This is a genomic window from Enterococcus silesiacus, from assembly GCF_001886225.1.
GTDB lineage: Bacteria > Bacillota > Bacilli > Lactobacillales > Enterococcaceae > Enterococcus_L > Enterococcus_L silesiacus.
The window spans coordinates 1-57,671 of the sequence record NZ_JXLC01000013.1 but is presented as its reverse complement, the minus strand read 5'-3'; the positions used below and the strand labels follow the sequence as shown (position 1 = coordinate 57,671).

General features: G+C 35.9%; 55 protein-coding genes (1 of these 55 running past the window's edge). 9 read left to right on the top strand and 46 right to left on the bottom strand.

All coding sequences use genetic code 11. From position 1 onward, the window contains the following. From RV15_RS19180 to RV15_RS10160, 4 genes are all read right to left on the bottom strand, one after another. Positions 1–1,305, bottom strand: partial view of a leucine-rich repeat domain-containing protein gene (locus tag RV15_RS19180; protein WP_425429316.1) — the 5' portion only. 243 nt of this gene lie to the left of the window's left edge; 1,305 of the gene's 1,548 nt are visible here — the first part of the coding sequence; the start codon lies at positions 1,303–1,305; its stop codon lies beyond the left edge, outside the window. 14 nt (positions 1,306–1,319) lie between these two features. Beyond that, on the bottom strand, positions 1,320–1,567 hold a 248-nt coding region (locus tag RV15_RS19175), incomplete at its 3' end, for a ComEA family DNA-binding protein (RefSeq protein ID WP_425429315.1). A 325-nt stretch (positions 1,568–1,892) separates the two neighbouring features. Then, positions 1,893–4,049, bottom strand: coding sequence for a leucine-rich repeat domain-containing protein (locus RV15_RS10165; protein WP_071877940.1), 2,157 nt, complete (start codon positions 4,047–4,049; stop codon positions 1,893–1,895). 273 nt (positions 4,050–4,322) lie between these two features. After that, complete coding sequence (locus RV15_RS10160) at positions 4,323–5,003, bottom strand: replication initiation protein (protein WP_071877939.1); 681 nt, start codon at positions 5,001–5,003, stop codon at positions 4,323–4,325. Positions 5,004–5,263: 260 nt separating this feature from the next. Between RV15_RS10160 and RV15_RS10155 the strand changes: the two genes are divergently transcribed. The 3 genes from RV15_RS10155 to RV15_RS10145 all read left to right on the top strand — a co-directional run bounded on the left by RV15_RS10155 (position 5,264) and on the right by RV15_RS10145 (position 7,889). Further along, positions 5,264–5,983, top strand: coding sequence for an SDR family NAD(P)-dependent oxidoreductase (locus RV15_RS10155; RefSeq protein ID WP_071877938.1), 720 nt, complete (start codon positions 5,264–5,266; stop codon positions 5,981–5,983). A gap of 299 nt (positions 5,984–6,282) precedes the next feature. Next, positions 6,283–7,278, top strand: coding sequence for a linear amide C-N hydrolase (locus RV15_RS10150; RefSeq protein WP_071877937.1), 996 nt, complete (start codon positions 6,283–6,285; stop codon positions 7,276–7,278). A gap of 215 nt (positions 7,279–7,493) precedes the next feature. Further along, entirely contained in the window at positions 7,494–7,889 is a 396-nt protein-coding gene (locus tag RV15_RS10145; RefSeq protein ID WP_071877936.1) for a YxeA family protein, read from the top strand. 185 nt (positions 7,890–8,074) lie between these two features. On the opposite strand, the gene RV15_RS10140 is transcribed toward RV15_RS10145, so the two are convergent. The 19 genes from RV15_RS10140 to RV15_RS10050 form a co-directional block, all read right to left on the bottom strand. Beyond that, positions 8,075–9,472: a MucBP domain-containing protein gene (locus tag RV15_RS10140; RefSeq protein WP_071877935.1), complete on the bottom strand. Its 1,398-nt coding sequence runs from the start codon at positions 9,470–9,472 to the stop codon at positions 8,075–8,077. 119 nt (positions 9,473–9,591) lie between these two features. Further along, complete coding sequence (locus RV15_RS10135) at positions 9,592–10,332, bottom strand: helix-turn-helix domain-containing protein (RefSeq protein ID WP_071877934.1); 741 nt, start codon at positions 10,330–10,332, stop codon at positions 9,592–9,594. A 337-nt stretch (positions 10,333–10,669) separates the two neighbouring features. Beyond that, the gene (locus tag RV15_RS10130; protein ID WP_071877933.1) at positions 10,670–11,248 is read right to left on the bottom strand and encodes a histidine phosphatase family protein; all 579 of its coding nucleotides are present in this window, start codon (positions 11,246–11,248) and stop codon (positions 10,670–10,672) included. A 103-nt stretch (positions 11,249–11,351) separates the two neighbouring features. Then, positions 11,352–11,918, bottom strand: coding sequence for a YdeI/OmpD-associated family protein (locus RV15_RS10125; protein WP_071877932.1), 567 nt, complete (start codon positions 11,916–11,918; stop codon positions 11,352–11,354). Positions 11,919–11,992: 74 nt separating this feature from the next. Beyond that, positions 11,993–12,715, bottom strand: a complete 723-nt coding sequence (locus tag RV15_RS10120) for a hypothetical protein (protein ID WP_071877931.1) — start codon at positions 12,713–12,715, stop codon at positions 11,993–11,995. A gap of 36 nt (positions 12,716–12,751) precedes the next feature. Beyond that, positions 12,752–13,288 carry a signal peptidase I gene (gene lepB / locus RV15_RS10115; RefSeq protein ID WP_167364091.1) on the bottom strand — a complete coding sequence of 179 codons (537 nt, stop codon included), beginning with the start codon at positions 13,286–13,288 and terminating at the stop codon, positions 12,752–12,754. Positions 13,289–13,473: 185 nt separating this feature from the next. Then, positions 13,474–14,139 (bottom strand): hypothetical protein, encoded by a 666-nt coding sequence (locus tag RV15_RS10110; RefSeq protein WP_071877930.1) that lies wholly within the window; start codon positions 14,137–14,139, stop codon positions 13,474–13,476. Between the two features lie 14 nt (positions 14,140–14,153). After that, entirely contained in the window at positions 14,154–15,221 is a 1,068-nt protein-coding gene (locus RV15_RS10105; protein WP_071877929.1) for a WxLIP family cell surface protein, read from the bottom strand. Between the two features lie 74 nt (positions 15,222–15,295). Then, positions 15,296–16,045: a WxL domain-containing protein gene (locus RV15_RS10100; RefSeq protein ID WP_071877928.1), complete on the bottom strand. Its 750-nt coding sequence runs from the start codon at positions 16,043–16,045 to the stop codon at positions 15,296–15,298. A gap of 29 nt (positions 16,046–16,074) precedes the next feature. Then, positions 16,075–16,866: a WxL domain-containing protein gene (locus tag RV15_RS10095; RefSeq protein WP_071877927.1), complete on the bottom strand. Its 792-nt coding sequence runs from the start codon at positions 16,864–16,866 to the stop codon at positions 16,075–16,077. Next, positions 16,859–17,224, bottom strand: a complete 366-nt coding sequence (locus RV15_RS10090) for an LPXTG cell wall anchor domain-containing protein (protein ID WP_071877926.1) — start codon at positions 17,222–17,224, stop codon at positions 16,859–16,861. The genes RV15_RS10095 and RV15_RS10090 overlap by 8 nt, the downstream gene beginning before the upstream one ends. Before the next feature lie 19 nt (positions 17,225–17,243). Next, positions 17,244–19,769 carry a hypothetical protein gene (locus tag RV15_RS10085; protein ID WP_071877925.1) on the bottom strand — a complete coding sequence of 842 codons (2,526 nt, stop codon included), beginning with the start codon at positions 19,767–19,769 and terminating at the stop codon, positions 17,244–17,246. Positions 19,770–19,882: 113 nt separating this feature from the next. Further along, complete coding sequence (locus tag RV15_RS10080; RefSeq protein WP_071877924.1) at positions 19,883–22,510, bottom strand: lectin-like domain-containing protein; 2,628 nt, start codon at positions 22,508–22,510, stop codon at positions 19,883–19,885. A gap of 102 nt (positions 22,511–22,612) precedes the next feature. Continuing rightward, positions 22,613–23,692: a WxLIP family cell surface protein gene (locus RV15_RS10075; RefSeq protein WP_071877923.1), complete on the bottom strand. Its 1,080-nt coding sequence runs from the start codon at positions 23,690–23,692 to the stop codon at positions 22,613–22,615. A gap of 254 nt (positions 23,693–23,946) precedes the next feature. Then, on the bottom strand, positions 23,947–24,663 hold the full coding sequence (locus tag RV15_RS10070) for a WxL domain-containing protein (RefSeq protein WP_071877922.1): 717 nt from the start codon (positions 24,661–24,663) through the stop codon (positions 23,947–23,949). 41 nt (positions 24,664–24,704) lie between these two features. Continuing rightward, positions 24,705–25,373 carry a WxL domain-containing protein gene (locus RV15_RS10065; RefSeq protein WP_071877921.1) on the bottom strand — a complete coding sequence of 223 codons (669 nt, stop codon included), beginning with the start codon at positions 25,371–25,373 and terminating at the stop codon, positions 24,705–24,707. A 23-nt stretch (positions 25,374–25,396) separates the two neighbouring features. Then, complete coding sequence (locus RV15_RS10060) at positions 25,397–26,119, bottom strand: WxL domain-containing protein (RefSeq protein ID WP_217265817.1); 723 nt, start codon at positions 26,117–26,119, stop codon at positions 25,397–25,399. 179 nt (positions 26,120–26,298) lie between these two features. Then, positions 26,299–26,583, bottom strand: a complete 285-nt coding sequence (locus tag RV15_RS10055) for an EF2685/EF0750 family sortase-dependent surface protein (RefSeq protein WP_071877919.1) — start codon at positions 26,581–26,583, stop codon at positions 26,299–26,301. 87 nt (positions 26,584–26,670) lie between these two features. Continuing rightward, entirely contained in the window at positions 26,671–27,360 is a 690-nt protein-coding gene (locus RV15_RS10050; RefSeq protein WP_071877918.1) for a DNA-binding response regulator, read from the bottom strand. A 254-nt stretch (positions 27,361–27,614) separates the two neighbouring features. On the opposite strand from RV15_RS10050, the gene RV15_RS10045 reads away from it, so the two are divergent. Beyond that, positions 27,615–29,090, top strand: coding sequence for a helix-turn-helix domain-containing protein (locus RV15_RS10045; protein WP_071877981.1), 1,476 nt, complete (start codon positions 27,615–27,617; stop codon positions 29,088–29,090). Positions 29,091–29,120: 30 nt separating this feature from the next. On the opposite strand, the gene RV15_RS10040 is transcribed toward RV15_RS10045, so the two are convergent. Further along, positions 29,121–30,623, bottom strand: coding sequence for a helix-turn-helix domain-containing protein (locus RV15_RS10040; RefSeq protein WP_245791328.1), 1,503 nt, complete (start codon positions 30,621–30,623; stop codon positions 29,121–29,123). A gap of 648 nt (positions 30,624–31,271) precedes the next feature. On the opposite strand from RV15_RS10040, the gene RV15_RS10035 reads away from it, so the two are divergent. Further along, positions 31,272–34,733, top strand: a complete 3,462-nt coding sequence (locus tag RV15_RS10035; RefSeq protein ID WP_071877916.1) for a M60 family metallopeptidase — start codon at positions 31,272–31,274, stop codon at positions 34,731–34,733. Between the two features lie 131 nt (positions 34,734–34,864). Here the strand turns inward: RV15_RS10035 and RV15_RS10030 are convergent, their stop codons facing one another. The 3 genes from RV15_RS10030 to RV15_RS10020 form a co-directional block, all read right to left on the bottom strand. Further along, positions 34,865–35,782: a helix-turn-helix transcriptional regulator gene (locus RV15_RS10030; protein ID WP_071877915.1), complete on the bottom strand. Its 918-nt coding sequence runs from the start codon at positions 35,780–35,782 to the stop codon at positions 34,865–34,867. A gap of 215 nt (positions 35,783–35,997) precedes the next feature. Continuing rightward, positions 35,998–36,492: a YehS family protein gene (locus tag RV15_RS10025; RefSeq protein ID WP_010761790.1), complete on the bottom strand. Its 495-nt coding sequence runs from the start codon at positions 36,490–36,492 to the stop codon at positions 35,998–36,000. A 112-nt stretch (positions 36,493–36,604) separates the two neighbouring features. Further along, positions 36,605–36,979 carry a VOC family protein gene (locus RV15_RS10020; protein WP_071877914.1) on the bottom strand — a complete coding sequence of 125 codons (375 nt, stop codon included), beginning with the start codon at positions 36,977–36,979 and terminating at the stop codon, positions 36,605–36,607. A gap of 324 nt (positions 36,980–37,303) precedes the next feature. Here RV15_RS10020 and RV15_RS10015 point away from each other — a divergent pair, with 324 nt between their 5' ends. Next, positions 37,304–37,693 carry a helix-turn-helix domain-containing protein gene (locus RV15_RS10015; RefSeq protein ID WP_071877913.1) on the top strand — a complete coding sequence of 130 codons (390 nt, stop codon included), beginning with the start codon at positions 37,304–37,306 and terminating at the stop codon, positions 37,691–37,693. A gap of 173 nt (positions 37,694–37,866) precedes the next feature. Here the strand turns inward: RV15_RS10015 and RV15_RS10010 are convergent, their stop codons facing one another. From RV15_RS10010 to lacD, 5 genes are all read right to left on the bottom strand, one after another. Next, positions 37,867–38,424: a GNAT family N-acetyltransferase gene (locus RV15_RS10010; RefSeq protein WP_071877912.1), complete on the bottom strand. Its 558-nt coding sequence runs from the start codon at positions 38,422–38,424 to the stop codon at positions 37,867–37,869. A gap of 278 nt (positions 38,425–38,702) precedes the next feature. Beyond that, entirely contained in the window at positions 38,703–40,334 is a 1,632-nt protein-coding gene (locus RV15_RS10005; protein ID WP_083429151.1) for a peptide ABC transporter substrate-binding protein, read from the bottom strand. A 31-nt stretch (positions 40,335–40,365) separates the two neighbouring features. Further along, positions 40,366–41,442, bottom strand: coding sequence for a M42 family metallopeptidase (locus RV15_RS10000; protein ID WP_071877911.1), 1,077 nt, complete (start codon positions 41,440–41,442; stop codon positions 40,366–40,368). Positions 41,443–41,475: 33 nt separating this feature from the next. After that, positions 41,476–42,588: an alanine dehydrogenase gene (gene ald / locus RV15_RS09995; RefSeq protein WP_071877910.1), complete on the bottom strand. Its 1,113-nt coding sequence runs from the start codon at positions 42,586–42,588 to the stop codon at positions 41,476–41,478. Positions 42,589–42,778: 190 nt separating this feature from the next. Then, a complete protein-coding gene (lacD, locus tag RV15_RS09990; RefSeq protein WP_071877909.1) occupies positions 42,779–43,768 on the bottom strand; it encodes a tagatose-bisphosphate aldolase in 990 nt (329 codons plus the stop codon). A gap of 395 nt (positions 43,769–44,163) precedes the next feature. Here lacD and RV15_RS09985 point away from each other — a divergent pair, with 395 nt between their 5' ends. Both RV15_RS09985 and RV15_RS09980 read left to right on the top strand, forming a co-directional pair. Next, positions 44,164–44,454 carry a hypothetical protein gene (locus tag RV15_RS09985; protein WP_071877908.1) on the top strand — a complete coding sequence of 97 codons (291 nt, stop codon included), beginning with the start codon at positions 44,164–44,166 and terminating at the stop codon, positions 44,452–44,454. Between the two features lie 18 nt (positions 44,455–44,472). Next, entirely contained in the window at positions 44,473–45,399 is a 927-nt protein-coding gene (locus RV15_RS09980) for a LacI family DNA-binding transcriptional regulator (RefSeq protein WP_071877907.1), read from the top strand. Positions 45,400–45,461: 62 nt separating this feature from the next. On the opposite strand, the gene RV15_RS09975 is transcribed toward RV15_RS09980, so the two are convergent. The 6 genes from RV15_RS09975 to RV15_RS09950 all read right to left on the bottom strand — a co-directional run bounded on the left by RV15_RS09975 (position 45,462) and on the right by RV15_RS09950 (position 48,904). Further along, a complete protein-coding gene (locus RV15_RS09975) occupies positions 45,462–45,863 on the bottom strand; it encodes a DUF1801 domain-containing protein (protein WP_071877906.1) in 402 nt (133 codons plus the stop codon). A 15-nt stretch (positions 45,864–45,878) separates the two neighbouring features. Then, complete coding sequence (locus RV15_RS09970) at positions 45,879–46,412, bottom strand: GyrI-like domain-containing protein (RefSeq protein WP_071877905.1); 534 nt, start codon at positions 46,410–46,412, stop codon at positions 45,879–45,881. 93 nt (positions 46,413–46,505) lie between these two features. Continuing rightward, positions 46,506–47,231, bottom strand: a complete 726-nt coding sequence (locus RV15_RS09965) for a YebC/PmpR family DNA-binding transcriptional regulator (RefSeq protein WP_071877904.1) — start codon at positions 47,229–47,231, stop codon at positions 46,506–46,508. A 310-nt stretch (positions 47,232–47,541) separates the two neighbouring features. Beyond that, entirely contained in the window at positions 47,542–47,751 is a 210-nt protein-coding gene (locus RV15_RS09960) for a hypothetical protein (RefSeq protein ID WP_071877903.1), read from the bottom strand. An 80-nt stretch (positions 47,752–47,831) separates the two neighbouring features. Next, the gene (locus RV15_RS09955; protein ID WP_071877902.1) at positions 47,832–48,227 is read right to left on the bottom strand and encodes a YxeA family protein; all 396 of its coding nucleotides are present in this window, start codon (positions 48,225–48,227) and stop codon (positions 47,832–47,834) included. A gap of 167 nt (positions 48,228–48,394) precedes the next feature. Then, a complete protein-coding gene (locus RV15_RS09950; protein WP_071877901.1) occupies positions 48,395–48,904 on the bottom strand; it encodes a VanZ family protein in 510 nt (169 codons plus the stop codon). A 117-nt stretch (positions 48,905–49,021) separates the two neighbouring features. Between RV15_RS09950 and RV15_RS09945 the strand changes: the two genes are divergently transcribed. Then, positions 49,022–50,827, top strand: coding sequence for a M3 family oligoendopeptidase (locus tag RV15_RS09945; RefSeq protein WP_071877900.1), 1,806 nt, complete (start codon positions 49,022–49,024; stop codon positions 50,825–50,827). Positions 50,828–50,922: 95 nt separating this feature from the next. On the opposite strand, the gene RV15_RS09940 is transcribed toward RV15_RS09945, so the two are convergent. The 8 genes from RV15_RS09940 to RV15_RS18725 all read right to left on the bottom strand — a co-directional run. Next, a complete protein-coding gene (locus RV15_RS09940) occupies positions 50,923–52,233 on the bottom strand; it encodes a coiled-coil domain-containing protein (RefSeq protein ID WP_071877899.1) in 1,311 nt (436 codons plus the stop codon). Positions 52,234–52,528: 295 nt separating this feature from the next. Next, positions 52,529–53,854: a coiled-coil domain-containing protein gene (locus tag RV15_RS09935; RefSeq protein ID WP_071877898.1), complete on the bottom strand. Its 1,326-nt coding sequence runs from the start codon at positions 53,852–53,854 to the stop codon at positions 52,529–52,531. 239 nt (positions 53,855–54,093) lie between these two features. Continuing rightward, positions 54,094–54,603, bottom strand: coding sequence for a rod shape-determining protein MreD (gene mreD / locus RV15_RS09930; protein WP_071877979.1), 510 nt, complete (start codon positions 54,601–54,603; stop codon positions 54,094–54,096). A 7-nt stretch (positions 54,604–54,610) separates the two neighbouring features. Further along, a complete protein-coding gene (mreC, locus tag RV15_RS09925; protein ID WP_071877897.1) occupies positions 54,611–55,471 on the bottom strand; it encodes a rod shape-determining protein MreC in 861 nt (286 codons plus the stop codon). A gap of 313 nt (positions 55,472–55,784) precedes the next feature. Next, positions 55,785–56,210 (bottom strand): hypothetical protein, encoded by a 426-nt coding sequence (locus RV15_RS09920; protein WP_071877896.1) that lies wholly within the window; start codon positions 56,208–56,210, stop codon positions 55,785–55,787. Between the two features lie 50 nt (positions 56,211–56,260). Beyond that, positions 56,261–56,491 carry a hypothetical protein gene (locus tag RV15_RS09915; RefSeq protein ID WP_217265816.1) on the bottom strand — a complete coding sequence of 77 codons (231 nt, stop codon included), beginning with the start codon at positions 56,489–56,491 and terminating at the stop codon, positions 56,261–56,263. A 224-nt stretch (positions 56,492–56,715) separates the two neighbouring features. After that, complete coding sequence (locus RV15_RS09910) at positions 56,716–57,243, bottom strand: DUF2247 family protein (RefSeq protein WP_071877894.1); 528 nt, start codon at positions 57,241–57,243, stop codon at positions 56,716–56,718. Beyond that, on the bottom strand, positions 57,243–57,671 hold a 429-nt coding region (locus RV15_RS18725; RefSeq protein WP_217265815.1), incomplete at its 5' end, for a hypothetical protein. The genes RV15_RS09910 and RV15_RS18725, both read right to left, overlap by 1 nt.

The window sequence follows — 57,671 nt, the reverse complement described above, 5'->3', positions numbered from 1 at the left end:
CGTAATATTGCTCTGATTAAGTTGAAGAAACTCTAATTGCTCAAGAGGGGCTATCCAATCGACATTGGTCAATTTTTTAGATCCTACAGACATCTTCTTTAAATTAACTAACGATGAAAGCGAAGAATAGTCTTCAATATAATTGCCTCCTAGCCAAAGTTCTTCCAACTGTACTAAGTTTGATAAAGGTGAGATATCTACAATATCGTTCGTGCTTAACTCAAGTTTCTTTAGAGCTTTCAAACTTACTAATGGTGAGATATCTTTAATCATATTTTGTGAAATAGATAGATTCTCTAATTGTTCAAGAGATGAAATCCATTCAGTATTGACAAAGTAATTAGAATGTATATTAAGTTCTTTCAACGTTTTCAGCTTAGATAATTCTGAATAGCCGATAACCTTTGCACCTGTTGCATAAAAAGAGCTTAATCTTAATCTCTCTAAAGATTTTAATCCCCCAATAGGTCCTAAATCATAAACATCACCTGCTTTATTTCTTGGACTAGAAATGTCTAAATTAGTCAAATTAGTAAGCTGACTGATTCCTTCAAAGCTTAAAGGTTGATCCCCCTCATTCCTAGCTCCACTCAATTGCAAGGACTTCAAATTACTGACATTATATATTGGTATTAACGATTTAACTTCAACATAAGATAGCCCTAACTTATTCAATTTAGGTAACTTTCCTTTACTAAAACTAGTAAAATCAAACACATAGGAGCTCTCAGTACTTCCAGATATAAACAGTCTTTCTAAGCTAGGCAGATTAGCTATTTGTTCAAAGCCAGCTGCATCGTTTAGGTTACTTATTGTGAGTGATTTTAAATTAGTTAAATTTTCGATCCCATTTAAGTTAATGTAGGCTGATCCTGTATGATGCTTTATATCAATTTGCACAAGATTGGTTAACGTTGCTACTGGACTGAAATCTTCTATGTTCCCTCTAGAAATCGTTAAATAGCGAAGTTTTTTCATATGCTGGATGCCTTCAAGATTATTCACATCGGTTAACCATATAAGCCCAAGATCTAGTTCACTTTCTCTGATTGTTGTAGACACATCCCCACCAAAAGAGTTTGCTACATCAGCTGCCAAGTTAGGATCCGGGAATACCTCAGCAATAGTCCCTAACACAGGATCGGCATCCACATAAGCTAAACCTTGATCTTTAATCTTGTTTAACGTACCTGCACCAATTCCCTTAATTTTAGTTAATTCATCAATTGACGCAAAAGGTCTCGTATCAATAATCCTCTGTGCGAGAACTGCTCCGATTCCAGAAAGCTTCTGCAGCTCTCCTATACTTGCGCTATTGNTGATCTTTAATCTTGTTTAACGTACCTGCACCAATTCCCTTAATTTTAGTTAATTCATCAATTGACGCAAAAGGTCTCGTATCAATAATCCTCTGTGCGAGAACTGCTCCGATTCCAGAAAGCTTCTGCAGCTCTCCTATACTTGCGCTATTGATATCCACTTGCTCGACTTGCGCAGTTGCTTCAACGCTCTCTTGTGCGCTAGCAATCTCTGTACCTAATAATCCACCAACCGATAATACAAACATCATCATAATGGAAATCAATACTTTTAGTTCTTTTTTCTGTATCACTTTGTGTTTCCTCCCCGTTCAATAGTGAACATGCTTTTTCTCTAAATTAATCATCGTAATTTATTTAATAATTTGACAATTCAAACCAGTCAATAGAGAACAATCCAAGATATCTTGAATTTCATCATTCGATAATACTAATAGCACCCTATTATAGAAATTAATAATCTTAATTCTTTTTTTCTTCTCTATTTGCGTATATTCTCTTTTTCAACTTCACTCTAGGTCACTAATAGTTTGCTTGTCTCATTATTAGTAACCTAGCTTGATAGCTTCAAATTTATGGCAAACCGTTTTTATGAAGAAACGGCAATTTATCCAACGGTGAATAATCAATGATTGGATTATTTTGTAAATATAAATGCGATAGCTTTTTCAAGTTTGATAGAGCTTCTATCTTTACAATTTGATTCGATTTCAAATTCAGTTCGTGAATATTTATTAATGAATCCAATGCTGAGATATCTATGATTTGGTTCGAAGCTAAACGCAATCTTTCTAATTTAGTCAAAGATTTTAATGCCGAGACATCCGCAATCTGGTTTGATTCTATACCTAAATAATTTAGCTCCCTTAGGGAAGACAAGGCGGAAATATCCGTAATTTGATTATTATCAAGTATTAGGCTTTCCAGATTTAGCAAAACTGACAAAGCTGAGATATCCGTCAGTTCATTTTGACCAAGTGATAGATCCTTTAAATTTATCAGGGCTGACAAGGCTGAGATATCCGCCACTTTATTGTTATAAAGAGTGAGGCTTTCTAAGTTTTCCAAAGTTTTCAACTCATCGAGTTTAACTATTTTATTTCTTGAAAGCTCTAGCTTTCTTAAGTTTGTTAAGGTCCTCAATGGTGAAATATCCTCTATCTGATTATCAACTAAGTTCAGTTCATCCAAATTTGTTAACAGTGTCAAAAAATTAATATTTTTTACCTTGCTAGATTGTAAGCTTAAGCTTTTCAATTGAGTTAATTTACTAAGAACTGAATAATCTTTGTTAACACTACTTGTCATATTCAAATATTCAAGACTGGTTAAGTTTCCTAATGCTGATATATCTGAAATTTGGTTACCATAAAGAGTGAGTTTTTTTAGTTGGCTTAAATGTGATAATGGATCAGCATTCACAACTTTGGTCCTAATTAATGATAGCTCTGTTAATTGTTCTAATTTAGATAATGAAGAAATATTTGTCAGCCCTGATCCTTCCAAACGAAGGTTTTTTAACTGTTTTAAATTTGATAATCCAGAAATATCCGTTAAGTTATTTTCAGAAATACTAAGATCTTCAATCTGATTAATTGAGGATAACCAATTTATATCAGCCATATAATTATCAGATAAGCTAAGAGTTTTCAATTGCCCCATCTTACCGATCTCTGAATAACCTGTTAAATTAGAATTCATAAATAAAGCTAAAGCTAATTTTTCTACAGATTTCAACTTTCCAAGAGAACTAATATCAGAAACATTAGAAGGCTTAATAATTGTCAGTTCTTTCAGGTTTTGTAATTGGTCAATCCCTGCAAAATCTAATGGCGCCCTCCCTTTTTTCCATATCGTATTTATATCTAGTATTTCTAAATTAGGAAGTTTATATATTGGCTGTAAGTCATTGACTTCAATCCCATTCATTCTAATTTTTTTTAATTTAGTTAGATTGTTGATTCCTTCAAAATCAAGAGTATCTCCATACTTATAGCTACCAGAATAATCAAAATATTCTAAATTCTGCAGCTGATATATTTTTTCAAAGTCCTTTATATTATCTCTAGCGATTATTCTTAATTCTTTTAGATTGGTTAAATTCTCAATACTAGCAACACTCTGTAAGTTGTAAATATTGAGATACAAACTTTCAATATTGTTCAAAGAAGTGATTTTAGAAAAATCAGACCAATCAGTAATTTCCTGTGCAGTGATTTCTATCGTTTTAAGACTAGTCAAATGTTGTAAACCTTCAAGGTTAGTAACAGCTTTTAAAAAGAAACGCTCTAACTCCAAATTGTTTAATTCTTTTTTCGTAGTGCTTGCAGTAATTTCTTTTCCTAAAGCGTAAGCTACTTCAGAAGAAAAGTGCGGATCCGGGAATACCTCAGCAATAGTCCCTAGCACAGGATCGGCATCTACATAAGCCAACCCTTGATCTTTAATCTTGTTTAACGTACCTGCACCGATTCCCTTAACTTTAGTTAATTCATCAATTGACGTAAACGGTCTCGTATCAATAATCCTCTGTGCGAGAACCGCTCCAATTCCAGAAAGCTTCTGTAGCTCTCCTATACTTGCACTATTAATATCCACTTGCTCGACTTGCGCAGTTGCTTCAACGCTCTCTTGTGCGCTAGCAACTTCCGTATGTGATAAGCCACCAACAGTTAATGCAAACATCAGCATCATAGAAATCAACCATTTTAATTCTTTTTTCTTCTGCACTTTGTGTTTCCTCCTTTTTTCTCTTCCAATAATAATTTTTTGATTGGCATCGTTTGATTTTTCTATTACCACTATCAACTAAACTATTATCTGTCCATTTCATGATTAAATTTTTAACCATAAGTTTAGTTTATATTATACAAACCCGTTATTATATAGAGTTATATTGTAAAAATATAGATTTTGATTAGGTTTCCCTTGTATTTCTATATACAAAAAAGAAGCCAACTAAGATTTTAGCGACTTCTTTCATATAAATTCTCTTTATTTTATTTATATAAGCTTTTCAAATTTAAATAGATACTCTAAGACCTTGTTTCCTTGCGTTTCACTATACTTCTTTTCAACTTCCAAATGTGTAAAGTACGCACCTAATTCCTCAATCGCTGGCTTTAAGATCTTTTGATCAATTTGCCCAACTCGATAATGTTTAGGCATCCCAAGTAAAAAAGACAGGTTTTCAACCGATACCTTCCAGTAACCTTTTTTTTCAGCCTGCTTTAACAACCGATAAAGATTCTTGGCATACTTCTTTTTCAACAAAATAAATTCTTCTAAAGAAAAACACGTAGCATTCGAATTCACTTGATTCAAAAGACAGGTGAACTTGGGATTAAAGCGAGCTTCAATTGCCTTCTCTTTTTCAAGAAGTCTAAAATCTTCAAAAATCGTAAAGCTTTCTACACCTACTTGATCATTGTCTGTATACAGATGAATATAGTTAGAATTAATCAATTTTTGATACATACTATTTAAATCCTTCAAAAATCTAGTATTAGACGTTGAGGTATAGTGAGCCAAGCTTTTTAAATCCTCCCATTTTACGTAAATTTGCTCGTGCTGTTCTTCTTTTGTTTTGCTTAATATAGAAAAAAATAAATTAAATTCACTGGCATTAAAAGTACCCAGCGAAACTGTATTCAGCTCGTTTTTATACTTTACGTAGTCATTCATTTCAAAGCCTACTTTCCCTTGCTCATTTGAAGGCTATTATAGTCAGTTTCATTGCATAAAGCAAACTTAAATACAAAAAGGTACTGATTAGCTAGCAAAAACCAACTATTTTTCTCAAGTCAAAATAGCGAAAAAAGCCTGTATTTTCATGGTTTTTCTGACCTCAATCATTTTTTTATAAACTTATTTACGCAGACAACAGGTGAAAGTGATGCTATTCTTTGGATGTAATTTAACTATACAACGGAAGGATGTTTTTTATGAGTAAATCAATTATTATCGTAGGTGCAGGTCCAGGAGTTGGTTATGAAACAGCTAAAAAATTTGGTACTGAAGGATATAAGGTAGGATTGATCAATATTTCAGAACCTATTTTAGTCGATCTAAAATCCGAGCTTGAGCAAGATAACATTACTGTCTACTATGAAACGGCTGATGCAAGCAATACAGAAAAATTAAATCAAGCCATTGATCGTCTAGTTGAACAACTTGGCGGTTTAACTACTTATTTCTATAACGTTCCTGGTCCCTTAGGCAAATCATACATGCCAATGACTGAGGCGCCCGAATCATTATTATCTTTATTTTTACAATTAAGAGTAACGTCAGTCTTAAGCTCTGTTCAACATGCTTTACCCTATTTAGAAAAAACTCACGGCTCTGTGTTGATCTCAAGTGGCCAATCTGATCGAATTGCTTATCCCTACACTGGGATCATGGGCACCGCTCAGGCAGCGTTGAAAATGCTGATGATGCACTTAAACCAAGAGTTAAAAGAGAAGGATATTTTTGTTGGTTATTTCCCGTTAGATAACCCTCCTTTGATTACTGATGAGAAAAAAGAAGCGAACCGTGAAGACTTACCAGGTGGTTTTGAATTAACAAAAGAAATGAGAATTACTGCTAAAGATGTAGCAGCAGAAATTTTTAAAGAAGATGTGCTTAGAGAAAATTTCGATGTGCGGATCAAAAAAGCGTAGCTTTTATCTATTAGTTAAAAATATTAGACTCAATCAAAAAAATAAAATAACTTGTATCGATTGTTTGTTTTTCGCTTCTATTCATCTTCTATCCATCTTTAAGGTTTATTGCATCAAAAAAACCGAAATTTCATAAAATACTATTTTAAAATCGTTTTATGAAAAAGAAGACGGTATTTATTTGATTATAAAATTAATCTACGTTAAACTTTTAGAAAGTCCACTTTAGCTTATATTATTCTATAATCTTAATTTTTAGATACAATTTCTATTTCATAAAAAAGAGGGAGCGATAGTCGATGTGTACAAGCGTTACGATGACAACGAAAGATCAAACAGTTTTATTAGCTAGAACAATGGATTTTGCGGTTATTTTAGATGCTGAGCCAACTTTTATTCCAAGAAAGAAACTTTTCTTTGCAAATGATAAAAATGATGACCGTAAAAATGACTATGCCTTTGTTGGGATGGCTCGACAAATGGATAATGGAGAATTTGTTTTTGCCGATGGCTTAAATGAAAAAGGACTCTCTTGTGCTGCTCTTTATTTTTCTGGATATGCGGATTATAACAGTCAGGATAGCAATAAAAAATATTCCTTAGCTCCTCACGATGTTGTCCCGTTTTTACTCTCCACTTGTTCTACCATTGAAGATGCCACTCGGACAATGGAAAATGCTCAAGTTGACAATACGGCTCTAGACTTTTTAGGCATCGTCTTACCTCTTCACTGGGTCATTACTGATACTACTGGTAAAAGTATTGTCGTCGAGTACACGGAACAAACTTTACACATTTATGAAAATTCGATTGGGGTCATGACCAATAGTCCCGACTATAAGTGGCATACTACAAATTTAAGAAATTATATTGGCTTACAGCCAGATCAAAAAACAGAAGTACATTTAAAAGATATGGTGATGAAACCGTTTGGTGAAGGCGCTGGCGCATTTGGCCTACCTGGTGATTTTACGCCGCCATCAAGATTTGTCAGAGCCGTGTTCTTGAAAAATTGCTTACAAGACATCCAATCTGAGCTAGATGGTATCACTTCTTTGTTCCATGTGCTTGCCAATGTTGATATTCCTAAAGGTGTTGTAAAAACAACACAAGCGTATGACTATACGCAATATACTTCTGTTATGGTAAATAGCACGCTGAATTATTACTATAAAACATACAATAATCAACGGATTCGCTGTATTCAATTAGATAATGAAGATTTTGATGCGACTTCTGGCAAAATTTGGTCTAATGGCGATGCCGAGGACATCCTGTATCGAAATAGAAAATAAGTACTTATTGAAAAATAGGGAAAGAGACAACAAACCTAGGCAGGTTTGTTGTCTCTTTCCCTATTTTTGTTCGCGCCTATACTCACTTAGGTGTGAACGCTGAGTATGAGGAATACACACAATTTTGTGTTACTTATCTAACAAAATTGTTAGCTCCTTGTTCGTTACTCCTAGTTTACTTTCATCTATAATAGCCATAGAAAGGTCTGATTAATATGAAAAAAATAGTAAGCATACTCGCACTAGTGATCCTTGGTCTACTTTTTTACAAAGGTTTTGACTATTATCAAAGCACTTATGTTGGCATAGAAACGTATGCCTTGGTTCCAGAAACAGTCCCCACAAAAATAGAAACAAAGGATGATTCTGGTGAATTAGTCAAAAATTCTCAAGACAAACAGCTTTATTCTTATGATTATTCATTAAATGGTGTGACAAAAAAAGGCGAGAAGCGATCGCTTAAATTATCAATCACTGACTTAGAGCCTCAACCACTTATACCAAACTCTTTTATCAAAGTGACCGCTTCAAAAAAACGTGTTTTAGATGAGCCAGTACAAGTATCTGAAAATGAATTGCCTGATGGTATTAAAAATAGCTTGTTACAATAACGCGTTTTCTAAAGTTGGTTTCATCACATTTTGGAGCAGTCTGATTTTGATTTATGGCAACTATCTTCCCCACTAGAGCTTAATCTCTAGTTTTTCATCCTTAAATATAACGTGTAAAGGTTGGGTCACACACCCATGAGAGCTGTTGCCTTCATAAGTGTGACCCAACCTCGCTCGTTACGCTATTATTTGCTTCTTTTCATTCGCAAATCAAAAAGTAAACTAAATAGAAATAGACTAATCATTCCAGTAAATAGGAGTACTTGATTTGGTTCTAGTTCTCCCGTTTTAGGTAATTGTGCATTTTTTTGTTCTTTTTTTTGTGGTTGTTCTTCATGTGTATTATTTGTTTCCTGCTCAATTGGCGCTGTTTCTATTTTTTCATAAAGATAAGTGACTTCTTTAGGTAGATCTGTAAAAATTCCTTTGTCGTCCCCAATAACTTCTTTTAACTGATAACCAGTGATTTCTTTATCTATTTCATATTTAGTTCCTGATTCTCCTGTTAAAGTAATGCTTGGCTTTAAGGTCTTGCCCTCTTCATCTTTGAAATAAGCCGTAACACTCGATAGTACAGGAACATGAATTATCGTTGTTGTCACACTGTTAGACGCTACTGTAAAAGGTTGTTGAGCTAGACTAGTCACGCCTTCTAGCGACATATTTTGAGCGATTGACGGTTGATTTTCCCCAGTTACTTTTACTTGATAACTCAACGTTACCTTTTCATTTCCGGGTATGTCAGTAAATGAATAGGCAAACTCTGGCCCGTCCCAAGCACTATCATCCACTAGAGTCTCATTGATTTTTGTTGTATTTGGAAGATACTCAACACCTGCAGGCAAACTGTTTTTAAGAACACTTGCCCCAACTTTGCCTCCACTGTTTTCTGCGGTTAAGCTATACGTCAAAATATCTCCTACTTGAGCTTCTGGATTACTAACCGTTAGCAGCATCTGAAGATCAGGGGCTATAAAAAAATTGGTCTCTGCTAGAGATAATGTAATTGGTGAAAGTGGCTGGATGCCACCAGTACCATCTGAGGTCTCACCAGTGAACAAGCCTGGCAGATCAACATTCCCAGTAATATTACCTACTTTTACTTTGAAATAGTAATATACTTCCATACTGCCTGACAGTACCCCGGTAAAAGGAAGATCCATTTCATTTGGAAAATCAGTCATGATGCTGGCAAGAATTTCATCACTAAGGTGAGTTGCAGGCAAATCGTTGGAACCTATGTAAAATGAGTCCGCCAGATAATCCAAGCCTTCGTTAAATGAAAAAATGATATTATGATCATAAATCTCTTGATTATTGTCGTATTCTTTTAGTTGATATCTCATAGAGACCAGATAAGTCTCGCCTATTTTCAATGGCGTATGCGGGTCGACTGGTTGGCTATCTTCTTGAAGCAGCTGATAATTCACTACTAGCTCGCCTGGCATACTAACTCTACCAGCTTTTGCTAAAGAATTGGACTGAGGTAATTCAAAAGCTGCTACTTGATCAGCGTGAGTAAAAGTCATTAAGATAAGCATTATTACGACTGCTGCAATGCTCGTCCATTTTTTTTGTATCATTTCTACTATTCTCCTTCTAAAATCACATTTGGTGAACATTGACTTTACCACACTAAACTGGTGTTGACAATTCAGTTTTTTCCAGAATATGACTTATCTTGAACACTTCCTAAATAGATTCATTCGTTAATAATTTCTTTTCTTTTACTTGCAGTCTCTCTCAGCAATTCTACATATTCCTTTTGATATTTTTTCAGATACGCTTTTAATGACTGCTCTTTTTCGTCAGACCAACTCGGATCACTATTTATTAAGTTTCCAGTCTCATCTACTTCAACAGTTGCATCGTATTTTACTTTTGGATCATTCGCTTTTGAAATCACTACATTCCGTTTGTTTCCTTCTTTGACTTTAACCACTAATTTGTCTTTTCTTGCGATCACCCACGGATTATGTTCTGTTAAGGGAATAGGATTGAAGCCCACTTCCATGACATAGGTTGAATACAACACTCCTCCTTCTTCCAAAGCATAGCTTCCCGAATATCTATAGTCATCTTGCTTCCAAGAATGCGCAGTAAGATTTTTTAAATAGCGCTGTTCGTCCATTCGCAGCTTGCCATTAAACCCTACATAGATCAAAGAAAGAATTCCAATAACTACTAATATTCGCTTGTAATAGTTGTTCCATCTCATTTTTTTCGATAAGTCTTTTGTCATTTCCATATCCTCCCGCAATAAGTTATCAAGAGAGATACCGAACAGATCGCTAATTGCGACAATTGTTTCTAAGTCCGGATAATTTCTGCCAACTTCCCAACTGGACACTGTCGAACGAGAAACATTTAATAACTCACTTAATTGTTCTTGAGTCAGTTCTTTTTTTAAGCGCTGTTCTTTGATTTTGTCACCAATGTTCATGGTATCACCTCTTTCTTTTTTATTATCTTGATAACTTACAGCAAAGGGTAGCCACTTTTCGTGTCATTGTTAAATTTTGTGTTGATACCATTCGTGTCATGTTGATTTACTGGGTTTTTCAGGAATCAGTCCTTAAACATTATAACAAAACTCTAACGGATTATTGCCTTTTTAAAATAAAAAAATACGTTCAAAAACTTGTAGAATCTACGAAGGTTTTGAACATATTTATCTATTATTTCCACAAAAAACTTATACACTCATTTTTGTGACGGCCATCTATTTGATCAAGCCCTGAAATAAAAATTTACTCCTCTTGGAATACCCCTGTCATCTTTTAGTCCAAACTTGAAAAATCGTGATTAATGATTTCTATTAATTTAAATGTATCCTGTTCAAATTCAAATTTCAAAATACAACAATTTCCTAATCGGTCTTTTTGATCGATTTCACTGGTATGCGCCCAGTTTCGCATAAACTGGCGACAGGCTGCGCCGTGAGACACGGCTAAAACAGTTTCTCCAGCTTCTTTCATGATGTCCATCAATGCTTCTGATACGCGCTGTCTAAATTGAAATTCTTCTTCTCCACCATAGCCAGCGAAGTAATCCCCATACGGTAATGGTGGATTCAACGACTCACTCTCTGATTCAAACCGACCAAAATTCCATTCTTTCAAGCCTTTTACTCTTTGATATGGCTTATCCGTTACTTGCTCTAAGGTATCACTTGCTCGTTCAGAAGTAGAAGCGTATGCGCTATCAAAAATAATGTTGCGGTCCTTGAAATAATCCCCTGCAATTTGCGCTTGTTTGATGCCTTTTTCTGTCAGTGGTGAATCACACCAGCCCTGGATTTTTTTCTGTTGATTGAAGAGTGTTTCCCCGTGCCTCATCAGATATAATGTTTTGGTCATCTTCTTGCCCTCATTTCTATTCGTTGTATTTATCATAAACCATGAAGTGAACTCCAAGGCAAGCAAAAAAAGCTGAACATTGTCGATTCAGCTTTTTTACTATTTATTCAAGCAACCGGCCTTCATCATGCCAAGCACCATACATTTTTTTAGCCTTTGTATTTTCCAGAAATTTATCCAAACGCTTCTCAAATAATTCTGGCTGATGTTTATAATTTTGAATCGTATCAATACGAATACGCCGATATAATTCTGGAAAGTTTAGAAAAGTTTCATAGATTTCTGGATCTTCTTTGAGTCTTTTTTCTATGATTTCATCTATTTGAAATGAAGCTTCCGACATATCAGGCAGAACGTTTCTACCGTGTTCGGTCATCAAGCCTACTCTTTCCATTCGGCGAGCACGTTCTTTATTTAGCTCTGTCCATGGACTTTTTTTGGCTCTTGGTGAAAGTCTTTGAGCCGTTTGTGTTTCAGAGACTTTCTTTTTGATGCCATCGATCCAACCGAAGCAAAGTGCTTCTTCTACCGCATCTAGGTATTGGATTTTATTAGGTTCTGGTTTGATACTGACGATGATCCAGCAGTATTTTTCGGTTGTGCTGTTTGCTTGTAGCCAGTTGCGTAATTCCTGTCTGGTCGTTATGGTCAACAGATTGTCTATTTCCATCAGTTAAACTCCTATTTTACTATGATTAAAGTATTATACATGAATTTGGTGGAAAAATTAACTATTCAGCAAAGCTATTCCCTATAATCTGTGATACGTGCATATATTGCTTTGATTTCTGATTGATCATTGATTCCTACATACAAAGAAGAACGGATATTTTTTTTATTGTAGGCATCCTCGCCATTATCTGAGACTTCCAACTCTTTGGATTCTCCCTCCTGTTTACTCTCTTTAAGCTGTCTTAGCGCAATCGTCAGATTTTCCACTTGAACTAGTTTCCCTAAGCGTTTTAATAATGACTCTACATTTTCACTTTGAAATGCCGATGATTCTCCATAATTTGAAAGTGTGATCGTTTGGTCAAACAAATTAGCTTGGTTTTTTTCTGGAAGGTAGAGGTATTCTGAATCAATATAAGCGAATGCCTGCATAGTATCCGCTTGCTCATATGGATAATATCCGCGTACCTGTAATTTATTTTCTTTTGCATCGATCGTATAGGTTACGGGACCTTTTGCTCCTGTATCAGTCAATAATTCTTCATCTAAGATTGCTTCTGCTTTTTTGGTCAACGCAGATAGTGATACCGAAAATTTTTCTTTTAGAATCGTTTCAGCTTCTTCTTTAGATAAATCACTATATTCGAAAACACCAAACGGCTTGGTTCTTTCGGCTCTCCATAACAGTTCTTGAGATTTTTTTGGTAAAGCGTTCTCTTTCTTACACCCAGAAATAAGTAATATTGGGAGTAAACATACGATTAATAGCGTCATCACACGCGTTTTTCTGCTCATAAAAGATGTGCCTCTTTTCATATTTTACTTAGTGAATCAAAATTTTTGCATTTGATGGAGTGGGAACCATTTCAATTTTACGACCCCGATGACATCACTCACTTGTATAAAACCAAATTCTCGACTATCTGTTTCATACATTCGATTGTCCACCATCACAAAATAACTATCTTTTGGCACCATAGATTTCCCTGTCTTTTCCAACAGTGTAAAATCGTTGGTATATAAGTGGTCCTCTTTCGCAGCCTGCGTAATCGAGGTTGCTAAAAAACGTTCATTCTTCATTTCTCCATCGATGAATAGTTGATCATTTTGATAGTATAATGACTCCCCTTGAAGACCAATCACGCGTTGAATCACTTTTTCTTTGGTAAATGGATGAATAAAATAAATCAGGTCGTACCTCTTTATAGGGGCTAACTTATTTACAAAAAGCCGATCCCCTTCATTCAAAGCCATTGTCATACTGTATCCGCCAACTCTAGGAACAGTGAATATGACTAATCGAAAGAAACTAAGTAGAAGTAGACTAATAGCTGTCGTAATACCTAGCTCTATCAAAAATCGTTGCACTCTTTTCCTAGTCCTTCGCTTTTTTCTTTTTTGCTGAGATTGTCTTTTACGCTTGACTTTCTTTATGTTTTTTTCATTAGAACGCTTATGTATAGAAGCGGTCGTCGATCGTTTGCGTTTCTTCGGCCGCTTCTTTGTAGAGGGAATTGTCTTTTTTTTATTCACCACATTTCACCTCAACTGACTTACTTTTTTTGTTTTAAAGCTAATTCGTTGATTTTAAAATAGTCAAAAACCTTCTTACGGCTTTGTGTTAACTTTTCTAGATCTTTTTGATAATTAGAATTAAGTTGAGCATTAGTTAAATCCTCACTACTTAAGGCGTAAATATTCGTCCCGATTTCTTTCATCATGGCTTTATAACGAATCAATAAAGAGGTTCCTTCCTCTGTCATTCCTTGCGCTAGATTTCGATTCCCATAACTCACTAGTAAGGAACTGACCTCTCTTAACTTCGGTTGGATTTTATCGATGCTGCCACCGCTTTCGATATCTTTTAAATTTGTATTTACCTCTTCCGTGACAAAATAACTTTGCACAATCATATTAGAATCTTCTGCCGTTAAATTCGTTGATTGATAGTAACGTGCATACACTGCTCCGCTAATAGTTACGATCCCAAAAATGGCAAGAAACAACAGCCAGCTGAGAAAAATGCGTTTTTGTTTTTGAAGTCGATATTTTTTCTTTTTTAGCCCACGTCTTTTTTGTTTCGTTTTTGGTCGTTTGCGATTCAACATTTTTAACGTTCGGTTAATAGAGAACAAGCGCGTACTCACAAACAGAAGTACAAGGATGGATACGAAACCACTTGATAATAGCCCAATAAACAGCCAATCCAATACACTCATTTGGTCATGCCTCCTCAGCTATTTTTTTTACTTTTCTTCTGCTTTCTTTTCTTTTTCTTACTGTTGTTGATTACTTGAACAATGAAAAAAATGATGACAAAAACAGCGATTATCCCAGAAACAATCAGACCAATCAGTCCCCAATCGATCCCTCTTTCTTGAATCAAGGTCACATCTTGCGCATTATATTTATCGGCTTCTTCTTTTGTAATCTTAAATTTTTTCGTCCATTCCCATTTCTTTTCTTGATTGCTTACAAGGATATGAGCATTGTATTCCCCAGGCTCCATTTTTTCGGAGTTCATTAATATAGGGAAATCGATCATCGAATTAGGGGCCATTCGCATTTTGATTTTCTTGGTTTCATACAAAATTTCATTGGAGCCCTCTTTCATGACTTGGGCTTCTATATCCATATCATTGACAAAATCTGGCTGTATATTTGAATAGTTAATAAATATAGCATTACGATAATTGGATAATCCTGGATAAACGTTATTCAGTTCTAATTCTGGTTCGATCGGTGTATCTGTTTCTTTCAACACTAAACCAATCAGATAAGCATACTCATTGATAACTCCTTTTTGCTTCTTTTTTTCTTCCTCTTCTTCTTTGGTTGGGATCACTTTCAAGTGAATTCCACCAGTCAAAATACCGTCATAACTTGTTTCGGGCATATCGATTGTTAATTCTAATACCTTTTTTTGCTTTGGTGGAAGGACAACTTTCTCAGGCCCTGTCACCATTTTTTTCAAGTCAAATTTCAGTGAGGAATCGTCTTTAATTGGGCTTGGGCCAAATTCAATCACACCATTTGAATTTGTTTTTGCTTGGCTGATTTCGACACCAACAGTGACTTCTTTATCTACATCATTTTTCAATTCTATTTGAATTTTTTGTTTTTTCCCTGGTGTCATTCTTAAGTTAAAATACCCAACATCTCCTTCTTGATTTTCTGGTTTGACTACTGTGTAAGTATAGGGCGTGGCGATTGCTTCGGTAGCATATGTTTTCTCTGTTGTCACAATCATACTAACTATGTAAAATAAACAGATTAATAAAAATGCGTTTCTTTTTTTCATCTATAAATCAACCTTTCTAAAAAAACTCACCGATTTTTTTAATCGGTGAGCTTACTTTCGTTTGCGTTACCTTTTTATTTTAATGGTGTTTCTGAAAGTGTCCAAGTAACTGTTGCTTGATACGTTCCTGTACGAACATCTGTACCAGATGGAACCGTTAATTTGACTGCTTGGTTACCTGGTTTAGCCTCGTCACCTAATTTACCGAAAGCGATAAAGTAGTCTCCTCGACCTTTTGCTCCAGTATTAGTGAAAATTGGTGTAGACTCGCCGAATTTCACTACTGCATCGTGGTGCAATCCAGATTCTCCTGGATTTTGGATACCATTTTCAGCAGCATCAAGTAGACGTTGGTGACCATAAGTGATCGTTGCATTGTCTAATTTTCTTAGTGTTTCGCCGTCTTTGAATTCAAATTGCTTTGTTACTTTAGCTGTTAATTGGTATGTGTGATCATCTACTTGGCGATCATCTTTAAAACGAATATAGTTAGCAGATTCTGCTTTAGGATTTCCAACAGGCACATATGTTTTGGCAAATGACGTGATTTCTTTGGTCGCACTTGCTTCTGCTTTACCAAAATCTAGTGGTGTCACTTTACGAATCAAGAATTTCCCGTTTGGTTGTTTTTCAGGATCTTTTTCCTCTGTATCAGGTACTGGATTATCCGTTTCTTCCTCATACGTTGCATCTGTAAACTCAACTTTACCAACATTTCCGTCCATTGTACTGTCTGGTTCAGCTGCTACCACTGTCCCTGTTGCTGCCGCTGTTGTTAACGCTGCTAGTAAGATTGTTCCGCATAATTTGTGTGTGAATTTCATTTGTATTTCCTCCTAAGATTTGTTTGTATTTATGGCAACTCGGCTATTATCCAAGTTAACACCGTTGAGTATGTTCCCGCTTCGTTTTCAGAAGTTTTGGGAATGGTTAAATTGACTGCATTATTTACATAGCTAGGTTTCTTGAATACTGGATCTTCGATTATGTTGCCAGTATTGTTGATGCTGGGAAATATGGTTGGTTGTTGCTTATTTGTATTTTCTTTTGACGCACCAAATATGATACTCCAAGTTCCCATGCCCTGTTCAGCTTTTGCAGTCGCTATTGTATAGGTCTCACCGACGTGATTCATTTGAATCACTTCTTTTGATACTTCTGGTGAGTATTGACTGTTCGTGGCAGAATTCGTCCACGTACGATCAAATGAAATGGTCGCACCTTTTAATTGGGCACCGTGTTTCATCAGTTGTTTAAATTGTGTTTCTTGTCTTAATTGAATCGTCCAACCGCTAGGTTTTTCACGTTGATCGGTTACTTGAATAAAATTGCCGCGAACCTTGTCACTATCGTGAAACAATTGTGCATTAACAGGTAACACACTTCTATCGTCTGTCATTTCGACCGTACTAAAGTTTAAGTAAGGGACAAAGTCGATTCTTAAATCGCCTTCAGTCCGAGGAATCTCTCCTGGATTTACGATTACTTTATTATCTTCTGGATCTTGAATCTGAGAGCTATCGGACCTAGACTTTTCAATTTCAAAAATGGCACCGCCAGAATGATCTGTAGCCTGACTAATAACTGGTCTCGTCGCTATAGTAAACATTAGGAAGGTCAGAATAAGTATTGATTTTTTATTCATCATCCATCCTTCCTTTCTTGCGTTCACTTTGCTTATTTTTCTTTCTTAAAAAATAAGCCGTCAAAAAAATCAACAATATTAGTATTCCACTAATGGTTAAACTTTTCTGTACCAACTCACCTGTAGAAGGCAATCGCCCGATTGGTTTTTGACTCTGTCCTTTGGTATTGGGTAGTGATGCGTCTTTTGTTGTTGAGGTAGGACTTCCACTTGTTGCAGTCGTTCCATTAATTAACGTTACTTCCCCCTTAGTCTGAACGGCACCTTCACTTCCAAGACTTTTCATCGGAAGAATGAACAGCATCATACTGAATAGAATAGAGGTGATGAAAAGACAAATTCCTTTTCTATTTTTCATTGGCTATTCTCCTTCATCATCATGGCGTATCGCCCAATTGGTATTCGATACGAGCCTGATACTTTCCGATTTTCCCTCCGCCGTTTGGTACTTCCATTTTGAACCCAAAACCAGCTTCACTCCAAGTATCACTCACAACAAATTCACTCTTAGAGTCATTTGTATGTCGCATCAGTTCTTCTACTTTGTTTAATTCAAAAATAGTTTCGCTGTCTTGTGCTCCTGTGTTGTAACGTAGAATTCCTGTCATTTGGGAATTTGGATCATCGATATTAGTGAATTCTTGTATCAAAACGGCTTTTAGTGTCCATTCTTTTTTGCTTTGGCGGGTATCTGTTATAGCTAATTTCTGACCCGCTAAATCCGGTTGGTTTACACGAACTTTTCTAAACGTTGCCTCATGCTGCCCAAAGTCCATGATTTCTGGAACTGAATTAAGTCTTAAGACACCTTTATAATAAAATTTGACTTCTTTGACCTCTCCATAGACCACTTCAAAATCAGCTTCTGGTAAGGGCGTTTTTTCTTGACCATCAATCAGCACTTTACTTAAAATATAGTCTTCGGTTGGATGAGAAGTTATCACAACTTTCTCTCCTATCAAGCCTTCTTTAGGCTCTTCTTTGTAAAGTTCATTTTCAGGGGTCGTTCCTTCTTCTAAATGTAGTAGCGTAAGTTTCGCAGCTCTTGGTTTGACTGTGAATGTTTTTAATTCCCCAGATGTACTTTCTGCTACTTCACCATTTGATGCCGTTCCGCTGACTTTAAATGCCTGACTCACGTCAAAAGAGCTGGTCAATATTGGGACAGCAATGGTGGATAGAACATCGTAGGTCAGTTTTAATTCGGTCTTCGGTTCGACATTCCCCAGTTTCACTTGCAGTTTTCGATCTGCGCCAAATGTAACATCAGATGCAGGTACTGCTACACCGTTCAATTTGACTGTTTTCAAATCAACATCGATATTTGCTGGAAAAGCGTTGGTTGTTTCATACATCACATTGTCCCAAGGTGATGGTGCCACTGCTGTATTTTGAATGGTCGAAGTAAATGTTACTTTTCCCCCTTCTAAGATTTCCGCTTTGTCTATAGCCAGATTTGCAGAAATGTTCGGTGGATTAGGCATAGTAACATTTAGTATCATTGCAACCAACTCAGACTCCACACCATTTATATTCTTGGCTTTAAGAAAAATAGCATTCTGCCCTTGTTTTAATTCATCTTTATTTACAAGAAAGTTAAATGGCATATCTGTCCCAGGATTGGTATTATGAATCCAACTTAAGACTGGTTTCATATTAAATGGGCTACCGATAGAATACGATATATCTTCTAAAAACATAGTTTCATCATTAAATGTTCCTGATAGCGTATATCCTTTTCCTTCACCTGAATAGGTATCAAGATTTTTATCTACTTTTAAAATTAAGCCATCACCAGTCGCAACTGGAGTATCTTCATCTGTTTTTTCCAATCCTACACTGTACGAGTAGCCGATTACGGAACCAATCGGAAAAGCTTGTTTCGCTGATTTCATAAAAATTGCAGTATCAATGGGTTCAGGAATATTATTAGGGTACGCATCATACGCATTTGTACCTGCTACACCATTTAAGGCTTCTGCTCCTGAAGCATCATAGGTTGGAAAACCACCATAACTTGGACTAAAGACAACAGAAATATCAAGTGGTCCAGTATATCTACCAGCTTTCCAATTATTTACTGGATTAGAAACCTTAAAATTATAATTTAAACGATAAACTTTTGCCTTATCTGGACTTGGATTTTCGATATATAAGCCTCTATTTCCACCTAGAAAACGAACAGGTACTGAGTCGTTATTTGCTAATTTAGTATCCATCATCGTATACAAAACAACCTCTTTATACCATTCATCTTGAACCATGACAGGATCAGAATTGTTTTTGACAAATGTATCTATTTTGACCGCACCATTAAACGCAGTCATAATAATAGTGATATCAAATCGGGATTTGGTGTTTACAGGAGCATAATTGCTTAAATCTCGGATTTTATCTCCTTTAACCATCAAGCTTGTCGTATTTCCACTACCGTTCATTTTTTTGTAATATCTCGGATTATCAACTGTATATGCACTCATTTTATCTTCTGGTTTCGATGAATTAGCGCTTCCAAAGACTAGATTTACTGGCCAACTAGTCCCAGGTTTGAAATTCCAAGAAAATAATCCACCAATAAGTTGATCCTTATCCACGAAATAGACATTAGGGAAAAAAGAACTTCTGTCAGCATTATTCATTGGCGGTACCGGGTCTTGATAACCTTGAAAGCTAAATTCTAAACGTTGTTCTTCAGATAGAGGTATTTGAGCTCTAGGGCTCCTCCCTACAACTCTTGTCCACCCTTCCAGTTCAGGATTTTCAACATAACCATCCGCTGATCTCATCTCCGTTATCTTACTTGTTAGAGTTTCTGTTGATTCAACTTCAGAATTTTTCTCAGATAATTCATCTTCTGTAATGGTCTTAGCTTTGATTAACTCTGTGTTTTGCCAAATACTCATAGATATTATTATTGAGAATACACATCCTACAATTATCAACCTTTTTTTCACTCATATTTCCCCTTTCTGACACAAATAATATCTTTAAATTCGTATTTGAACAGCTCATTAATTCATGCTTTTGGAATATCCAACAATGTCCATTCAATCTCTCCTTGATAAGTTCCGCTGTAATTTCCAGGTTTCAAGTCGAAAAGAATACCTTGATTCGCTTGCCAATCAACAACTACATTGGCAAAAGTCTCTGTTGTTTCTCGTTCGAATACTTTAATACTACTGTCCATAGGGATTGGTGTGACTTGGTTATTTTGATTCACATAAATCAACGAATTAGTAATAATATGGTTTTCTTTCGTTTTAAAATCGCCTGTCAGTTTAGCGTAAAGCGTTGTTCTACTCCCTTTTCCTCGAAAGTCTTCTATTTGAATATCCCAACCAGCTTTTCTAGCCAACGTTTGTGGTTGATTGGTAATGGCGCCTTGTTCAAAACTGACTTCTGCTGGTACTTTACTGAAGCTCATCGTTCCCGCTACTACCAATAAGTTGATTTTTCCAACAGTAGATTTCATTCCACTTGTCTTCCACTCAGCTACAACGGTCAGACTGTACTCCCCAATAGGTAACGTTTCTGCTTTTAATGTTGCAGTTCTTGTATGAACTTCATTGATTGTAGGATTTGCGATGATTTCAGTCATTGAGTCATTCACAGCACCATTAATCGCATATTTCAACACTAAATCATCCGCTTCTTCACCAGAAACTTGCGTTTTGATCGTAAAATCTGCCCCATTTAAAATGGTTGTTGTTTCACCATCACCTTCAACGACTAATTTAGGTGCTAGTTCTAAATGCTCAACAGTGGCTTCCAAAGGTTCACTAATAGCAAATTGGCTTTTTTGAATTAAGTTTACCTTTGTGCCTTCTTTCATTCGCATCAGTGGACTTAAAACAAACTTCCCTTCAGGATCTACGGTCGTTTCTTTAATAAGTTTGTCTTGTTCATCTCTTAACTGGATGGTTAATCCAGGAATCCCTGTACCTTCGATTGATGTCGCTTTATCCGTAATAGCAGCATCTAAAGTTACTTGTTTCGGTTTTACGGCAAATTTTGCTGTTGCTTGAATTTCTGGTCGCCCGGACAATGGTTGTTCTGGAATGCCCGTCACAGTTAGGACATGCTCTTTTTTTACATCCAAGGAATCAATCAGCTCTTGTGATAACTGCAGCTTCCAAGGGTTAAATTCCTCTTTATTGGTTGCATATGTTTCCTTTGGTAAAAGAATGGTTGCGCCATCATCCACTTGATAGATCAGTGACTTCAATTTCCGGAGGTTTTTGAGTGACCAATTCCCCGTAATATCAGTACTTTTATTGAAAGGAGCGATTGGATCTATCGCTAGGCTATCCTTAACAGTACTTGCGGTGATTTGGTAATTAAATGTCTCTGGATTCGACATATAGTTTTTCCCAGCAAAACTGATCGTATCTGAAACATTTTGATTCGCCGTCAATTCTTTCGTCTGTGCTTCAAACGATATTTTTCTGGTAGTAGATGTTAAAGACAGATCGCCTAAAGAAATTCGCTTGCTTTCAATAAAAGAAGTATCGTCAATAGTGACACCATCTACTTTCAGTGAGCCAGGAACATAATCCACAGATTCATTCAGGTTCGCTACTCCTGATACATCAAACCAATCTTGTTTCCCAGATTCATACGTGACTTCTGCAGTATAAGTCAAGTTTTGTCTGGCTTTTAGTGTTTTTCCGTCCACAGGATTTCCCATACTATCAACAACTGTGATATTTGACTTCGCATTCACTAGACCTGGAACTTTCGTAAATGCAACCCGGCTGTACTGCATCGCACCACCTGTTGAACCAGTGAATCCCCAAATTACATCATTCGTGCCAAATATCACTTGTGGATCAATAGGTACCGCTACTTGAGGAGAACTACCGTACTGATAGGTTAAGACATTTTTTTCACTATCCCAAAAAACAGTAAACTTATTCCATTGGTCGTTAGCTAAAGATGTATACACTTGTGTGGATTGATGGTTCAATGTTGGCAGCATATTCGCATAGGCGTTACCATAAGAGTCTTCTCTGCTAGGAAAGGCATAGGCCACATGTGCTTTATTAAAGTAGGTCCAATAGGATAAAAAACCATCCATTCCTTTATCATTATAATAAGTATCAAATTCAACAACGAAGCTATTTTCTAAGGCTCCGACCGTATTGGACTTAGTTTTAGGATCATGCTTTCCATAAACACCTAACTGTTCCCCAATTATTCCTCTTTTACTTGTCAATCTCTCGGGATCATTATGTATGGCAAATGTCATGCCGTCCCCGTTATTTGTCTTCTTATTACCAAAATAAAGGTAGGCTTCAAGCTCAAAATCTTGCGTCAAATCCAATAGATTATTAGGTGTTGACCAAATAGCTCCTTCTTGACCGCCTACATTGTCTGTTACTTGAACCACATCTCCGATCAACGTACTATCTGAAATAGCTGGTAACTGGAAAATCCCCTCTAAGGTCACATGTTCTGGTGGATTACCTATTCCAGTATTTGCCCTCAATAAACTTGTTCTATCCATAATTGGAGAATCATTAGATTTCTTAACAGATTTTTGTTCATTCGCACTGATATCCGACTGTATATTTATGTAAACTAAGGTAAATACTGCTATGACACTGATCAGTAGCACGTAGCTCCTTTTTTTTATTTGCTTCATTTGGTGGGAAACCTCCTATTCTCATATTGTGTCTTCCCGAAGTTTTTACGCTCCCAATTTGTTTTTAGGAATGTTTATTAGAACGTGCTTCCTTAAAGATCATTATTTTTTAGACACTTTTTTCTTTCTCTTTTTCATCTTTTTTCTCAGTAGTTCTTTTTTCTTTTTGTTCTTCTTGTAAAGCATTACGCAACCAATCACACATACAATTATGACTAAGCTTACGCCAATTACTAAATACCAATTCATTGGTTGTTCTTCTAATTCAACTGCCTCTTTATTCAATCGATCACTATCTGTTTTCACAATGGTGAATTCTTTGTCAAACTCCCAGTTTTCATCATTCGAACTTGCCTGAAGCTTCAATCGATACGTTCCTGGTTCTAAGCGTTGATTGTCCCAATTAATTGGAAAATCAAAGTTTGAATTTGGTGCCATACTCATATTTTCTTTTGTTGTTTCATGAAGTACTTCTGTATCATCTTTTTTGTAGATTTTTGCTGCTACTTTAAAGTTACCGATCATTGTTGGTTTGATGTTTTGAAGATTGGCAGTCACAACTGTTCGATAGTTCAATAAATCTGGTTTGACTTCATTTAATACAACATCGGGTTTTACTTTCTGATCATCAATTGTTAGTTTTGTTCCGATTACATATGAGTACCGATTTTTTATTTGAACGTTTGCTTCTGCTTTTTCTTCTTCTTCACCGATATTTTTGTAGAGGTAAAAACCACCTAATATCATGCCTTCTATGTTTTCTTTCGGCATTTTCAGTTTGAAGGTAACATTTTTTGTTTCATTTGAAGCAAGTTCAACGACTTGTTTGTCGGAGATTAACGCAGTAAATGGATATTGCAACGTGCTATCTTGTTTTTTGGGGTGTTTAGTAAAGTCCATTTCACCATTTTGGTTGGTCGTCGCAACATTTGGCTCAACGGTCACACTGACTTTCTCTTTCGTTGGGTTGGTCAGTACTAACGTTAAATCTTGCTCCATTCCTGGTTGTATCCTTAAATCAAAATACGTTTGATTTTTATCTACTTGATTCTCTGGAATCTCTGCTCTTGCTGAAAAATTTGCTTCTCCAGATTCTTCTTTGGCTGCTACTACTTGCGGCAATAATAATAATGCCACTATGATACTAAACGTAAACAGTGCGGCTTTTAATTTTCTTTGCATTACTTCGTTATCCTTCCATCGCTTTTTATTAACAAGGGTGTGAGACAAAACTAAAGATCAGTTTTGTTTCGCGCTCTAAATCGAATAAACGGCGAGAAAAAAGCAGCTCCTTCGGAAATAAGCTGAAATTCACAAAAATTTGAAGAGCAATTTTCGTGAATTCCCTCTTATTTTTCGGAGCTAAACGCTTTTGTCTCAGCCTCTAACTATCGAGACAAATATAGCGGCTGCACTACACTATATGTTATGCTCATTTATTCATTATTTGCTGGTTTTGGTATATCTGACAGTGCCCAGTTGATCGTTGCTGTATAGCGAATATTGGTTTCCGCTGACCCTTCAAGGACGAGTAATTGTATGTTTTCGTTATTATTCGCTTCCCCTGAAAAAACATCTAACCATGTGCCTTTACCGCTACCTTCTCCAGCCTGCATCAACGTATATGTATCTTGACTATCAAAGACTAGATCATCCCCCTCTGGAGCAGAGGAAACATTGCCTGATCGGGTCTTAACAACACCTTCTTTAAAAGATAAAACTGCACCTTTTAATTCTTTTGTGCCATCGCTATTCATAAACTTAGAGACTTGTGCTGTTAAATTCCAACCAGTCCCTACGCCTCGTAAATCAGTGACTTGCACAAAAGGATCTTTGTTCAGAGCAAAATAGTGGTTATCCCCATTGGCTAATTGTTGTTTGCCAAATTTAATGCTCGGAACATAATCAATTGTTAACGCACCTATATTTCCCGTACCTTTATTCGTTGGATCTAACGGATCTAGTGGTATCGGTGGTGTTGGGTTATTAGGGTCAAGAGGGTCTAGTGGCGGTTTAACACTCGTATTCTCTGTGAATTCAATCTGGTTATCTTTGGAGTTTACTTGACTGGCGTTTACTTCTACCTTTTGCATAGTAAAAGTAAGCAGTAAAAAGAATAAACCTACCAGATTCAGTACACTTCCTTTTTTCATTCTAATCCTCCAACTGAAAACATTTTCCTTTAGTTAATTGGTTAGTCAGCTTTAGGCGTCGTACTTAATGACCATTCAAGTGTTGCTGAATACTCACCAATAAAGTTACCACCTGGAATTGTTAATTTAGATGTTCCTTTATCGAAGTAATTAGCCCAAGTTCCTAAACCGTTACCCGCTTCAGCAAGTAGCAAGCTTTGAGGTGAATCATTTAATGTAACACCATTAGCATCACCAACGGGCGCTTTGAATGCCACACCTTGAGGATTGGTTGTTTGAAGTTCTTTAGATGCTAAAGTAAGTGTTGCACCTGTTAACTTGTTGCTTTTATCCGCTGTTTCAAATTCTGTGATTTTAGCTTTCAAATCCCAACCAGCACCTGTTCCGCGAGAATCCGTTACTTGGACATAGGGATTGTTTGTATTTTTAATTGGATATTCGGTTGTTCCTACACCGATTTTATCGGTACCAAAATCAAAATTCGGTGCAACATCAATTGATAATGGTCCAGGTTGATTTGTTATATCTTCTTTGGGCGTATCCTTATCAATTGGAGGTGTAATGGCAGCACCGTCTCCAGCAGTTAATGTAACAATTCCTTTTGATGTTGGATTTTTTGCTGGTGCGTCTTCTGCAAACGTAACTTGTGATGCACCGATTAAAGCCATTGTTGATAGTGATAATAATGTTGTTATTTTAATGAATTTCATAAAAAAATCTCCTTTGTTTTAATTTATTTTTCTTCTGCTGTTGGTACGCTGATCAATGACCATTCTAAAGTAGCTGAATAGTCACCTGCTAAATTCCCTGCTGGGACTTTGATTTCAACTTCGCTTGAATTCATTACATTCATCCATGATCCTAAACCTGCACCTGCTTCAGCTTTCATAAATGAATCCAGCTCCGAATTTCCTGTTATCAAAGTAACTTCAGACTTCTTTGGCTCTGCAGACGTATTTCCTTCTGTTTTATCCATACGTCCTATCGGAAAAGATAATGTTGCCCCTTTTAAAATCTTCTTAGCATCTGTTTTATCTGCGAATTCTGATGATTTCACTTGTAAGTTCCAACCAGCACCCGTTCCACGACGGTCTGTTACTTGCACTTTTTTTGATTTAATTCCGTCAACTTGATTCGTTACTGAATAGACTTCAGTTGTTCCAGATAGCTCAAACGCTCCAAATTCTAGCGCTGAAATTGCATCGATCGTTAGTGGGCCTTTGTTGCCTGTTGAAGGTGTTTCAGTATCTGGTGCTTCTGTTTTTTCTTCTTCTGGAACAAGTACTTCTGGTGACTCTTTCCCTTCATTAGGTTTTAAATCGATATGCCCATGAGAAGTTGCTTTTGTCCCATCGTTATCATTTCCAGTCGTTGTTTCCGCTGCAAGTACTGTACTGTTTGCTGCCAATAATGATACTGCTAACATCCCTGCCATTATCCCTTGTTTTAAACTCATTTTACTCATTTCTATTCCCCTCGTTCTGTTAATTTTTTCTGTTTCTTACTAATTTCTAAGTTCTTACAATCCCTTTATCAAATTGGCAAGAACAGAGAAATCAGCGCTTGATTAAGCGACATGATTTTTTTCGTTTTCATTTCTAGTACTCCTTCCGTAAATTCTTTTCGCGATTCTGCTCACCTTTTAAGCTTTAAATTTTTTCTAGTTAAAAAAATCCCATATAAAACAACGCTACCTATGAAGGACCACATATTTCTATTGTCTTCACCCGTTTTAGGTAATACTCTGTTATTCTCCACTCTATCTTTCTTTGGTTGTTCAACTATACTTGCTTCATTTGGCAATGAATCTTTTTCAGTAAATAAAATCCCAATCTCGCTATCTGCCTCAGATGCAAAACACGGAGATCCTACACTCACTAAAATGATCATCCCGATTACGATCAGTAATTTGTTTTTCATTCGTCATTTTCACCTTCTCAGCCCGAAAGCCACCATTTTTTACTTGCTACTTCGTCATTAACTATTCACTCTACATGATTAACACAATCAAATATTCAACATATATCCCTTAGATCGCACCGTTTTTATAAAAATTGGTTTCTTGACATTCTTCTCGATTTTTCTTCTCAAATGATAGATAATATTTGCGATTCGATACTGCTTGTTTTCTGTTGTCTCTGTTTTCCACAATTCTTGGTAAATCGTCTCATAGATAACCGCAGTTCCTTGATGTCTTAATAATAATTCCATCATTTGAAATTCTAATTTTGTTAAAACGATTTCTTCATTTCCTTCTATCATCACACTAACATTCGTTGGGATCAGTTTAAGTAACTCATCACTATGATGATTTTCTGTTTCACTGCCCTTCTTGACCTGAAGTTGTTTGATTCTTAGCATTGAGTTTTCCATAATAAAAGCAATTTCTTTTGCTTCCCTGCTCAAATCAAAAACTTCATCCGCTCCTAGTTGTAAATAAACTAACTTGCCAACTGATTGATCTGCAACTGTCATGACCCAGATATAACAAGTTGATCTCTGTCTTATCTTAGAGATCAATTCACAGATCCTACTTAAATCACTAATATTTTCTTCTAGAATGATAACTGCATCAAAGCTTTCTAGTAACTCTAAATTCTCTGTTATTTCAATAATTGTATGTTTTTCTTTAATTTCCTCTATGTCGATTCTATTTTCCGCAGTATTTCCTAAAGAAAGCATGCCTATGTTACACATTATTATCCTCTGCTCCTTTTTCTATGTATTATGTATTTTTTTATAATATATTTTTTTTATATCAAACCTTCAAAAATAATAATATAATATTTTGTTTTATTTTGTTTTCGATATCATCTTCTCCCGAAGAAGTTATTGAAATCCCGACAATATTTTTTGAAAAAATGCTAATAATATACGCTTAGTAAATATCCATGTTATGATAGTCTCAAGATTTTGAAAGGAGTTGTTAAAACGACATGGAAACTGTTTTTATGAAGAAGAATGAAACCCTTCGTTTTGAGCTATTAAAGCAACTTCTCTATGCTAAAGCTGGTACCACAACACAGCAAATGATGGACTCATTCAATATTTCCAGCAAAACTTTTTATCGTTACAAAAAGCAACTCGTTGATGATTTAGACACTGTATTTATACATGGACAAGTCACAATCAAGAAAAGGAAGCTCTTTTATATCGTTGAATTGGCTCCTTCATTGACTTTTAGCTACGTCCTTGACTCTATGAGACTGTATTACATAAGAATCTCACAAAAATTTTCGATCCTTGAAGCGCTTTTAAAACGACATTATATTTCTGTTGAGGCATTAGCTCAGGATTTGAACTTAAGTCCCTCTCATGTTTATTCAAATTTAACGTTTTTAAATAAACTACTGCGTCCTTTTGATTTGACTATTTCTTTTTCTCCTTCTATCTACAAAACAAATTTTCAAGGAGCTGAACTAAATATTCGTGCATTAGGATTCGTTTTGTTCTGGAATGTTTATAAAGGGGTAGAATGGCCTTTCGAAAAAACTCCAAGTTCTTACCAAACACTTCCACTAGCTGTAAATGATCAAAGACTTTCGCCTTCACAACAAACTAGACTTAGATATTTTCAAAATGTCACCTACTGGCGTGCGTTGTATAGGAAAAAAAGCTTGACCCTATCACAAGAGTTTAAGGACTATCTTGTCTATTTTGAAACTGTCGCACCTACTAAACTATTTTCAAGTTTAGAAAATGTAGATCTTGAGCAAGTCAATGAGAAAGATGAAGCCTATTTCTTCGGTTTTCTATCAAGATTCCTTATCGCAAATATTGATTCAGTTGAAGAAAGACAAGTGATTACCCAATCACTTGCCCAGTCGAAGTTACCATTAGCTGAGTTGACCACATGTACTTTAGACAAACTTTTAGCTAAGTATAAAGTGAGACTATCCTCTGATAGTTATCTGGAAAATTACTATTTGTTGATTATTTGCTTGATTTATATTCGTTTTATTGGCATCAATTTCAGAAAATTTCTCGTCGATGATACGACTGTCTCTAAAGCGAACTGGTTTTCTTCTGATGAATCGTCTTATCGTTCTTTCGTAAAAGAGACACTAGGCAAAGAACCTTTGTTACGCAAACATATGAATGCTGGTCTTGTCTCTTTTATGGCAAAATTTTTTAACTCTATTTTGAAAAGTGGAGAGAGGGAGGCTAAGTTACTGATCTTCATTCAGCATTCTAACAATCATTTTATTTATGACTTTGTTAAGAATAATCTACTCACCATTTTTGGGGATTCAACATTAGAATTTACTTTTGATGTAGATGACGCCGATGTGATTATTTCTGATGCTTTCGAAGGAGAAGATTCTAACGAAAGAACCTTTCACTTTGAACATTCCCATGATCAAATCTCTTGGAGAGAGCTAATTCTTTTTATCAGTGGGAAGATTTATGCTTTGCATAATGCTTAAGCAATGTTCATTTTTGAAATCGCTGATTCTCTAACTTAAATACAAGTGGCGATCATCGTAGTGTTCAACGATTTTTTTCACTATTTCTTCTAGCAACAAGTCCAAATCTGAACTGTTTGAAAAAGAAGAAATGAATATTTCCTTGGCCTTGTCACTTTTTTCCGTTAGTTCGGTATCTGTCACAATAATATCCGGTGAACTAAGTTGGTTTTGGACAAATTCTATCTTATCGCTAAAAAGTAATTCGATTTTTTGCGATATGATAGGGCCTACAAATACTTTAGAATTTTGAATTAGAATACGTACTTTAGGTAACTCAACGTGCATAAATTTCACTAAAATTGTATATGTAACGAGATAGACGTAATCAGTCAATGTCTCTTGTGACGTATTTTTTTTAATCGATTTAAAAAAAGAACCATATTCTGTTTTCGTGATTAGCTCTTCAATAACGGTTTGAATATTCTTTTGGATTTTTTTCTCAGTCGGATCTGCATAGAAAAAATTTTTTTCATCATAAACGTAATAAAACAGCTTCGGATCAATAAAGCACGTCTCCATCAACAAATGCATCATATCTAGCTCTTTTCTAAGTTTCCAATAAAGTGGCGGTGTGCTGCTTCCTTGAAAGAAAGTCTCAATCAGCTTTTCAGCTAATATGTGACTATATTTCACTAATTTAAAATTCTCCTCATTAAAAAAATTCTGATGTGCTTCGATCACAAATCCTTCTCCATCTACCAAACGTTCCTTATAAAGCAATAACAAAGCAGCACCTGTTTCATCCCAAGACTGTTGTTCTGGACGATTTTTCTTTAAGTGAAAATACTCAAAAAATACCTTTGTGTAAATTCCATCCTGAAATCGCTCAGATAAGACCGTTAAAATAGACTTTTTCATCACTTTTTTTTGGCTGATACGAACAATACAAATATAGAGTAATAAACAGATCTGTCTTTTTCTTATGCAATTCATATTTTCCCAACCAGCTATTCTCTCCCCAAAGTATTCTTCCATCTCTTTATACACCTCTTGATCAAATGCCCAAATATTGGACGCATTCGAAAAAAATAAAAAAAAGAAATTTCTGATTCTTAACTCGTCACCTCTTATTTCGTTCGTTCTAGTTAAACTTAAATCACATTGATTCAATATTTTTTGTAGTTTTCTTCGATGACGAGAAAATGTCGCAGGGCTGATGAACTCGATATCACAAAAAGTGATTGCATCGATTTTCTCCATTAAAAAAATATGTTTGATCATCTTATATAAAATGGAGTGCTTCAACTGATTATTACTAATACTTACTATGTCTAGATTATTCGCATAAACACCTTGTATCGTTTGATTTATGTAATAAACCTCAAATTGCTCTTTGGAAACATCCAATTCCTGTTCAAATTGTTTGATGATCATTGAAACTGTTTTCTTTGAAAGATTTGTCGCTTTCGCAATTTCTGCTAGACTTACCTCTCTTCTTTGATTATCTATATAGCTCAAGACATTTATACGTCTATCATAAATATCGTCCAAAAAAATCCGCACACGTATTCACCTTCTTTTTATCATCTTTATTTCTTTTTTCAATATTTTCAACAACGTTATTATCATAACTGTTTCTAATTTTTGTTTTTTCCTTTCTTTTCCTCCACTTGAGAAGTTTTTGAAATAACAACTATTTATATTAAATTATTTTTTATATTTTTTATTACTTCATTAAGTCTATTTTTTAGACAAAAAAAAAGAATGTCCCCTTATTAAAATCAACTATGATCAGAACAAACACATTTAAACCTAGTACTATCAAGAATTAATAGTAAATAGATTCTTCTTTCACTGAAATAATTAGATTTTATTTTTTTCTCATTTTCATTGTTTTTTTATATCTAAACGCAAAAAAAACAGGAATAAACAATCCCCCCTTGCCAAGCTAGTGTATATCTGGTTTCAAAACAATAGCAACACTTGTTCTGTATTGCTCTCAACTAAACAGAACATGCCATTTACTCCAAATAATATTTCTAGACTTACTTTCTATTTTTCCTTCCCACAAAAGCTTATTTGAAAGAAATTCCTTTTTAAAAGATATATAATGTTATTTAATGAATTATTGTCAAAAAAATATATTAACGTTCATCGTACGTCTTAATTTACAACAGAACGACAAGGAGAATGATTTAATTGAACATTAAATTACAGCACTTATTTTGGTTACTTATTCTAGCCATTCTTACAAACGTAATGTTTGTCTCGGATAGCGTTTACGCCGAATCAACTGATCTACTTAAAATGACGATCATTCCTCGAGGAGATGCAAAAAATGACGAGAGAAAAGAGCAACGCTCACATACCCATACATCCTTTGAACCTACAGGTGTTTTTTTGCCAAAGGATGAAGAGATCATCATTTATGTCGATGAGACACCCGAAAATTTAGAATTGTATGTTGGTCAATGGGGAAACTATACTAATGTTGTTGGCCTGACTGATGGAAACCTTCAGTTCAATTCTGGAAAATTGAAACTCAAAAAAGGAGAGAATCGCTTCACCAATACTTTAACGGGCGGAATGGTCTATCTAGTCAATTCTTCTACAACGCAGACTGTTCATGCTAGTCTATCTAAAAACATCAATGTTCCTTATTTTATTCAAGGAGAAACTTCTATCGAAGAATTTAAAGCTTCACTAGAGCTCTTTAGTGATGTTCCTTTTATGGAATTTGTAAACAATGACGCGATTGCTACAATCCGCATGGATCGGGCAAAAGATATTTTTCTGCAAGGAGAACAAGCCAATCGGTTTATGACGTATGTCTCCCAAGCTATTCAGCTAGAAAACGAAGCTGCCGGACTTGACTTTAATGGCAGTGGGATTACTAAAAAAGCCCAACAGCGTGTTCATATCGCCAATCCTACAAGTGGAGCTGGGAAATTTTACTGTACAGACTATTTTTTAGCGATACATAGTGCTACAACAGGGGATCGGGAAGTCTTTAGTTCTGGCGATAATATGACCAACTGGGGACTATTCCATGAGATTGGTCACTCTTATCAAAATATGTATTATACCTGGGATGATATGGGGGAAGTTACTGTCAATATTTATTCAGATCATGTCCAAAAACATCTCACTGGTAATAATAGCCCCTACGACGCTATCATGAGTCCTAATAACAAAAATAATAAATATAGAGAAAAAGTGGCTCGCTATTTTACCAACCTAGAAAATGATCCTTTATGGGACTTGAATGCAGAAATAGCAAAATATCCCACTGATTTTCATTTTGCTGCTTTAGGGATGTTTGTTACCTTACCTAGAACATTTGGCTATGACTTTTACCCTGAGCTTAATAAGTTATATCGAGCTACTCCGGTCTCTCAATTACCAGTTACTAGTGATGAGAAAAAGCAATTTTTCATTATTATGACTTCAAAAATAGCCAATCGAGATTTGACTCCTTATTTTGATTTTTGGCATTTTAAGATAGATGATGATACGAAACAAACGTTAGCTAATCTTCATTTACCGACACTAGAGAAGGAAATTTGGAAAGATATCCTAGCAACTGAACAAGAAGAAAAGGACGGAACGTATCGCATTTCAGATAGATCTTATACATTACCTTATGCTGATTTAGATTCTACTATTCCAGTTATTACGACCCGTTTTGAAGATCTAAATCGCTTTTCTTTAGAAAAATATTTTTCTAATCTTCATTCAGAACCAATTGCTTCTCCCGTTCACTATCTTAAAAGTGATATTGCTGATCCAACAAATTTTAGTATCCAAGATGGTTATGCCTATTTTGAAAATGATCGGTTGATCACCAATAGATTAAATGTCCAAACACAAATCATCCCCAATAATACGTATGTCATGTCTGGTCAAAATGGTTCTTATGCTGCTATAGACTATGATCCTAGTACCCAAGAGTTGGTTGCTGTCGGAAACCTCAAGCAAATTTTGCAAAATATACCAAATAATATTTATCCTAAAGTAACCGTTTATAGTGCACAGATGACAGAGAAAAAACTTTACGCTGAAGGATATGGTAGAGATACAGGCCTTGCTTTTGCTAATAAATTAAATAAGTTCAAAGTAGCGGAAAATGATATTATAGAGATTTATCATCGAGAATCAACCAAACGCGTGTCCCGCTATATAAATGGTACAAAGGTTATAACAAACAAAGATACGTATTATTACATCATTACTCCTAGTGGTTGGAAAGAACTTGATTTCGCTCCTGTAGTCCAATGGAAACAAACAGAATTTCCTATTGCAAAAACCTTGACGACAGATGATTTCATTGCGAGTTACACTAATCCTGTTAACGGCGATATTACCTTTTCCTTTGGCGCAACACTTCCTACACAAAGCATTAAACAAGGGCAAACGTTATCCAGTTATCTTAGTCAGACTATATCAATCAAAGCTCAAAACAGTCTGTTTGGAGGTGTTGGGGATTATACGATTCCTTTCAATTATTACTTTGAGGATACAATCGTTATTCCTAGACACGGAGGATACGGTACACTTTTGACTTTTGACAAAGACAATAAAAAGCTCATTGCCCAAGGATCTGATCCTTACACCATGAACGGATCAGATCCTTCAACGAAACCTTTGCTCAATATGACAGTCACTTATCTGAATAAAGAGAAAACGCCCACACAAATAGAGGTAAAGAACAGTACCCGAGCGAATGCGTTTACTAAGATGATCAATGATCAAAATATTACGTTGGAAACAGGCGATGTGATAGAGATTACACATGCTAGAGTCAATCAAGAGGCGATTTCTCTCGATGCGGATAGCCAACAATATGTTACAAAAGCCTTAACAGCATTTGTTGAGGGGGAAAAACACGAGACCTTCAGTGGACCTACTCAATACTTTTTAGTGACAGATAAGGGCTTGAAATTATACGAAAATCCAGATGAGATAGTTGGTAACGTCACCGTCAATTATGTAGACGATCAGAACACTCCCATCCATAAATCAGATGTTTTAACTGGGAAAATCGGCGCAACTTACGCAACAACACCTAAAGATATTGAAGGTTATGTTTTAAAAGAAACACCTGAAAATAATACAGGTATCTTCAATGTAAATGATCAAGCCGTTACCTATGTTTACACCAAAGACGGAACATTATCCCTCGATTTTGTTCCAGCTATCAGTTTTGGGACTCATCCGATTTCAGGAAAAACAATGAATATTACCGCTGAAAAGTTGCCTGAACCAGCGTATTATATTCAAATTACAGATACTAGAACAGCACCTGGAAATTGGCTTTTACAAGTACAACAAAGCCAACAATTCAAAACATCTAACAATGACGTTTTAGCTGGAGCACTTTTTTCAATCTCGAATATCTACGCTGAAAAGAAAACCGATGGCACGAAAGTACCCTCTGTTATAAATTCAGATTTCACTTTAACGTTTGATGAACATGATCAAGGCTCTAATCAAAATGTTTTAACAGCTAAATCTGGCGAAGGTAGCGGTACTTGGCGTTTTTACTTTAATGAGCAAACAAGTGATACTCCTAGTATCCATCTATTCGTTCCTGAAACAGCCAACAAAACGATTGGTTCATTTTCTAGTGAACTCCTTTGGACATTATCAACCATCCCTTAAATAGCTTACAACTGCATCAGTTTGACTTTTGTGTGGGACATTCTTTCTAAAAATAGCAAACAAACGTTTATATGAGTTAGTTACCCATATAAACGCTTGTTTGCTATTTCATTATAGCGACTATGACCTATTTAATACGTCTCATTCAGCCTACTTATTTCGCTCCTATGCTGTTCTTTTAATACTTCTGGCGCGATCACTTTTACACCGTTACCAAACATTAATAAATATGGTAAAATCGTTTTTTGTTGGTTGGCATAAATCCTTACATCAACAGAATCAGCTCTTACTTCGATCTCATCTTCCGTATAATAATCATATAGCTTTCCTAAGTCCTCTTTTTTAAAGCGTAATTGAATGATCTCTTCATTTGTTTCAACGAGCCTTTTATTAGAATACTCAACAGGTTCAAAAGTTATTTTTTGAATCATAAGGTGCCGAATTCGAGTGACCTTGAAATATCTAAATGCTTCTCGATCCTCACAATAAGAATAGATATACCAGCTCCCGTTCATCAACATCAGTTCATATGGATGAATCGTTCTTTGCGTATGGTCACCTTTGTTGTCCACATAATCAATTATTAGCTTTTTATTTTTTTTTAGCGCAAGATTGATGTCATTGATTTTTCGTTTTGTTTCTATTTCAATTTCCGGGCGATGCATCGTTGGTGATTCAAAGGAAAATTGTCTTTTGAATTGCCCTTTTTGATTGGCTTTTTCCTGTATTAATGTAATTTTTTCTTTGATCGTGTTTTGTTGATCAGAAATTCCAAATAACCCTTCTTGGACATTCAATGCATTTAGGATATCTTGCTTTTCTTCTCCACTATAGGTATATGTTCGCAATTTAAAAGAATCCACTAGAGAAAAACCACCATGACGGCCTGGGTGAGAAACAATCGGAAAACCGGCTAATTCAATCGTTTCGATATCTCTAAAAATTGTTCTTTTAGTCACTTCAAAACGTTGCGCTAATTGAGCCGTTGAAACGATCTCATTTTCTAAAAGCAAAACGATGATCGCTAATATTCGTTCGATTTTCTTCATACAGTTCTCCTCCATTAATCTGAAAAAAAGATTAGCATACAAGGCTTCATCTTTTAGTGCTTTAACACTTCTAGTTTGACATGATCAGCGCGTTGTTGCTCCTTTTTTCTCAACGTTTATTCAGATTTTAAGGGGCTGAGATACAACTCTTCGAGTTATGTCCCAGTCCCTTCTCTAGTCTCATTCTTATAATCACTTTTTAACTATTCAAGTCTTTATTCCCGATATTTGATTGCTAAACCTTTCAAGAAATTTCTGGCGTACCGGTCGCCACATTCTTTGTAGTTGCGATGCCCTTCTTTTCTTAAAATAGCACTTAGTTCACTATCAGAAGCATAAACACCTGCAAGTCTCAATACGTCCAGCATGTCATCACTTGTAAGCGTCAGAGCAATTTTTACTTTCTTAAGCAAAACATTATTGACGTTACTCTGGCTAGTGATCAAGAATGTTGGCTTAGGTGCGACACCATTTTTCACTGGCGGCTTACCTCTTTTGTACGTGATCAAGCCGTTCAAGAAAGCCTCTAATGTACGATTATCACAGACTGCATCACGTGGAAGTTCATCTTCTTCATTTTGTTTTGTTAGTAATACCCTTAGTTCTTCTCTGGTAATCTCTAGATCACCTAGTTTAAAGATCTTGATCATATCTGTATCTTTGATATCCAATGCATAGCGCAAGCGAATCAATATATCGTTGTTATTCATCTTTCTCCTCCAGAAAACGTATCATTATTTCTTTAGTATAAAGCTTTCTTTCAGAGAATGCATCAATTTATTGTGATTTGTTAGAATAAATAAATGATCGATTTTAACTATACTATGCTCCATGATATACGGCTTCAATGTTATAGCCATCTGGATCAAGAATGAACGCTGCATAATAGTGAGCGCCATAATCTGGTCTAATTCCAGGTTTACCATTATCAGTCCCACCAGCTTTTATGGCAGCATCATAGAACGCTTCTACCTCTGCTTTGGATGCAGCACTAAAAGCAAAATGAATAAGCTTAGGCTCGCCTTCAACTATCCAAAAACCACCAGCAGGATCTCCGCTGATAATTTCTTTCTTACCAAAACTAACTGTCGTCCCAAAATCTAACTTTATTTCGTTTCCTAATGGTGCCAAGGCCTCTTTGTAAAACTGCTTACTTTTTTCGATATCGCTTACATTTACTGAAAAATGATCCATCATACTTCTTCACCCAACCTTTTTATTTTTTTGTTTCTATAACTATTATAAGAACATACGTTCTTCTTGTCAACTAGAATTGTCAAATTAAGTGCCACAAAAAAAACATAAATAAAATAAGTAACAGTCATCTGGATTTGTTATTAGAGAAAACTTGCGCATTATTCACATGTATTTCTCTGTCCTCTATTTTGCTTCTTATAAAATATTTTTTTGAGGAATTAGTGAATTACCTTGTAAAACACACTTAACAATCCTAAAATATAAAGATAATCGAACAGAATTAAAAAAAATATAGTAGTAAGATTGAGTTAGGAGGAAGAATTAATGGCATTTGGACAACTACTTAAATCGAAAAGAAATCAAAGAGGATGGACTCAAGAAGAATTGTCAGACAGATTAAAAATATCCAGACCTACAATATCTAGTTGGGAAGGTGATAAGACTTTACCAGATATTTCAAATTTATTAAAAATGAGTTTATTATTTGGCTGTACTTTGGATGAATTACTTAGGGAGGAAATTAAATTGACAACTAAAACATTTAAAACAATGACTTATAATAATGTTACGACCCCATTACGAGTAAAAAACGCAGGAGAACATAAAAAGATTAGTTTTAAGAATCAAAATCCTGAAGTCAAAGCAAACGTCAATTTAGATACAGGAGAAGTGACCTTTTTTATTGAGCAAGATGAACTAGAGAAATTAAAATAATGACTCCATCCTGTCCTCACTATAATCAATTTAAAAAGCTCTCAAAATTATTCTTGAGAGCTTTCAATAGCTTATACGGATGTTGAACTAGACACATCGATTGGGAATTGTTGGCTATTTGGTCAAGGGTGTTTCATCTATTAAAACAAGAAGAATTAACCCTTTTAGGAAATTCATACCTCATGTATTAACTGCCATTCATCACGTAGCACTCCATATTTTATCGAGTCATAATACCTTTGTTGATAGTATCTTACGTTTCTAATTTGTGCCTCTTTCGTCATCCCTATTTTTTCCCCAACTTTTATCATACCTTTATTTCCAGACCATGTAGTAAAACCAAGTCTTTGAATATAAGGAGTGATCTCAAATAAATGGGTAATCCATAATTCAATGACTTTAGAACCAATCCCTTTACTCCAAGTATTTTGATCATAGAGCAAAATACCAAACTCTAACCACTGTTTCAATTCTCCGTCTTCCCAAAAAGCAGAAACCTGTCCAACGATTTTATCTTCATAAACGATGACTGCCCGATAAGGATTATCCAAATAGTATTTTTCAGCTATTTTCTTTAATTCCTCAAATGTAAGAACTGGATCATTAAAGTACGGGCCATTCCACTTCATCCATTCTAAATCTTCATCATACGCAATCTTCCATAAATCAAAAATATCCTTAGTTTCTATACTTCTTAAGCTAATATTAGTCGTACTATCTTTTATAAACATTTATTTCACCCTTTCTGATCACTTTTGGTTAAACTTCTCCTTTTCTATTTTATCAAAAATACCAACTAGAAAAAAGCGACTGTAAAAACAATAGTAAGCAGAAACACTAATATCTAAGAGAATAAAGGGATCCAAAGTGATTATCTTAGTTCAGATCTTTCTTATATCAAAGTATTTTAAAGAAGTGTTGCACTTAATTAGACGATTCAAGAAGGCGAACAAAAAAATCTGTTGAAAAGCCGCACTAAGCTAACTTCCCAACAGATTTTTGCTACTGTTTATTTTAACGACACATTCTTATAATAAGGAGCACCAATTGCACGATACACCAAACCATCAACACGATCATTTACTAAGAAGGATTCTGATGCTTGATAAAGTGGTGTCACTGGTGAGTTATCCATCAATACTTTTTGAGCATCCAACAATGTATCCCAACGTTTTTCGTTTTCTGTAGCATAAGTTGTTGCTGATTCTGTTAATAATTTATCGAATTCTTCATTGCTGAACTTGCCGTAGTTTTGTTCTCCGCCTGTTCTAAACAATTGCAAGAAATCGTATGGATCAGCATACGTTGCTGCCCAACCAGCTAAAACAACATCAAAGTCGCCTTTGCTCATTTGATCCAAACGGTTCTTAAATGGTACGCTTGAAATCGTTACTTTTAAGCCTTTTAGGTTTTCTGTTAATAACCCTTGGATATATTCTGCCATTTTTTTAGCTGTATCGATATCTGATGTTAATAACGTCACTTCCGCCGAGTCAACACCTAATTCTTTCTTAGCATCTTCCCACAGTTTTTTTCCGCCTTCGATATCTGTTTTCATCAATTCGCCTGCTTCTTCGGCAAAATCTTTTCCTGTTTCTTGATTCGTGATTCCTTTTGGTACAAAGGCTTCGATCGCCATTGAACCATCTTTTAGAATATTTTTAGCGATTTGATCTGAATTGATCAGTTTTGTGATCGCATTTCTCGCATTTTTATTGGCAAATACTTTATTTTCAGTGTTGTATTGCAAGTATGAAGTGGATGGATAGATACGTTTCACTAATTCTGGATTGTCCAATTCTTGATCTACGTATTCTCCTTTGATCGGAGCGATATCTGTATCACCGGCTTTGAACAAGTTCACATTTGTGCCAATTTCTTTACTGACTTGAACATTGACTTCATCTAATTTTACTTTGTCTGCTGCTCTGAATTGATCATTTTTCAAATATTTCCAGGTAATGCTTGTGCCGTCCCAATCAGAAAGAGTGAACGCACCATTATAGATCATGTTATCACTGTTCGTTCCATATTCCTTACCTTTTTCTTCAACAAATTTTTCATTCAATGGATAGAATGTTGGTTTTGCTAAAAGAGAAGACAAGTATGGAATTGGGTATTCTAAATTGATTTCTAGCGTGTGATCATCGACTGCTTTAACCCCTAAATCCGTAGCTGATTTCTCACCTTTAGAGATTGCTTTGTAGTTTTCAAACCCATCAAATAAATACGCATATTCTGAACCTGTTTTTGGATCCACTGTACGTTTCCATGAATACACAAAATCGTTTGCTGTAACGGCATCGCCATTGCTCCATTTTGCGTCATCACGTAATTTGATCGTGTATTTTTTTCCATCATCTGTAGGTGTCACAACTTCTTCAGCAATTGCAGGTGCAGAAGTGCTATCGTCTGCAAATTCATACAAACCTTCCATCACTTGGCTGATTGCTGAAAAACTGACAACATCGGTTGCTTGGGAGATATCCATTGTTGGTAGTTCTGCACTTTCTATCACAGTCAATACTTGCTTTTTATCCCCAGTTGATTCATCTTCCTTACTCCCTGAACTACATGCTGCTAATGATACAACTAATAAACCCGCGGCTACTGTTGTAAATGCCCACTTTTTCATGTTCATTTTTTAATTCCCCCTAATTTCTTTTCTATTATTAAAAGCTGTCGATTGTGGCTTTCGTTAAGTCATTCACGATAGCGACAGCTAATTGATACGCTGCTTGATAATCTTCGTATGCAACATAACCATAGTGAGTATGCGCATAACGAACTGGTACACCAATTACAATGGCTGGTACCCCTTTGTTTGTTAAATTAATGATAGCACCGTTAGTACCGCCGCCTTTTCTAACTGAACTTTGCATTGGTAAACCATATTTTTCGGCTGTTTCTTTAGCAAAACGTTGGAAACGCGGATTAGTAATCATCGAAACATCAAAGTTTCTAAGCATCGGACCACGTTTTAAGCCAGACTGGATCATGTATTCTTCTGAAAATGTATCATCCGCTGGACAGCCTTCAAATACGATTGCTAGATCTGGTTTGACATTATTCATGGCTACTGTTGCACCACGTTCCCCAACTTCTTCTTGGGCTGTCATCGTACCTATCAGATTGAATTCCGATTCCTTTTTAGATAATTCTTTAAGCGTTTCAAGTAAACAAGCACAACCTATACGACAGTCAAATGCTTTTCCTAGCATTACATCGGTTGCTTCAAGATATTCAAAGGCAACGTCTGGAATCACTGGGTCACCGATTGCAATATTTAATTTTTCTGCAACCTCTTTGGCATTCGTACAGCCTACATCGATCACCATATCATCGATTGTTTGCACTTCTTTACGTTCGGCATCTGTCATAAAATGTGGTGGTTTACTGGCAATGATTCCTGGTACTTCCTGACCATCGGACGTTTTAATTCGTACACGATGAGCAGGTACGGTATTCGGTACCCAGCCTCCTAAAGGTAAAAAGCGCAATGTACCATTGGGTTTGATTCCTTGAACGATAAAACCAACCTCATCGCTGTGCGCATCAAATACAATTGTTGGTTTATCCGCTTTGTGTTCACCAACGTTCATATAAACATTGCGAATATGATCTTCACTAACTGCAGCAAAAGGCGCGGCAAATTCTTTGGCAATTGCTACTACATCGTCTTCAAATCCAGAAACACCGGATGCATTTGAGAGACGTTCAATTAAATCTAACGAGTCTTTTTTTGTCATGAGTATGCTTATCCTCCTAGTAAAATTAACTATTTATAGTACTGATTGAACGGAAGAGTAAGGCAAATTCAAATCAGTTGCAACTGCATGATTCGTCATTGCACCATTCAATGTATTCACTCCTGCTAATACCGCTGGATTTTGTTCTACTGCTTGTTCAAAACCTTTATTCGCCAGCTCAAGCACATACTGTAATGTTGCATTTGCCAAGGCAAAGGTTGCGGTTTGTGGCACTGCTCCAGGCATATTTGCCACAGCATAGTGAACCACACCATGTTTAATATAAGTTGGATGTTGATGCGTCGTCACTTCATCGATTGTTTCAAAAATACCACCTTGATCGATCGCAATATCAATGATCACAGAATGTTCCGGCATTGAAGCAACCATTTCTTTTGTGACTAAAACAGGGGCCTTACGCCCTGGAATCAAGACGGCTCCGATCACAAGATCTGCGTCTTTGACTGCTTCTTGAATATTGAAGTGATTCGACACAAGTGTTTTAACAGCACCATTGAACTGATTGTCGATTTCTTGCAGCTTCTTGATATTTACATCTAGAATAGTGACATCCGCTCCTAGGCCTAGCGCGATTTTAGCAGCATTATACCCTGAAATACCGCCACCTATGATCGTTACTTTGCCTTTTTTAACACCGGGAACGCCGCCTAATAAAATGCCTTTTCCTTCTGGTACTTTTTCTAAAAATTGAGCGCCAATCTGTGCAGCCAAGCGTCCCGCAATTTCACTCATTGGTGCCAATAAAGGTAATTCGCCATTCGCTAATTGAACACTTTCATAAGCAATCGTTTTCGTTTTTCTCTTCATCAATTCTTCAGCTAATGGTTTATTGGCTGCTAAATGAAGGTATGTGAATAAAACCAAATCTTCTCTTAAGTATTGATACTCTTCTTTTAATGGTTCTTTTACTTTTAACACTAATTCTTGGGCCCATGCTTCTTTAGCAGACGCCACAATTGTCGCACCAACCGCAACATATTCTTCATCATGAATTGAAGCGCCCAACCCAGCATTGGTCTCAACATAAACTGTGTGACCATGCTTAATGAGGTCTAACACCCCAGCAGCTGGCAATGCTACGCGATTTTCGCCATTTTTGATTTCTTTTGGAATACCAATTTTCATTATTCAGGATCCTCTCTAACTACTTGCTTATCGTTTTATTTTATAAGCTACTTACTAGATTATAGTTTAATGAAAGTTCATCTGCAATACATAGAAAAAAATTTAATTTTCTCTTTCTTTTTTAATTATACAATTAAAAAAAATGTCTGAAATAAATCCTACATCGATTTATTTCAGACATTTTTTAGTGTTAGCCAACTTCAACCTTAGACCGCCAAGAAGTCCCACAACGATCAACGATTTCATTTAGTGTTTCAACATTCTCTTTTCCTTGTGTCGCAAACCAATCACGACCTGCGGCTTCACCTTTAGCAGCAAACGGTTTAACTCCTTCACGCCAAGTTGCGCGTCCGCATAAGACACCGCTAAACTTAGAACCAGCTTCTTTCGCAAATTCTAAGGTTTCTTGGAATAATTTCGTTGAAACACCTGCACTTAGGAAAATAAACGGCAGTTCTGTCAGTTCACTTTGCTTTTTGAAATAGCCTAAGGCTTCTTTTTTACTATAAACGACTTCATTTTCAGCAAAGCCTTCCACATAATTCATATTGACTGGTACTTCCATTTTTAATACATCGATATGATACTGCAGCTTAGAAAATTCAATCATTGATTCCAACACTTTATGTGGTTTAACTCTGGCAAATGCCGCAGAGGTCGCATCCGTAATCTCAGAATCATACGTCACGATCTCAACAAAGAGCGGAATGTCTTCACCTAAACATTCACTGCCTAAACGTTCGACAAATACATGCTTTAATTTATTAATCGCCATAGGTTCATCTGGATCATAATATAGCAGGAACTTGATAGCATCAGCTCCAGCTTCTTTCAGACGTGATACAGACCAGTCTTCTAGTAAATCTGGCATTCTACCAGGTGTTGAAACCTCATATCCGGTTTTTTCATAAGCTAATAATAATCCACAATTTTGATCCCGTACCTTGGTTGCCGGTAAACCGTATTCTGGATCAAGTAAAATCGCTGACGCATAAGGAGTTAACTCTTGCGAGGCCACTTTTTTAAAGTCGATAATTTCTTCTCCTGTGGCCATCGTACTAGCAGCTGCGATCATTTTCTTTAAAGAACCTCGTTGATCGATCGCCAACGCTTCGATCAACCCTTTTTCATTGGACAAACGATTGAGGGCATCCATTTTTGCTTGGCTGATTTTGATCATAATACTAGCTCCTTTACTCTTTTTTTGAGGACATACCTCTCTTACTTTTGAGTATACTCGCTGATATTTAGAAAGACAAAGAAGATGGCTTTAAAAAAATTGCTCAAATCCAGAAACAATTAAATGGGCAAGACAATCATTTTTTACTGATATTAGTAGTTTGGTGAAATATTTGGCGCTTGGGCAAGTAGAAGACCTCAATGTATTAAAAAAAGCGATAGTTACTCCACAGCTAATGTGCTAAATTGGTTTCCTAAAATGAAGCAAGCCGATATCGATCGAATCAAACAAGAAGTCATCATCAACTATTTATAAAAAAATAAATGAGACATTTCCTCTTGACCTGATACGCGTTTCATACTTTATAGTTGAAAAAAGACAGGAGGAATCGATTTATGATAAATGGTATGCTTGAATTGACTGATTATTTAGGACTGGATTATTACTTTGTTTCTTTATCAACTGAAAATGGCTTACTTGTCATTCGGAGTTTGAATAACTATTGCAAACCAATCGATAAAGCAGTAAAATTGGCTGCAATAGAAGGATTAACATTCGGTGAAGAAGGCGAGCTGGATTTTGTCTGTTTTGATTATGCAGATGAGCATTATCATTTTATTGATTATGGCAACCATCTAATCCCTTTTTTGAGTACTATTTTCCGTCCTCTAAACGTTCTTTACTAGATTTGAAAGGAGTCACTTATGGCAAATATTCGTGATATTGCCAAGTTATCTGGTTATTCAGTCACAACCGTTTCACGTGTTTTGAATAATCATCCTTATGTATCTGAGGAAAAACGAGCAAAAATTTTAACAATCATGCATGAACTTGACTATATCCCAAACGCCAAAGCTCGCGATTTAAGTAAGGGAAAGTCAAAGCATATTGCAGTCATGATTCCTTATGCCAACCATCCTTATTCTGACAAGATCGTCAGCGGTATTTTGACTGCCGCCTTTGAGGATGGCTATAAAGTGACCTTGCTGCCAACCAATTATGACCCTGAAGTTGAGAAACACTATCTTGATGAGCTAGCTGCACAAGCGTGGGATGGTATGATCATTACATCAAAAAAAGTTTCTTTTGAAATGATTGCCGGTTATCTCAAATATGCACCAATCGTTTGTTGTGAAGATACAGGTGAGTTTCCGATTTCTTGTGTTTCAATCAAGCGGGAAAAATCCTATGTCGATCTGTTTACAGAGTTAAAAAGCCGAGGCTATAATCATATCGGCTTAACAGTCGGGCGAACTGAAAAAGAGAGCGCCAGCACTGGTTTAGTTTTACAAGCTTACAGCGATATCATCGGCTATTTGGATAAATCGATGATTGTTAGAAACTGTCGTTCATATGAAGATGGTATAAACGCCGGTAGTCATTTCTCAATGTTGCCAGACTTGGAAGTGATCGTGACTAATGGCGATGATGTTGCTGCTGGTATTTTACAACATATTTCTCAGGATCACGTCTTAGTGATTGGAGAAGAAAATCTACTTTCTAGCAGATTGCTTAACTTTTCTACGATCGATCATCATATAGATCAGTGTGGGGAAGCAGCTTTTCATTTACTTTTAGACAAAAAAATCAGCACCAAAACGATTCCATATACATTTATTGAACGTACCTAATAAAGGCTATAACAGACAACGTATAAAATGTTGTCTGTTATAGCCTTTACCTTAATAGTATTTCAACCTTTTTTATGATACGTTAACGCTCGTTCAATACAAAATGCTAACTCATTGATCGGTGATTCTTTTTCAGGATCCAGAACGATTGCTCGATTTTTTGAAAACTCAAAAACATCACTAAACAATGCTCTAAATTCCTCTACTAATGTTGTTTGGCAGTGAAAAAAGAGTGCAATTTTTTTATCACCAAACCGATCAATACGGATCGGACTTCCTGATTTTGTTGCTTTTGTTGCGTACGAAGGTTGATTCCACTTCAAGCTTTCTTCCAACACACCTACTACTGCTAATTCTGCTGCTGTATCAAAAATCAATTCTCTAAGTGCTAGCAGCGCTTTGCGACATCGTTCAGGGTACTGCTCAAAAATAGTAGCCACAGCTGGATCCGAAAATTCTTTCATATTATCCCTCTTTTATTATCTTTTTTCATCTTTGATAGGAATCCATAGTTCACACTTATAGTCCTCTGCTTCCATGTCCCCAAATGGATAAAACTCGATCCTTGGTATCTCAATATTTTCATGAATTCCCTCATCTGCCCACGGCGCACGTGTGCTTTGTTTTAATTGCATCAAAACATTCGGTTCAAATGGCTGATTTTCATCAAGTGCTTTAACCCCCGCTAAAATTGCTCCAACACATTCAATAATCGCCCATTTTGAAGCTGGAAACTGGGTTTCAGCTAAATCATTTGACGTAGTCTGATCCGGATTTTTCTTTGTTCCAATCATATATTTAAATTGTTCCTGGCTCTTATTACTATCAGAAACACCTAGCAAACCTTGGAGCGTTCCATCTGTTACTGCCATGATCTGATTGATTGTTGCTTCAGTCAAATTTGACCAGAAGTTCGATATTTCATAAAAATTCTCATCTTGTTCTATCTTTTTCATTTCTTGTCTGTATCCAGCGATAATAAATGCTTTTTTTTGTTCGGTTCTGTAGTTCATAGTATCAGCTCCATTCATGTGATAACTATAAATTACCATATAAATGATGACGACTGTCTGTCATCATTTCCAACTATTTCCTAGCTAAATAACTCACAGATCCGCTGAAGTGAACACTTCGGACACATCGTCATCTTCTTCAAGTTTATCAATCAAAATTTGTAGCTGTTCTTGCTGCTCTTCATCTAACTCTACCAAATTTTGCGGAACCATAGTTAATTCTGCTTGAGCTAAAGTATAGCCAGCTTTTTCTAGTGCATCTCGAACAGCGGTAAAATCTTCTGGCGCTGTATAAATTTCAAAGACTTCCTCTGATGTTTCCAGATCCTCTGCACCTGCTTCTAATACATTTTCAAACATTGTATCTTCGTCAACAGAGATCCCTGAGCGTTCAATTGCGATATAGCCTTTACGGTCGAACATATAACTAACTGAACCCGTTTCACCCAGAGCGCCCCCATTTCTAGTAAATGCAACTCTGACATTGGTCGCTGTCCGGTTTCGGTTATCTGTCAAGGCATAGACTAAAATCGCAACGCCTGCAGGTCCATAGCCTTCATAAGTAATCTCATCATAATGCTCATTTTCTCCTGCACTACTGGCTTTTTTTATGGCCCGATCAATATTATCATTCGGCATATTAGCAGCTTTTGCTTTATCCATCACTAATCTTAAAGCGGCATTAGTTGCTGGATCAGTGCCACTTGCTTTTGCTGCCATATAAATTTCTCTTGATAATTTCTGGAAAATCTTGCCCCGTTTTGCGTCCTGTGCATTTTTACGTCCTTGAATGTTCTTCCACTTACTGTGACCTGCCATTATTTATTCCTCCTCGTATAATAACGTCTTACGAACCTGTCAATTAAGTTCAGTTACCTTCTATTTTACTATGCTTCTAAATAGTTGCAACCTTTACTCTTAGAAAGGGGAAAAATAGAGAAACTGCTTGATGGATTACAGCGACTAAGAAAAAGCATTTTGTTTCTAGATACTATATAAATAAAAAAAGAACGAAACAAACCGAATAATCAGTTTTGTTTCGCTCTTTAAAATAGGATAAACAGCGAGAAAAAAGCAGCTCCTTCAAAAACATGCTGAACACATTTGTTTCTAGCTTTTTCTTTTCGCTTCAATCAACAATATTGATACGTAAATCCACATCACGTAATCTGACTATTTCTCCGTCTTTAAACGGAATCGTACATTCTTCTTGTGCCCCGCTCAATAATTGAATATTGATACTGCCGGTATCTGGAAAAATACGATAGGCTAACATTCCTAACCTAGCGATTGTGGCCGTATCTCTTGTCTTATTTTTGCTAATCGTCACATATTCCATGATCAATCACTCCTTATTCAATAGTATAAGGGGTCTTTTTTAAATTTAACTATTCTTTACATAAGATTTCTTTCATTTAATTACAATAATGATGGCTTTACTTTTTCTGGTAATTCTTTTTTGTCGATTTCTTCCCATGCCATAACGTATTGTCCCTTAGTTGTTAGTTTGAGAAATTTTCCTGACTGTATTTTTTTTCCAAACGAAATATATTCTACTTTTCGTTTCTCACCTTCATTTGTGTAGCACGTTTCAACATACGCAAAGTTCTCTATTTTGCTGACCGCATCTGGGTATTTATAATCATATTTTTCAGTTGTCTTAGTATAAAGAGTGGCAGTTTTGACCAGTGGATTAAAATAATCGATCATCCTTGCAGCAGTTGAAGTGTTATTGTATGTATAAATTCTAAGTCCGATCATACTGATTGCTATAATAACAACTATCACCAGTATCGATTTGCAGAAGTGTTTCATCGAATACCTCTCCCTGTTCTTTTACCTAGTTTGATTTACTCTACTTATAATAGAGTTTATTTATTCTATTTTCATCCAGCTAGAGACTGATTTTTGAATTAAATGATAAAAACAAAAAACAAGCGCCTGAATACCAGACTCTTGTTTCTTTATATTGAAAATATGTCTTAGCGCTTATTTTTTCTCAATTTTTTAACACCTATCACAAGCAAGCAAATAGCGACTGCTGTCAAAGCACCTATAGAATCCAGCATCACATCTTGAAAGAGTGGTGTCCGTCCTCCGGTCAGCATTTGATGATATTCATCCAAGCCAGCATATCCCGTTGCGCTAAGCCATGCCACAACGGCAATTAAAAGGGGTTGTTTAAGCTTCATATTCAATCCGATAAACCAACTACCACCTAATAAAAAGTATGTCCCAAAATGAGCCCCTTTACGAATAAAGAATTCCACAAATTTTGCATATCCTTTTGCTTGAATACTTACTTCACTTGCAGCATAGCTAAAAGAAATTCCTTTTAACTGTTCTTTGAATGGTTGATTGCCCAGCAGCTTATCCAGAAGCCCTACTTGTGATTGCTGTTCATAGGTTTGAGAAGAACTGTAAAATAAAACAGCCATAATCAAGAATGCCACCAGTATATAAAAATTACTGTTTTTCAATTGCTTTTTCAAATTGTCACCTCGTTTCTTTTATTATAGTGGTCTTTTCAGAAAAAATAAACAATCATTCAAAATTTTTTTCTTATGATATACTAGAAGAAAATAGATTTAAGAAAGAAGGAATCGTGTATGACCTATTCACTCGTTTGGGATTTAGATAGTATTTTCCCTGGCGGTAGCCATTCAGCTCAACTGGAACAACGATTATCAAAATTAACAGAACAAAGCAGCAACTATCATCAATTGATCGAGCAGTGGATACCGCAAAACGACACTGACTATCAAGAATTACAGCAAATTTTAGCTCTGCAAGGAGCTATTTCAGATGGTTTTTCTCAATGTAGTAGCTTTATCACCGCTTTATCTTCTGCTGATACTAAGGATAAAAAAGCCAAAATTTTATCTGGCGATCTTTTTTCATTATTACCAGCGATTCAGCTAGCAGAAACAATTTTTACAAAAAAACTAACAGAAATTTCCGATGCAGATTGGCAAACCTTAACTGCTCTACCTGTTTTTGAAACAATTGCATTTCGTTTAAATGAAATCCGTCGAGATGGCATGCAGCTATTATCTGAGCAAGAAGAAAACATTATCAATACATTGTCTTTAGATGGACTTAACGCTTGGAGTAGCCATTATGATACGATCGTTGCCAGCATTTCGATTCCATTCAAAGAAGATGGTCAAACAGTCTTCCTTTCTGCTGGGCAAGCTTTTAACCGTATGATGAGCGATCCTAGTTCAGACGTTCGTGCTGAGTTATTCGCTGAGTGGGAAAAAGCTTGGAGCGAAAAATCTCCTTTATTAGCAGATACTTTAAATCACTTGGATGGGTTCCGTTTAAGCGATTATAAACTGCATGGTATCAATGATTTCTTAGAAAAGCCATTAAACTATAACCGTATGCAAAAAGAAACACTTGATGTTATGTGGGCAACCATCCAAAAAAACAAGCAGCCTTTTATCGACTTCTTAACACGTAAGGCTCAATTATTTGGAAAAGAGAAAATGAACTGGCAAGATCAAGATGCGCCGATCATTTTAGGTGATTTAAAAGAAAAAACATACAGCTTTGATGAAGCAGCTGAGTTTATTTTAGAAAACTTTGAAAAATTCAGTCCTAAAATGGCTACATTCGCTAAAGGAGCATTTGAAAAAAGTTGGATTGAAGCTGAAGATCGTCCTGACAAACGTCCGGGTGGTTATTGTACAGAACTTCCTGAAACGAAAGAATCTAGAATTTTTATGACCTTTGGCAATTCAATTAATGAAGTGGCAACCCTTGCTCATGAACTAGGCCATGCGTTCCATAGCAGCGTGATGTGGGATCTGCCAGCACTTGATCGAGAATACGCGATGAACGTCGCAGAAACAGCTAGTACGTTCGCAGAATTGATCGTTGCAGATGCAACACTACAAAGTGCTGAGACACCTGAAGAGAAAATTAATTTATTGGATACTAAGATGCAAAATGCCATTGCAATGTTTATGAATATCCATTCTCGTTTTATTTTTGAAAACAATTTTTATGCAGCTCGTCAAAAAGGCTTATTGAGTGAAGATGAAATAACTGAGTTGATGCTTGAAGCTCAAAAAGAAAGCTATCAGGATAGTTTAGGTTCTTACCACCCACATTTCTGGGCAAGTAAATTACATTTCTTCATTGATGATGTACCATTTTATAATTTCCCTTATACGTTCGGCTATTTGTTCAGCATGGGAATTTATGCTTATGCAAATAAACAAGGTAGTGATTTTGAAGATCAATATATCGCCTTACTTCGTGACACTGCATCAATGACATCAGAAGACTTAGCTAAAAAACATCTCGGGGTCGATTTAACAAAACCTGATTTCTGGCAAGCTGGAATTGATCAAGTAATTAAAGATGTCAATGAATTTATGGAATTGACGGAAGAATATATTAAGTAACAATATGAAGTTTCAACGAGTTTTCGTTGGAACTTTTTTTGAACAAAAAAGAACCAGACATGAGTCTGGTTCTTAGAATATTAAGTTTAATTTAATTACATACGTACAGCGAAGCTTGGTGTAAATGAACCAACATTGCTGTATTCAACGCCTGTACTTTCGTTACCAGCGTGGATATAACCGCCGCCACCAGTAGCAATCGCTACGTGGTAAGAAGCACCTGGGCTACCCCAGAAGTATAAATCGCCAGCTTGAGCTTCAGCTACAGAGATACGTGTACCAGCACTTTCTTGGGCAACTGTATAACCACCGACATTACGGCCAGTTGAGTTCATGAATGCGTAGTAGACTAAACCTGAACAGTCAAAGCTACTTGGTCCTTTAGAACCCCAAACGTATGGTTTACCAACTTGTGCTGCTGCAATAGAGATTGCAGAACCGCCAGTTGATGGTGGTAGTGGTGGGTCTGGAATTGGATCTGCTGGTTTGACTGGATCCGGAGTTGGTGTTGGTGTAACATTTCCGTCACCATTATTAACAGGAGGTGTTACAACTCCTGTATTATTATTATCTACTGAACTACCTGTTGTTGGTTCTTCAGTAGATGAAGCAGTCGTAGTGCTTGGTGCTGTTGCTTTGGCAGTTGCTTTGGCCGCTACAGCTTCTTGTTCTGCTTTTTTAGCGTTAGCTGCTACTACTTTTTCTTGTTCAGCAATACGTGCTTGTTCTGCAATTGCTGCTTCTTTTTCTTTCACTAAGCCAGCTTTTTGATCTTCAGCAGTTGCTCTTTCAGCAGCTAATGTTGTTTGTAATACATTCAAATCAGCTTCTGCTTTAACAAGATCGCCTTTTTGAGCTTCAAGTTCTACTTGATTATCTTGAAGATCTTGTAATTTTTCTTCATTTTCAGCTTTCTTAGTTTCTACTGCTTTTTTATCTTCTTGTTGTTGTTTTACTAAGTCATTATTAGCATTAACAATTGTAGACATTGCAGTTACACGAGTAATGGCATCAGAAACTGATTTTGCATTCAATAATGCATCCATGTAGCTTGTGCTATTACCATTAACCTGTACGTCACGTGCTTGGTTTTGGATCGCTACTTCACGTTTGTCGATACGTTTTGTTAATTGCGTGATTTCTTTTTCTAAGTTAGTAGAAGTTTTTCTTAATTTGCCTTGTTCAGCTAATAAAGTTTCTGCTTTTTCGTTAATAGAAGCAACTTGATCTTGTACTGCAGCCACTTGGCTTTGAGCGTCAGCTTCTTGAGATTTCAATCCTGAAATTGCTTGATCTTTTTGTTGAATTTTAGAGTCCACTTCATCCGCTGATGATAATACTGGTAAGGCTACAGATGTAAGGGCTAATGAGCAAATCATTAGTAATGGCAATACGCTTTTTTTCACAATTCATTCCTCCGACTTTTTTACTACTTTTTTTACTTATAATAAATTCGTTCATTGTTTGAGTAATTTTCATTCTTATTATTGACAACGAAATCATTGTATCATAGTCACATGTCATACATATAAAATTAATGTTACAGGAGTATTTCATTTTTGAAAGTTAAACATGACAACTGAACAAAACTAACACGCAACACTGATTCTCTTACCATACGCCAATCACTGAGTAATTACAAATAATCCCCACCCACAAAATCCATTTGGTTTTAATAGGTAGGGACTTTATTATTATAGATTATCCTGGAAAACGCCAGACAACGGCTCTGAAGTTTGCCGCATATGGGCTTGGTGTCCAACCTGTGGTAGTTGAAACATAACCTGAACCCGCTGGATTATTTGATTCAACGATTTGAACTGAGCTGCCGTTTACACCAACAACTAAAACTGTATGAACCCCATCTAACCATGCATCTGGGCTAAGCGCGTTCTCGTATTGAACCACATCACCAACCTGAACATCAGACCAAGCTACTTGAACTGCTCCTGATTGAGTGTAGCCACTATGAGGACCACCTGGTGAGAATCTAACGCCTGCTGCATTCAACCAATTTTGTACGGCTACGATACACTCGCCGCTTTGCCCCCAACCTGTCGGATTTGTTTGTCCAACAGCATTTAAAGCAATCTGTGCAGCTTTTTTCTTCGCATCTGATACGCCACCGGTACCAATGCTACTGCCACCGCCACTAGGTTTTCCTGCTGGTTTTTCAGAAACTGGTGCATTCTGTGTTTCTTGTGTTGTACCATTTTCTTGAACAACATTTGTTTTTACCAGTCCTGGATTTGCAGCTTGAGCTTCCGCCAATTTTACTGCAGCTGCTGCGTCGGCTTTTCTTTGTGCCTCAGCTTGTTTTGCTTGCTTGGCTTGTTCTTCTTCTAATTTCTTTTGAGCTGCGGCTTTTTGTTCAACGTACTCAGATTTTTTGTTTTCTTCTGTAGAGCGTTGTGCTTCTAAGTCATTTTTAGCAATTTCTTGTTCAAGCTTCAGTGTATCCAAAGAAGCTTGCTTGTCATTTAATTCTTTCGTGGATGTTTCTAAAACAGAAATTTGTGATTCTACTGTTTCTGATTTTTTCTCCACGTCTTCTTTATCCGAAGTTTGTTGTTCTAATAGATCATTATTCGCATTAACTAATGTTGTAATTCCTTGCACTCGGCTAATCGCATCAGAAATTGATTCTGAATTCAGAATCACATCTAAATAGCTAGTGCTTGAACCGCTAACTTGTACATCACGGGCTTGATTACGCATTTGAACTTCTCTTTTTTGAATACGAACATTTAAATCTGAAATCTCACTATATAATTTTTTGATTTCTTCTTTAAGTGTTTTTTTCTTTGCAGTTAGTTCATCGATTTTTGTCGCAGTTGTTAGCATATCTGATTCAATTGCAGCTAACTTCGTTGCGGCTTCAGTTTCTTTTGTTTTCAATCCATTGATGATTTCATCTTGCTGTTCGATCTTTGTATCATACTCATCTGCAACTGCAGCCATTGGCAATACAGCTGAGGTTAGAGTGACTGAACAAATCAGCAATGCTGATAATATACTTTTTTTCACTATTTATTCCTCCGGCGTTTACTTTATCTATAATTTCTGATTATTTTTCGGTATTATGTATCTGGCAACGGGACAATTGTACCATAGCAGTATGACATGCAGATAAAAAAGATATTACAAAAATGTTTCATCCAATAAAATTAAATAACGCCGATCATCCTTTAAATCGCTTTGTCTGCATAACTTTGAGAGAGCATCCATTGATTATTTATAAACTTTTACAAACGCTATAAAAGAGACTATTCGTTGCCGAACAATCTCTTTAATGGGTAAGAAAAAATAACGAATATCAACATATTGAAAAGTAATGTTGGTCCTAAAACTTTAGTGATGAATAACAACGGAGCAACATTTGACAGGCGAAAAATAATTTGCAGACCTACTGCGATCAGTTCATAGGCAGTCACAAAAATGATCATTCCAAAGAAAGCTGTCAATAAATTTGTATGAACCACTCGCTGAAACCGATACATCATCATAACCGTTGCAGCTAATGCAACAGTATAAATGCCAATGATTCCTAGATAGTAACTGTCACAAATCAAGCCTAAAATCACTGCCGTAATCAACAAGTAGCGTTTAGACAGATTGGGAACAGCCATCAAAAATGCCAGTAACATAAAATGAGCATTTGCAAAAAAGACATTATCTGTTAAATTCCCAGCTGCTTGAGTCAATTGACCATCGATCAGCATCAATAAAAAGAAGACTACTGGTGCATAGTATTTAACATTTTCTTTCCGTATCATTTGCATCCTACTCCCCCGCTCCAGCTAATCTTTTGATGATTGTTACAACGGGAATGCTGTACATTTCAGCATACGGTTTAACATAAACTTCTCGATCTAAACCATAACTGTCTGGTTTTATCTTTTGAACTACACCTACTGGTAGGTTTGCTGGAGAGTTTTGACCTAAGCCTGAAGTCTGAACGATATCGCCTTCTTTGATGTCCATATCTCCTACTAACTGGCTAACAACCAAAGTCCCTGCTTTATCATCATAACTTTTTAATAGACCATATGAATCGCCCTTTTCAGAATTGATCTGAACAGGAAAATGATTTGAATTTTGGTTTTTAGACGATAGTAACTCAACCTTTGATGATGTTGCGTTTACTTCAATCACTCGGCCGATCAATCCTTTTTGAGCTAAGACCGCCATATTCGGTTCGATACCATCATTCGATCCTCGATCAACGATCAATAGGTCTTGCCACATGTCTGGAGAACGAGTAACAACAGTTGCTGTCACTTTTTCATAATTGCCCAGTGTCTCATTTAACGCTAGCTCTTTTTTTAGTGCTTCATTTTCTTTTTTTAAGTTATCGTTTTGGATAGATAATTCACCATATCCATCAATTCTTTCTTTTAACCGTTCATTCTCATCATAGGTGTTAAATAGTGTACTGATCGACGATACTCCGCTACCGATCACCTTAGCTGGAAAGCCTATAACTTTGTCCACAAAGCCCACACTATCATTAACCGCTGATTGCCCAAGATTGTTTTTGCCGTTATTTGCTCTATGAGCTGCGGTCAAACTAATAATGGTCACCACGACAATCACTACGATCAGCGTGATAATTATATTTTTATTTGGATTAAATTTTTTCACATCGACACCCCGACTACTCTTTAGACTGATAGCAATAATTCTACCACTAATTGGAAGCAAACAAAAGAGCTGTGGTGCGTCTTTACATTTTTTTATTAAAATAGTGTGATTTTAATGATCGCTTGGACTAGAGGAACGAAGGCAGAACGATTGTGTGAAATAAAACTAAAAACAGTCTCACTAATACTGTTTCAATTATTTGTAATTTGGTTAGTGAGTTTAGACTTTACTAGTCAAGGCTTTATCACTTGATTACGAGCCTTGTAATAAAGTGCCTTTTTTATTTAATTCAACTCATTTTTTAAAACTATATTCAGAAGTCACCGTAAGGAAACTCTTCTAACCCAATTGCTTCAATACTTTCACAATAAAAATTTATATAATTATATCCATCATTTTCTCCATAGCCACTATCATCATGAACATGATATCTTTTGTCACTTGGCCAATCTATAGGTTCATTCCTCATATCTTTTATTATTAATCTGTCATAAACATTAATGTTAGTAACCTCTTTTAGTGATAATTCACTTACATTATTAAATTTAAATTTTGATAACATTACTTGAGGCTTTTTTGAAAATTTAGTTTTTAAATCTAAATTTAGTACTGAGCGTTTTTTATTAAAAATATTTTCCTCGATATTATATTCTATTTTCATAATATCACTAAAATGAAACGGATTCTCTGAACCTATCTCATCTAAAATTACATTACTATTTTCAATATATTCAAACATTTTTCCCCTCCTATTTACTTATCAAAATCAAATGTAACACTATTTGTCCTTTAATCAATTCTCCCTTGCCTTAATACACCATTGTCATCTAAGAAATATTTTGTATGAGAAGAAGGTTGCTTATATCCATTTTCCCTTTCATATTCTTCGATTTCCTTTTCCAGTTTCTCAGAGTTTAGGTCACTGCTGTCAACATCCATTGTATATTGTTCTGGAATTTTTTTACACACCTCTTCCACTGCATCTGTTAACAGTATTCCACCTTGTGCTAAGGGAATCAAGACGGCTGAATAAAAAGCTTTCGCTGAATCGTAGGAATCACCTGAGCATAAACTTGTCGAGAAACGAAGATGGTAAATTTAAAAAAACAGTATCAGCGAGCCTCTCTCACTAATACTGTTTCAATTATTGGCAATTTGGTTAGTAAGTTTAGTCCTTACTAGTCAAGGCTTTATCACTTGATTACCAGTCTTGTGATAAAGTGCCTTTTTTATTTTGATACCTATTACTTTAAATTCTCTTTTTCATCTTCCAACCATCTCCTATGGTCGGAAATAACTTTAGATAAGTGTTCCTCAGTGTAAAATTCTTGAGGGGTTAATTTATTTTCTACACCTTGGTATTGATAAGGCATATCGAATGGAGACTTGAAATCAAGCCAGAATTCACTAATTTCTAACAAAGCATTTACATAGTCTTTATCTAAGATTTTCTTCAATAAATTATTAACTAAAATCCATCTCCATCTATAATAGGACATCAAATCTTTTTCATTAGAATCCTCAATCAAATCCAGAAGTTTATATATTTCGTTCTCATCATATGGTGAAAATAGACTTCCAAGCTCCCATACATACGAATTTTCTTCATTTTCATTTTTAGATAAATAATCTAAGGTGTATTTCATTACAAATTCATCATCAAGTATACCTTGTAAATAAAATTCGTTGTCTGAATAACCAAACCTACCTACTTTAATCTCGTTCCAAGAAAAAGGAATATTATTTTTTTTAAATTCATCTACACAATTCATTATTTTATAGGCACTCCATTCAATTCTGGATTTCTGACAAACATTCTGTGTGTAACTTTTTCGTCTTGAATTATCCATTCAAAACGCCCCATAACACCATTTTGGATTCCCTGAATTTGATATAATTTAGCATTACCTAAATCTGTGACTTCTGCTAAACCAGCATAGTTGTCAATAATATCAGAAAAAACATGTGCTTTTGGAACATTAGGAAATTCATCTATAATAATTTGAGTTTGTTTTGTAGGTGGTTTTCCTGTTAATGGGTCAATATCATAAACAGAGCCTTTCCCTTTAACCGGTTTAATATCATCGACTTTCAATCCACTTCCAGACCTAGGAGCTTCTAAAATAGGATTAGTGATTTCCTCTACTACTTTTTGATTAGCCCCACTACCTTTCTTATTCTCAACCGTCTTCGTACCTTT

Excerpts from the sequence above, each read along its gene's own strand:
- RV15_RS09965 (WP_071877904.1), bottom strand. The coding sequence starts at position 47,231 with ATGGCAGGTCACAGTAAGTGGAAGAACATTCAAGGACGTAAAAATGCA.
- RV15_RS10070 (WP_071877922.1), bottom strand. The coding sequence starts at position 24,663 with ATGAAAAAAGGAAGTGTACTGAATCTGGTAGGTTTATTCTTTTTACTG.
- RV15_RS10090 (WP_071877926.1), bottom strand. The coding sequence starts at position 17,224 with ATGAAAAATAGAAAAGGAATTTGTCTTTTCATCACCTCTATTCTATTC.
- RV15_RS10120 (WP_071877931.1), bottom strand. The coding sequence starts at position 12,715 with ATGAGCAGAAAAACGCGTGTGATGACGCTATTAATCGTATGTTTACTC.
- RV15_RS10135 (WP_071877934.1), bottom strand. The coding sequence starts at position 10,332 with ATGAACATTGGTGACAAAATCAAAGAACAGCGCTTAAAAAAAGAACTG.
- ald (WP_071877910.1), bottom strand. The coding sequence starts at position 42,588 with ATGAAAATTGGTATTCCAAAAGAAATCAAAAATGGCGAAAATCGCGTA.
- RV15_RS10075 (WP_071877923.1), bottom strand. The coding sequence starts at position 23,692 with ATGCAAAGAAAATTAAAAGCCGCACTGTTTACGTTTAGTATCATAGTG.
- RV15_RS09975 (WP_071877906.1), bottom strand. The coding sequence starts at position 45,863 with ATGAAAGAATTTTCGGATCCAGCTGTGGCTACTATTTTTGAGCAGTAC.
- RV15_RS10060 (WP_217265817.1), bottom strand. The coding sequence starts at position 26,119 with ATGAGTTTAAAACAAGGGATAATGGCAGGGATGTTAGCAGTATCATTA.
- RV15_RS10020 (WP_071877914.1), bottom strand. The coding sequence starts at position 36,979 with ATGATGGATCATTTTTCAGTAAATGTAAGCGATATCGAAAAAAGTAAG.
- lacD (WP_071877909.1), bottom strand. The coding sequence starts at position 43,768 with ATGATCAAAATCAGCCAAGCAAAAATGGATGCCCTCAATCGTTTGTCC.
- RV15_RS10085 (WP_071877925.1), bottom strand. The coding sequence starts at position 19,769 with ATGAGTATTTGGCAAAACACAGAGTTAATCAAAGCTAAGACCATTACA.
- RV15_RS09960 (WP_071877903.1), bottom strand. The coding sequence starts at position 47,751 with ATGGAATATGTGACGATTAGCAAAAATAAGACAAGAGATACGGCCACA.
- RV15_RS09945 (WP_071877900.1), top strand. The coding sequence starts at position 49,022 with ATGACCTATTCACTCGTTTGGGATTTAGATAGTATTTTCCCTGGCGGT.
- RV15_RS09920 (WP_071877896.1), bottom strand. The coding sequence starts at position 56,210 with ATGTTTGAATATATTGAAAATAGTAATGTAATTTTAGATGAGATAGGT.
- RV15_RS10150 (WP_071877937.1), top strand. The coding sequence starts at position 6,283 with ATGTGTACAAGCGTTACGATGACAACGAAAGATCAAACAGTTTTATTA.
- RV15_RS09985 (WP_071877908.1), top strand. The coding sequence starts at position 44,164 with ATGATAAATGGTATGCTTGAATTGACTGATTATTTAGGACTGGATTAT.
- RV15_RS10155 (WP_071877938.1), top strand. The coding sequence starts at position 5,264 with ATGAGTAAATCAATTATTATCGTAGGTGCAGGTCCAGGAGTTGGTTAT.
- RV15_RS09970 (WP_071877905.1), bottom strand. The coding sequence starts at position 46,412 with ATGAACTACAGAACCGAACAAAAAAAAGCATTTATTATCGCTGGATAC.
- RV15_RS10030 (WP_071877915.1), bottom strand. The coding sequence starts at position 35,782 with ATGAAGAAAATCGAACGAATATTAGCGATCATCGTTTTGCTTTTAGAA.
- RV15_RS10000 (WP_071877911.1), bottom strand. The coding sequence starts at position 41,442 with ATGACAAAAAAAGACTCGTTAGATTTAATTGAACGTCTCTCAAATGCA.
- RV15_RS10140 (WP_071877935.1), bottom strand. The coding sequence starts at position 9,472 with ATGATACAAAAAAAATGGACGAGCATTGCAGCAGTCGTAATAATGCTT.
- RV15_RS10100 (WP_071877928.1), bottom strand. The coding sequence starts at position 16,045 with ATGAAATTCACACACAAATTATGCGGAACAATCTTACTAGCAGCGTTA.
- mreD (WP_071877979.1), bottom strand. The coding sequence starts at position 54,603 with ATGATACGGAAAGAAAATGTTAAATACTATGCACCAGTAGTCTTCTTT.
- RV15_RS10160 (WP_071877939.1), bottom strand. The coding sequence starts at position 5,003 with ATGAATGACTACGTAAAGTATAAAAACGAGCTGAATACAGTTTCGCTG.
- RV15_RS10025 (WP_010761790.1), bottom strand. The coding sequence starts at position 36,492 with ATGAATAACAACGATATATTGATTCGCTTGCGCTATGCATTGGATATC.
- RV15_RS10055 (WP_071877919.1), bottom strand. The coding sequence starts at position 26,583 with ATGAAAAACAAATTACTGATCGTAATCGGGATGATCATTTTAGTGAGT.
- RV15_RS10010 (WP_071877912.1), bottom strand. The coding sequence starts at position 38,424 with ATGTTTATAAAAGATAGTACGACTAATATTAGCTTAAGAAGTATAGAA.
- RV15_RS10125 (WP_071877932.1), bottom strand. The coding sequence starts at position 11,918 with ATGGAAATAGACAATCTGTTGACCATAACGACCAGACAGGAATTACGC.
- RV15_RS10045 (WP_071877981.1), top strand. The coding sequence starts at position 27,615 with ATGAAGAAGAATGAAACCCTTCGTTTTGAGCTATTAAAGCAACTTCTC.
- RV15_RS09955 (WP_071877902.1), bottom strand. The coding sequence starts at position 48,227 with ATGAAACACTTCTGCAAATCGATACTGGTGATAGTTGTTATTATAGCA.
- RV15_RS10145 (WP_071877936.1), top strand. The coding sequence starts at position 7,494 with ATGAAAAAAATAGTAAGCATACTCGCACTAGTGATCCTTGGTCTACTT.
- RV15_RS10065 (WP_071877921.1), bottom strand. The coding sequence starts at position 25,373 with ATGAAATTCATTAAAATAACAACATTATTATCACTATCAACAATGGCT.
- RV15_RS10050 (WP_071877918.1), bottom strand. The coding sequence starts at position 27,360 with ATGTGTAACATAGGCATGCTTTCTTTAGGAAATACTGCGGAAAATAGA.
- RV15_RS10130 (WP_071877933.1), bottom strand. The coding sequence starts at position 11,248 with ATGACCAAAACATTATATCTGATGAGGCACGGGGAAACACTCTTCAAT.
- RV15_RS10015 (WP_071877913.1), top strand. The coding sequence starts at position 37,304 with ATGGCATTTGGACAACTACTTAAATCGAAAAGAAATCAAAGAGGATGG.
- RV15_RS10110 (WP_071877930.1), bottom strand. The coding sequence starts at position 14,139 with ATGAGTGTATTGGATTGGCTGTTTATTGGGCTATTATCAAGTGGTTTC.
- RV15_RS09910 (WP_071877894.1), bottom strand. The coding sequence starts at position 57,243 with ATGAATTGTGTAGATGAATTTAAAAAAAATAATATTCCTTTTTCTTGG.
- RV15_RS10080 (WP_071877924.1), bottom strand. The coding sequence starts at position 22,510 with ATGAAGCAAATAAAAAAAAGGAGCTACGTGCTACTGATCAGTGTCATA.
- RV15_RS10095 (WP_071877927.1), bottom strand. The coding sequence starts at position 16,866 with ATGAATAAAAAATCAATACTTATTCTGACCTTCCTAATGTTTACTATA.
- RV15_RS10005 (WP_083429151.1), bottom strand. The coding sequence starts at position 40,334 with ATGAACATGAAAAAGTGGGCATTTACAACAGTAGCCGCGGGTTTATTA.
- RV15_RS10105 (WP_071877929.1), bottom strand. The coding sequence starts at position 15,221 with ATGAAAAAAAGAAACGCATTTTTATTAATCTGTTTATTTTACATAGTT.
- RV15_RS09980 (WP_071877907.1), top strand. The coding sequence starts at position 44,473 with ATGGCAAATATTCGTGATATTGCCAAGTTATCTGGTTATTCAGTCACA.